The 55,987-nt window shown below is 73.5% G+C and carries 52 protein-coding genes and 3 pseudogenes (1 of these 55 running past the window's edge); 26 read left to right on the plus strand and 29 right to left on the minus strand.

Annotated elements, in window-relative coordinates; translation table 11 throughout:
* The 4 genes and pseudogenes from ACFZDC_RS05170 to ACFZDC_RS05185 form a co-directional block, all read right to left on the minus strand.
* Window positions 1-376 (minus strand): annotated as a pseudogene (locus ACFZDC_RS05170) (Toxic cation resistance protein); the annotation flags it as partial.
* Between the two features lie 102 nt (window positions 377-478).
* Complete coding sequence (locus tag ACFZDC_RS05175) at window positions 479-2,419, minus strand: FUSC family protein (RefSeq protein WP_391320242.1); 1,941 nt, start codon at window positions 2,417-2,419, stop codon at window positions 479-481.
* Window positions 2,420-2,458: 39 nt separating this feature from the next.
* Complete coding sequence (locus ACFZDC_RS05180; RefSeq protein ID WP_391320245.1) at window positions 2,459-3,415, minus strand: endonuclease/exonuclease/phosphatase family protein; 957 nt, start codon at window positions 3,413-3,415, stop codon at window positions 2,459-2,461.
* Window positions 3,408-4,214: an alpha/beta fold hydrolase gene (locus ACFZDC_RS05185; RefSeq protein WP_391320247.1), complete on the minus strand. Its 807-nt coding sequence runs from the start codon at window positions 4,212-4,214 to the stop codon at window positions 3,408-3,410. Before ACFZDC_RS05185 ends, ACFZDC_RS05180 begins: the two co-directional genes overlap by 8 nt.
* An 88-nt stretch (window positions 4,215-4,302) precedes the next feature.
* Here ACFZDC_RS05185 and ACFZDC_RS05190 point away from each other — a divergent pair, with 88 nt between their 5' ends.
* Window positions 4,303-5,649, plus strand: a complete 1,347-nt coding sequence (locus ACFZDC_RS05190; RefSeq protein WP_391320249.1) for an aminotransferase class I/II-fold pyridoxal phosphate-dependent enzyme — start codon at window positions 4,303-4,305, stop codon at window positions 5,647-5,649.
* Between the two features lie 397 nt (window positions 5,650-6,046).
* Here ACFZDC_RS05190 and ACFZDC_RS05195 read toward each other — a convergent pair whose 3' ends face one another.
* A complete protein-coding gene (locus tag ACFZDC_RS05195) occupies window positions 6,047-6,988 on the minus strand; it encodes a hypothetical protein (RefSeq protein WP_391320251.1) in 942 nt (313 codons plus the stop codon).
* Between the two features lie 265 nt (window positions 6,989-7,253).
* Window positions 7,254-7,715 carry a hypothetical protein gene (locus tag ACFZDC_RS05200; RefSeq protein WP_391320253.1) on the minus strand — a complete coding sequence of 154 codons (462 nt, stop codon included), beginning with the start codon at window positions 7,713-7,715 and terminating at the stop codon, window positions 7,254-7,256.
* Window positions 7,716-7,859: 144 nt separating this feature from the next.
* Between ACFZDC_RS05200 and ACFZDC_RS05205 the strand changes: the two genes are divergently transcribed.
* The 3 genes from ACFZDC_RS05205 to ACFZDC_RS05215 all read left to right on the plus strand — a co-directional run bounded on the left by ACFZDC_RS05205 (window position 7,860) and on the right by ACFZDC_RS05215 (window position 12,131).
* Complete coding sequence (locus ACFZDC_RS05205) at window positions 7,860-9,014, plus strand: SpoIIE family protein phosphatase (RefSeq protein ID WP_391320255.1); 1,155 nt, start codon at window positions 7,860-7,862, stop codon at window positions 9,012-9,014.
* Window positions 9,015-9,078: 64 nt separating this feature from the next.
* Entirely contained in the window at window positions 9,079-10,224 is a 1,146-nt protein-coding gene (locus ACFZDC_RS05210; protein ID WP_391320257.1) for a hypothetical protein, read from the plus strand.
* A 563-nt stretch (window positions 10,225-10,787) separates the two neighbouring features.
* Window positions 10,788-12,131, plus strand: a complete 1,344-nt coding sequence (locus ACFZDC_RS05215; protein WP_391320259.1) for a tetratricopeptide repeat protein — start codon at window positions 10,788-10,790, stop codon at window positions 12,129-12,131.
* Window positions 12,132-12,198: 67 nt separating this feature from the next.
* On the opposite strand, the gene ACFZDC_RS05220 is transcribed toward ACFZDC_RS05215, so the two are convergent.
* Window positions 12,199-12,981 carry a hypothetical protein gene (locus ACFZDC_RS05220; RefSeq protein WP_391320261.1) on the minus strand — a complete coding sequence of 261 codons (783 nt, stop codon included), beginning with the start codon at window positions 12,979-12,981 and terminating at the stop codon, window positions 12,199-12,201.
* Window positions 12,982-13,289: 308 nt separating this feature from the next.
* On the opposite strand from ACFZDC_RS05220, the gene thrS reads away from it, so the two are divergent.
* Window positions 13,290-14,513 (plus strand): threonine--tRNA ligase, encoded by a 1,224-nt coding sequence (gene thrS, locus ACFZDC_RS05225; protein WP_391320708.1) that lies wholly within the window; start codon window positions 13,290-13,292, stop codon window positions 14,511-14,513.
* Window positions 14,514-14,544: 31 nt separating this feature from the next.
* Entirely contained in the window at window positions 14,545-15,510 is a 966-nt protein-coding gene (locus ACFZDC_RS05230; protein WP_391320263.1) for a nucleoside hydrolase, read from the plus strand.
* A gap of 31 nt (window positions 15,511-15,541) precedes the next feature.
* Here the strand turns inward: ACFZDC_RS05230 and ACFZDC_RS05235 are convergent, their stop codons facing one another.
* Entirely contained in the window at window positions 15,542-15,892 is a 351-nt protein-coding gene (locus ACFZDC_RS05235) for a hypothetical protein (RefSeq protein WP_391320264.1), read from the minus strand.
* Window positions 15,893-16,260: 368 nt separating this feature from the next.
* Here ACFZDC_RS05235 and ACFZDC_RS05240 point away from each other — a divergent pair, with 368 nt between their 5' ends.
* On the plus strand, window positions 16,261-17,907 hold the full coding sequence (locus tag ACFZDC_RS05240) for an alpha-amylase family glycosyl hydrolase (protein ID WP_391320266.1): 1,647 nt from the start codon (window positions 16,261-16,263) through the stop codon (window positions 17,905-17,907).
* 23 nt (window positions 17,908-17,930) lie between these two features.
* Here the strand turns inward: ACFZDC_RS05240 and ACFZDC_RS05245 are convergent, their stop codons facing one another.
* Window positions 17,931-18,680, minus strand: a complete 750-nt coding sequence (locus ACFZDC_RS05245; RefSeq protein WP_391320710.1) for a DUF4142 domain-containing protein — start codon at window positions 18,678-18,680, stop codon at window positions 17,931-17,933.
* A 247-nt stretch (window positions 18,681-18,927) separates the two neighbouring features.
* Between ACFZDC_RS05245 and ACFZDC_RS05250 the strand changes: the two genes are divergently transcribed.
* The 7 genes from ACFZDC_RS05250 (at window position 18,928) to ACFZDC_RS05280 (ending at window position 27,286) form a co-directional block, all read left to right on the plus strand.
* A complete protein-coding gene (locus tag ACFZDC_RS05250; protein WP_391320268.1) occupies window positions 18,928-19,614 on the plus strand; it encodes a DUF6445 family protein in 687 nt (228 codons plus the stop codon).
* Between the two features lie 673 nt (window positions 19,615-20,287).
* A complete protein-coding gene (locus tag ACFZDC_RS05255) occupies window positions 20,288-21,205 on the plus strand; it encodes an RNA polymerase sigma-70 factor (RefSeq protein ID WP_391320270.1) in 918 nt (305 codons plus the stop codon).
* 164 nt (window positions 21,206-21,369) lie between these two features.
* The gene (locus tag ACFZDC_RS05260) at window positions 21,370-23,931 is read left to right on the plus strand and encodes a hypothetical protein (protein ID WP_391320272.1); all 2,562 of its coding nucleotides are present in this window, start codon (window positions 21,370-21,372) and stop codon (window positions 23,929-23,931) included.
* 36 nt (window positions 23,932-23,967) lie between these two features.
* A complete protein-coding gene (locus tag ACFZDC_RS05265) occupies window positions 23,968-24,636 on the plus strand; it encodes an HAD-IA family hydrolase (RefSeq protein WP_391320274.1) in 669 nt (222 codons plus the stop codon).
* Between the two features lie 121 nt (window positions 24,637-24,757).
* The gene (locus ACFZDC_RS05270) at window positions 24,758-25,471 is read left to right on the plus strand and encodes a DUF4328 domain-containing protein (RefSeq protein ID WP_391320276.1); all 714 of its coding nucleotides are present in this window, start codon (window positions 24,758-24,760) and stop codon (window positions 25,469-25,471) included.
* 100 nt (window positions 25,472-25,571) lie between these two features.
* On the plus strand, window positions 25,572-26,237 hold the full coding sequence (locus ACFZDC_RS05275; RefSeq protein WP_391320278.1) for an SDR family NAD(P)-dependent oxidoreductase: 666 nt from the start codon (window positions 25,572-25,574) through the stop codon (window positions 26,235-26,237).
* A 95-nt stretch (window positions 26,238-26,332) separates the two neighbouring features.
* Window positions 26,333-27,286 (plus strand): MIP family channel protein, encoded by a 954-nt coding sequence (locus ACFZDC_RS05280; RefSeq protein WP_391320280.1) that lies wholly within the window; start codon window positions 26,333-26,335, stop codon window positions 27,284-27,286.
* On the opposite strand, the gene ACFZDC_RS05285 is transcribed toward ACFZDC_RS05280, so the two are convergent.
* The 3 genes from ACFZDC_RS05285 to ACFZDC_RS05295 form a co-directional block, all read right to left on the minus strand.
* The gene (locus ACFZDC_RS05285; RefSeq protein WP_391320282.1) at window positions 27,283-27,651 is read right to left on the minus strand and encodes a transcriptional regulator; all 369 of its coding nucleotides are present in this window, start codon (window positions 27,649-27,651) and stop codon (window positions 27,283-27,285) included. The two genes, ACFZDC_RS05280 and ACFZDC_RS05285, sit on opposite strands and share 4 nt — an antisense overlap.
* The gene (locus ACFZDC_RS05290; protein WP_391320284.1) at window positions 27,648-28,112 is read right to left on the minus strand and encodes a hypothetical protein; all 465 of its coding nucleotides are present in this window, start codon (window positions 28,110-28,112) and stop codon (window positions 27,648-27,650) included. The genes ACFZDC_RS05285 and ACFZDC_RS05290 overlap by 4 nt, the downstream gene beginning before the upstream one ends.
* Before the next feature lie 111 nt (window positions 28,113-28,223).
* Window positions 28,224-29,594 carry a hypothetical protein gene (locus ACFZDC_RS05295; RefSeq protein WP_391320286.1) on the minus strand — a complete coding sequence of 457 codons (1,371 nt, stop codon included), beginning with the start codon at window positions 29,592-29,594 and terminating at the stop codon, window positions 28,224-28,226.
* A 113-nt stretch (window positions 29,595-29,707) separates the two neighbouring features.
* On the opposite strand from ACFZDC_RS05295, the gene ACFZDC_RS05300 reads away from it, so the two are divergent.
* Together ACFZDC_RS05300 and ACFZDC_RS05305 are read left to right on the plus strand one after the other, a co-directional pair.
* Window positions 29,708-30,997 (plus strand): molybdopterin-dependent oxidoreductase, encoded by a 1,290-nt coding sequence (locus ACFZDC_RS05300; RefSeq protein ID WP_391320288.1) that lies wholly within the window; start codon window positions 29,708-29,710, stop codon window positions 30,995-30,997.
* Window positions 30,997-31,491: a hypothetical protein gene (locus ACFZDC_RS05305; protein ID WP_391320290.1), complete on the plus strand. Its 495-nt coding sequence runs from the start codon at window positions 30,997-30,999 to the stop codon at window positions 31,489-31,491. The genes ACFZDC_RS05300 and ACFZDC_RS05305 overlap by 1 nt, the downstream gene beginning before the upstream one ends.
* A 146-nt stretch (window positions 31,492-31,637) precedes the next feature.
* Here ACFZDC_RS05305 and ACFZDC_RS05310 read toward each other — a convergent pair.
* From ACFZDC_RS05310 to ACFZDC_RS05320, 3 genes and pseudogenes are all read right to left on the minus strand, one after another.
* Window positions 31,638-32,102, minus strand: a pseudogene (locus ACFZDC_RS05310) (class I SAM-dependent methyltransferase); the annotation flags it as partial.
* On the minus strand, window positions 32,099-32,710 hold the full coding sequence (locus ACFZDC_RS05315) for a DUF2064 domain-containing protein (protein WP_391320292.1): 612 nt from the start codon (window positions 32,708-32,710) through the stop codon (window positions 32,099-32,101). The gene ACFZDC_RS05315 and the pseudogene ACFZDC_RS05310, both read right to left, overlap by 4 nt.
* Window positions 32,711-32,827: 117 nt before the next feature.
* On the minus strand, window positions 32,828-33,538 hold the full coding sequence (locus tag ACFZDC_RS05320) for a glycosyltransferase (RefSeq protein WP_391320294.1): 711 nt from the start codon (window positions 33,536-33,538) through the stop codon (window positions 32,828-32,830).
* Window positions 33,539-33,643: 105 nt separating this feature from the next.
* On the opposite strand from ACFZDC_RS05320, the gene ACFZDC_RS05325 reads away from it, so the two are divergent.
* Together ACFZDC_RS05325 and ACFZDC_RS05330 are read left to right on the plus strand one after the other, a co-directional pair.
* A complete protein-coding gene (locus ACFZDC_RS05325) occupies window positions 33,644-34,402 on the plus strand; it encodes a response regulator (protein WP_391320296.1) in 759 nt (252 codons plus the stop codon).
* Window position 34,403: 1 nt separating this feature from the next.
* Entirely contained in the window at window positions 34,404-35,516 is a 1,113-nt protein-coding gene (locus tag ACFZDC_RS05330) for an ATP-binding protein (RefSeq protein ID WP_391320298.1), read from the plus strand.
* Here the strand turns inward: ACFZDC_RS05330 and ACFZDC_RS05335 are convergent.
* The 4 genes from ACFZDC_RS05335 to ACFZDC_RS05350 all read right to left on the minus strand — a co-directional run bounded on the left by ACFZDC_RS05335 (window position 35,441) and on the right by ACFZDC_RS05350 (window position 38,400).
* Window positions 35,441-35,737: a hypothetical protein gene (locus ACFZDC_RS05335; RefSeq protein WP_391320300.1), complete on the minus strand. Its 297-nt coding sequence runs from the start codon at window positions 35,735-35,737 to the stop codon at window positions 35,441-35,443. The two genes, ACFZDC_RS05330 and ACFZDC_RS05335, sit on opposite strands and share 76 nt — an antisense overlap.
* A complete protein-coding gene (locus tag ACFZDC_RS05340; RefSeq protein WP_391320302.1) occupies window positions 35,710-35,871 on the minus strand; it encodes a hypothetical protein in 162 nt (53 codons plus the stop codon). Before ACFZDC_RS05340 ends, ACFZDC_RS05335 begins: the two co-directional genes overlap by 28 nt.
* A 406-nt stretch (window positions 35,872-36,277) precedes the next feature.
* Window positions 36,278-37,267: an NAD-dependent epimerase/dehydratase family protein gene (locus tag ACFZDC_RS05345; protein WP_391320304.1), complete on the minus strand. Its 990-nt coding sequence runs from the start codon at window positions 37,265-37,267 to the stop codon at window positions 36,278-36,280.
* Between the two features lie 74 nt (window positions 37,268-37,341).
* Complete coding sequence (locus ACFZDC_RS05350; protein ID WP_391320306.1) at window positions 37,342-38,400, minus strand: helix-turn-helix domain-containing protein; 1,059 nt, start codon at window positions 38,398-38,400, stop codon at window positions 37,342-37,344.
* Window positions 38,401-38,636: 236 nt separating this feature from the next.
* On the opposite strand from ACFZDC_RS05350, the gene ACFZDC_RS05355 reads away from it, so the two are divergent.
* The 3 genes from ACFZDC_RS05355 to ACFZDC_RS05365 all read left to right on the plus strand — a co-directional run bounded on the left by ACFZDC_RS05355 (window position 38,637) and on the right by ACFZDC_RS05365 (window position 46,328).
* A complete protein-coding gene (locus ACFZDC_RS05355) occupies window positions 38,637-40,703 on the plus strand; it encodes a flotillin family protein (RefSeq protein ID WP_391320308.1) in 2,067 nt (688 codons plus the stop codon).
* Window positions 40,704-40,799: 96 nt separating this feature from the next.
* The gene (locus ACFZDC_RS05360) at window positions 40,800-45,650 is read left to right on the plus strand and encodes a DNA repair ATPase (protein WP_391320310.1); all 4,851 of its coding nucleotides are present in this window, start codon (window positions 40,800-40,802) and stop codon (window positions 45,648-45,650) included.
* A gap of 333 nt (window positions 45,651-45,983) precedes the next feature.
* The gene (locus tag ACFZDC_RS05365; RefSeq protein ID WP_391320312.1) at window positions 45,984-46,328 is read left to right on the plus strand and encodes an ANTAR domain-containing protein; all 345 of its coding nucleotides are present in this window, start codon (window positions 45,984-45,986) and stop codon (window positions 46,326-46,328) included.
* Between the two features lie 93 nt (window positions 46,329-46,421).
* Here ACFZDC_RS05365 and ACFZDC_RS05370 read toward each other — a convergent pair whose 3' ends face one another.
* Window positions 46,422-46,769 carry a hypothetical protein gene (locus ACFZDC_RS05370; protein WP_391320314.1) on the minus strand — a complete coding sequence of 116 codons (348 nt, stop codon included), beginning with the start codon at window positions 46,767-46,769 and terminating at the stop codon, window positions 46,422-46,424.
* Window positions 46,770-47,332: 563 nt separating this feature from the next.
* Between ACFZDC_RS05370 and ACFZDC_RS05375 the strand changes: the two genes are divergently transcribed.
* Window positions 47,333-47,866, plus strand: a complete 534-nt coding sequence (locus ACFZDC_RS05375; RefSeq protein WP_391320316.1) for a hypothetical protein — start codon at window positions 47,333-47,335, stop codon at window positions 47,864-47,866.
* A gap of 338 nt (window positions 47,867-48,204) precedes the next feature.
* Here ACFZDC_RS05375 and ACFZDC_RS05380 read toward each other — a convergent pair whose 3' ends face one another.
* The 6 genes from ACFZDC_RS05380 to ACFZDC_RS05405 all read right to left on the minus strand — a co-directional run bounded on the left by ACFZDC_RS05380 (window position 48,205) and on the right by ACFZDC_RS05405 (window position 52,476).
* Window positions 48,205-48,726, minus strand: a complete 522-nt coding sequence (locus tag ACFZDC_RS05380; RefSeq protein ID WP_391320318.1) for a DUF5994 family protein — start codon at window positions 48,724-48,726, stop codon at window positions 48,205-48,207.
* A gap of 212 nt (window positions 48,727-48,938) precedes the next feature.
* Window positions 48,939-49,211: an SCO5918 family protein gene (locus ACFZDC_RS05385; RefSeq protein ID WP_391320319.1), complete on the minus strand. Its 273-nt coding sequence runs from the start codon at window positions 49,209-49,211 to the stop codon at window positions 48,939-48,941.
* A 55-nt stretch (window positions 49,212-49,266) separates the two neighbouring features.
* Entirely contained in the window at window positions 49,267-49,665 is a 399-nt protein-coding gene (locus tag ACFZDC_RS05390) for a hypothetical protein (protein ID WP_391320321.1), read from the minus strand.
* Window positions 49,666-49,739: 74 nt separating this feature from the next.
* Window positions 49,740-51,254: a DEAD/DEAH box helicase gene (locus ACFZDC_RS05395; protein WP_391320323.1), complete on the minus strand. Its 1,515-nt coding sequence runs from the start codon at window positions 51,252-51,254 to the stop codon at window positions 49,740-49,742.
* A gap of 220 nt (window positions 51,255-51,474) precedes the next feature.
* Window positions 51,475-51,678: a cold-shock protein gene (locus ACFZDC_RS05400; protein ID WP_007383480.1), complete on the minus strand. Its 204-nt coding sequence runs from the start codon at window positions 51,676-51,678 to the stop codon at window positions 51,475-51,477.
* A 285-nt stretch (window positions 51,679-51,963) separates the two neighbouring features.
* Complete coding sequence (locus ACFZDC_RS05405; RefSeq protein WP_391320325.1) at window positions 51,964-52,476, minus strand: winged helix-turn-helix transcriptional regulator; 513 nt, start codon at window positions 52,474-52,476, stop codon at window positions 51,964-51,966.
* 100 nt (window positions 52,477-52,576) lie between these two features.
* Here ACFZDC_RS05405 and ACFZDC_RS05410 point away from each other — a divergent pair, with 100 nt between their 5' ends.
* The 3 genes and pseudogenes from ACFZDC_RS05410 to ACFZDC_RS05420 all read left to right on the plus strand — a co-directional run.
* Window positions 52,577-53,377, plus strand: a complete 801-nt coding sequence (locus tag ACFZDC_RS05410) for a crotonase/enoyl-CoA hydratase family protein (RefSeq protein ID WP_391320327.1) — start codon at window positions 52,577-52,579, stop codon at window positions 53,375-53,377.
* Window positions 53,378-53,403: 26 nt separating this feature from the next.
* Complete coding sequence (locus tag ACFZDC_RS05415) at window positions 53,404-53,529, plus strand: hypothetical protein (RefSeq protein WP_391320329.1); 126 nt, start codon at window positions 53,404-53,406, stop codon at window positions 53,527-53,529.
* A 27-nt stretch (window positions 53,530-53,556) separates the two neighbouring features.
* Window positions 53,557-53,706 (plus strand): annotated as a pseudogene (locus ACFZDC_RS05420) (acyl-CoA dehydrogenase family protein); the annotation flags it as partial.
* A gap of 127 nt (window positions 53,707-53,833) precedes the next feature.
* On the opposite strand, the gene ACFZDC_RS05425 reads toward ACFZDC_RS05420, so the two are convergent.
* Entirely contained in the window at window positions 53,834-54,178 is a 345-nt protein-coding gene (locus ACFZDC_RS05425) for a MerR family transcriptional regulator (RefSeq protein ID WP_391320331.1), read from the minus strand.
* A gap of 551 nt (window positions 54,179-54,729) precedes the next feature.
* Here ACFZDC_RS05425 and ACFZDC_RS05430 point away from each other — a divergent pair.
* A complete protein-coding gene (locus ACFZDC_RS05430) occupies window positions 54,730-55,104 on the plus strand; it encodes a hypothetical protein (RefSeq protein WP_391320333.1) in 375 nt (124 codons plus the stop codon).
* 127 nt (window positions 55,105-55,231) lie between these two features.
* Here ACFZDC_RS05430 and ACFZDC_RS05435 read toward each other — a convergent pair whose 3' ends face one another.
* A complete protein-coding gene (locus ACFZDC_RS05435; protein ID WP_391320335.1) occupies window positions 55,232-55,582 on the minus strand; it encodes an SCO5918 family protein in 351 nt (116 codons plus the stop codon).
* 61 nt (window positions 55,583-55,643) lie between these two features.
* Window positions 55,644-55,987, minus strand: partial view of a CBS domain-containing protein gene (locus tag ACFZDC_RS05440; RefSeq protein ID WP_391320336.1) — the 3' portion only. The gene runs 4 nt beyond the window's last position; only the last 344 of its 348 coding nucleotides appear in the window; its start codon lies off the right edge, out of view; its stop codon occupies window positions 55,644-55,646.

Genomic DNA, 55,987 nt, shown 5'->3' on the forward strand with positions numbered 1-55,987 from the left:
CCTTCGCCACTGCCTCCGCCTCGGGCTCCGCCTTCGCCTCCGGCTCCGTCAGCGGCTTGGCTACGGTCGCCAGCTCCAGTTCCAGCGCGGCCTCCGTGGCAGGCGCCGGCTCGGTCTCCGTGGGCGACGTCGGGGTTGCCCCTGGATCTGTGGCCTGCCTCGGCACGGTGATGTTGTCGAAGGCTGCCGAGACCAGGTCGTGTTCTCCGGGGGAGGACGTGCGGGGCTCGGGGACCTGGGCCGGTTCGGGGGTGGGGACGGGCTTCGGCTGGGTCTGGGCCGGCGGCGCGGGGGACTGGGCCGCACCCTCTGCCTCAGCCGTTCGTCCCTTGCGTGAGCGGCCGAATGCGTTCCGCAGGAGAGTGAGAATGCCCATGTGCGCAACCCTTCGCGTGAGTTGATGCCCGTTTAATCCCTGGCCAGGACGGACACGTAAGGTTAGCGGCCCCGGGTCGGGTTTCGGACGGTGGCCGAGCCGTCAATGCGGTGTTGTGATCGTCCGCGCCGCGGCCACCTCCTGGCGCAGGGGTTCCAGCACGCTGCCGGACGGGCCCGTCAGATGGGTACGGACGGCGGTGAGGGTTTCCGCCCGGCGTACGCTCTCCGACAGTTCGCGCAGTTGCAGGGCCACCTGGCGGATCTCGACGGCCGACGGAGCCGGGGAGCCGTGGCGGACCCGGACCCAGGCCGCCGTCGTCGCGTCGACGATGCGTTCCACGGCGACGACCAGCGGCCACCAGGCGGCGGCGCGCCGGCCGGTGGGCGGTGGTTCGGTCAGCGCCCGCTGGAACTCCGTGCGGATGGTCGACAGGTCCCGGTAGAGGCGACGGCGCATACGGGCGCGGGCGGCCGGGTCGGCGTCCGTGCCGAAGGCCGCCTCGACGTAGGCCGCCGTGTCCGCCACCGCGTCGGCCAGACGGTCGCCGACCCGGGTGTGCCAGCTCTCCGGCCACAGGAGGTAGCCGGCGATCAGGGCGATCGCGCAGCCCATCAGGGAGTCCAGGAGGCGGGGCAGCAGCAGGGCCGTGCCCTTGTGGTCCAGGATGTCCGAGAGCAGGAGGATCACCGGGGTGATGGCTGCCGTCTGGTAGCCGTAGCCGCGAGGGGTCAGGGCCGGGACCAGCGGGGCCAGCAGCAGCATCGCGGGTACGTCCCACCAGCCGGGCGGCACCTCCGCCAGTACCGCAGCCGCGACGACCAGCCCCACCACCGTGCCGAGCGCCCGCAGCAGCGCCCGGGAGAACACCGAGCCGAAGTCGGGCTTGAGGACGAAGGTGATGGTCAGGGCGACCCAGTAGGAGCGCGGGACGGGGATCAGGGAGACCAGGGCCTGGGCGATGCCGATGCAGATGGCCAGGCGCAGGCCGTAGCGCCAGGAGCCCGCCGAAAGGACGACGTTGCGGGCCGCGCCCGCGGTGCGCATGCCGAGCGCGGCGGGGCGGCCGAGGCGGTCGTCGATGCCGCGCGGGTCGACATCGGGTGCGCTGACCACCTCGGCCGCGTGGCGGACGGCGTGGTCCATGGCCCGGGTGGTCTCGGTGGTGGGGATGGGCAGGTGTGGCAGGCCTATGGGGCCGGTGTAGCCGGTCTCGATGGCATGGGCCACTTGGCGGAGGGCCTCGGGGACCTCCGGCTGGAGCGGCCGGCCGGTGAGGTGGACGGCGGGCGCCGCCTCGACCACGGGAGTGATCGCGTTCAACTGGGCCAGCAGCCGCGCCAGTTCACGGCTGCGTCCGTGGTGGCGGGCGCGGTGGGCGAGGATGAGGTCGTAGGACTGGTTGAGGGTCTGGGTGACGTCGAAGCGGGTGGTGATGTAGCGGTCCGGGTCCCCGCAGGCGGCCAGCAGGTCGGCCACCGTGCGGTAGGCGGCCGCGACCGACGCGCGCTCCGGCACCCCGGCCCGCAGCGGCCAGGCGAGCAGGGCGAGGGCGAGGACGAGCAGGCCGCCACCGGTCATCAGCGCCGGTGCCACCCACCAGGCGCCGGGGAGCGGAAGTCCCGCGCCGAGCACGCTGTTCAGGAGCAGCAGCAGTCCCGATACGGAGGCCACCGCGCCGATCGTGGAGATCATTCCGGACACCAGTGCGACACCGGTGACGACGACGACCGCGTACCACCCCTGGCCGTACACCAGGGAGCCCAGCGTGACGCCGATCGCGCCGAAGAGCTGCGGGACCGCGATGTTGAGCACGCGCATCCGGTAGGCGTCGGCCGTGTCGCTGATGACGCCGGACAGGGCGCCCATGGAGGCGAGCGCGCCGTACGCCGGCTGTCCGGCCGCGAGTCCGATCACCAGGGGCAGTGTCATCGCGAGTGCGGCGCGGGCCGTCGCGGCCCAGTTGAGGGGTGCCTGGTGGGGCTGGAGGTTCCGGACCAGCCAGTCGGGAGGGGTGAGGCCGATGGGGAACTCGCGGGACATGCGCCCATTATGACCACTTCGCCCGGGCCGGCCCGGGGGTCATCTGCGCTGGTGGAGCGTGATGTGGACGACGAGCGCGCGATGGTCGGTGCCGGTCAGGCGCAGGAAGCGGGCGTCGGTCGCGGAGAAGTCCGGGGAGAGCAGGACGTGGTCGATCTGGGCGCCGAGGACGGAGGCGGTGCGGGAGGGCCAGCTGGGGGTGCGGTCGTGCCCGTCGAGGCGGGCGGCGTCGGTCAGGCCGGCGTCGAGGATGCGGCGAAAGGCCGCGTGGTCCTGGGAGGCGTTGAAGTCGCCCGCGAGGATGGTGGGGGTGCGGGTGTCGGCGGCGGCGAAGGCGCGGAGCCGGCCGAGTTCCCGCTGCCAGAGGCCGACCTGGCGGGGCAGCGGGGGCATGGGGTGGGCGAGCTGGACGCGCACGGCGTGGCCACGGACGTCGGCGACGGCGCCGGGCATGCCCATCGTGCCGGGGACGCCGGCCGTCGCCCTCAGCGGGAAGCGGCTGAGGACGAGGGATCCCCGGGAGCCGCCCGCCGCGACGGCCTGCCGGTGCGGGTAGGTGTCGGCGAAGTCCCGTTCCAGGGTGGCCTGGCAGGTGTACTCGCACTCCTCGACGAAGACGAGGTCCGGGCGATGGCGGCGGATCTGCGGGACGAGGGCGGGGGTGCCGCGCCCGAACTCGACGTTCGAGGTCAGCACCCGGAGGGAGGCGAGGGGCAGGCCGCCGGGCTCGTGGATCCTGCCGTAGGGATCCATGTACCAGGCCAGCACGCCGAGTACGGCGATCGCCCACACCAGCCCCGGCCACCAGCGGGCGAGCAGCGCGCACAGCAGGCCGAGGCCGACCGGTACGAGCAGCCAGGGCAGGAAGGCGAGCAGTTGCGGCACGGGCGTGATGCCGTCGGTGCCGGCCGCCCGGCAGCCGAGGATCACGCTCACCCCGGCAAGGAGCAGTCCGGCACACCGGGAACCCGGCCTGCGTCCGGCGCGATCAGTCACACGGGCGAGCGTACGAGCGGTCGTCCACCGACGTCAGGAACTTCTCCAACACCCGGTTGAACTCCTCCGCCCGCTCCAGGTTCGGCATGTGGGCCGCGCCCTCGACGACGTGCAGCACGGAGTCCGGGAGCGCCGCGTGCATCGCCTCCGCGTCCGCGACCGGTGTGTACGTGTCGTCGGCGCCGACCACGACCAGCGCGGGGACCGTCACCGTCGTCAACAGGCCGCGGTAGTCCGGTCGTTCGGCGCGGCCGCGCAGCGAGGCCGCGGCGCCTTCCGGGGCGGTGGCCGTCATCATGCGGTGGACGTGGGCCTTGACCTCGGGGGCGGCGTACGGTGCGACCATCTTCTCCAGGACCTCGTCGGCGTAGCCGCGCATGCCCTCGGCGAGCAGCCGGTCGGCCATGGCGCGCCGGCCGCGTCTGCCCTCGGGTGTCTCGGGGTCGGGGAAGGTGTCCGCGAGGACCAGGCCCCGCACGCGGTCCCCGAAGCGGTCGAAGCACTCCATGGCGATCTGGCCGCCCATCGACAGGCCTGCCAGCACGAAGGAGTCCACCGCCAGGAAGTCCAGCAGCTCCTCGATGTCCTGGGCGTGGCGGGCCGGCGGGACGGTACCGGGGGTCACGGGGGAGGCGCCGTAGCCGCGCAGGTCGGGGGCGATCACCCGGCGGGCGGCGCAGAACGCGGTCACCTGCGGGGCCCACATCGTGCGGTCGAAGGGGTGGCCGTGGACGAGGACGAGAGGCACCCGGGAGGAAACTCCGGGGTTTTTGTCCTCGTATGAGAGGAAGGGTGGCATGTGATCGACCCTAGGTGCCCCAACTTCTCGGTGCAATAAAATCTTTGCCCGCGGTGCAATCCGAGGTGTCCGCACAGCAGGGGGACTTGTGGACGACTACCGGCGCATCGCCGACCGGATCGCCGGTGACATCGGCCGCGGCCGGCTCAGGCCGGGACAGCGGCTGCCGCCGCAGCGGGCGTTCGCCCGGCGGCACGGGGTCGCCGCGTCGACGGCGGGGCGGGTGTACGCCGAACTCGTGCGCCGCGGTCTGGTGGTGGGCGAGGTCGGGCGCGGTACGTTCGTCCGGGCCACCGAGCCGGACCCGCAGCCGGGGCATGCCCTGACCGAAGCGGCGGGCGCCGCACCCGTGGACCTGGAGCTCACCTACCCGTCCGCACCCGGGCAGGCGGAGCTGCTGGCCCCGGCCCTCGCCCCGCTGCTGCGGCCGGACGCGCTGGCCGAGGCGCTGCGGCCCGCCTCGGCCACCGGTACTCGGGCGGCCCGGGAGGCGGTCGCCGGGCTGGTGGCCACCGGCGCCGGGTGGCCCGACCCCGACGGGATCCTCTTCACCGGCAACGCCCGTCAGGCCATCGCGGCCACCCTCGCCTCCCTGGTTCGGCCGGGTGGCCGGGTCGGGGTCGAACCGCTGACGTACCCGCTGGTCAAGCAGATCGCGGCCCGGCTCGGCTGCACCCTCGTCCCGCTCGCGGCCGACGACCAGGGGCCGCTCCCGGCGTCGGTCGCCGCCGCCCACCGCACCGCAGCCCTGTCCGCCCTCTACCTCCAGCCGACCCTGCACAACCCGACCTCGCTGACCCTGGGCCCGCAGCGGCGGGCGGAACTGGCGGAGGTTGTCCACAGCCTGGGGACACCGGTCGTGGAGGACCGGACCTGGTCCTTCCTGCACGAGGGCGACGAACCGCCGCTCGCCGCCCTCGCCCCGGGGCTCGTCCACGTGGTCGACGGGTTGTCCAAGCGGGTCGCGCCGGGGCTCACCGTCGGGTTCGTCGCCGCACCGGCCGGACGGGCCGAGGCGGTGGCGCGGGCCGTCCGGTCCGGGGGCTGGAGCGCGGGGTCCTTCGCGCTGGAGGCGGCCGTGCGGTGGATCGGGGACGGGACCATGGCACGGCTGGTCGACGCCAAGCGGCGGGATGCGCGGCTGCGGCAGCGGCTGGTCGGCGAGGAGCTGGACGGATTCGACGTGCGGTCCGATCCGGCCGCCTGCTTCGCCTGGTGGCACCTGCCGGCGCCCTGGCGGGCGGACACCTTCACCGCGGCCGCGCGGGCGCAGGGGATCGCCGTCACGCCGGGTACCGCCTTCTCGGTCGACCCGAGCCGGACCCCGGACGCCGTCAGGCTCGGGCTCGCGTCGGTACCTGAGCCGGAGCTGACCCGGGCTCTGCGGACACTCGCCGACGTCGCGCGGGGCGGGCCGGACGCAGGCAGCGGGTGACGAGTCCGCGCAGGAGCTCGGAGGGGTCGCCGTGATGCCGGGCGCCGCCTTCCAGGTCGGCCCGGGCCCGGACCTGTCAGGTGTCGGCCCGAGTGGGGTCCCGGACGCCGTCGCGCTCGGGCTTGTGCTGGTGTCTGAGCCGGTGCCGGTGCCGGTGCCGGTGCTGGCGCGGGGGTTGGGGATCCTCGTCGGTGTCGCTCGGGGTGGAACCGGCGGAGACAGCGGGTGAAGGGGCCGTGAGGTCGAGTGGCGCAGGAGCTCGGCGGGTCGCCGTGACGCCGGGCGCCGCCTTCCAGGTCGGCTCGAGCCGGCCCGGACCTGTCAGGCGTCGGCCGGACCCCGGACCCCGGACCCCGGACCTGTCAGGCGTCGGCCGGACCCCGGGCCCCGGACGCCGTCAGGCTCGGGCTCGTGTCGGTGTCGGAGCCGGGGGCGGCGCGGGCTCTGCGGATCCTCGTCGGTGTCGTGCGGGGCGGGGCAGGCGCAGGTAGCGGGTGAGCCAGGCCGTGAGGGCCACCGCGAGGCCGAGCCCGAGCAGGAGCCAGGAGACGGTACGCAGGGTGGCGGTGAGGGCGTCGTAGACCGCGCCCGCGGCCGGGTGGGACACGTCGGCGGGCAGGCCGGAGAGGGTGAGACCGCGCCCGACGGTCAGGGCAAGGCCGAGCAGGGCGCCGCCCAGGGCCGTGCCCAGCGCGGTCGCCGCGACGGCCCGGCGGCGGTGGACGGCCAGGGCGATCCCGGTGGCGGCGAAGACGACGGCCGCGACCGGGAGCCAGAAGCCGGCGACTTCGAGCACCTGGAATCCCTTCCTCAAGGGGGCCACCTCGCCCGCCTGGAGCACGGGGACCGCGGTGTGTTCCACCGGGATGCGCGCGGCGAGCGGAATGTGGTCGTGGGTGAGCTGCTGCTTGACCTGGGCGGTGACCGGGGCGAGGTCGACGGTGACCGGGCGCTCGGGCGCGTCCTCGGCGGGGTCCTCCTCGCGCAGCGCGCGCAGGACGGCGTCGTGCGTGACCCGGTTGCCGGTGTCCCAGGCGATCCGGAAGGCGCGGGTCTGGGTGAAGGAGCGCACCGCGTCGTGCACGAACGGGGCGACCGAGCCGCGCAGCGGCCGGACGTCCATCTTGTGGTCCACCTCGCGCAGGATGCCGTCCCCGACCGTCGCCGCGACTGCTTCCCGCACGTCCGGGTCGGCGGCGAGCGGGGCCATGGTGGTGACGTACCGGCCCGTGTCGGCGAGCCCGTACGACGCCCAGGCGGCCAGCGCGCCGAACGGCACGAGGAGGCAGGACAGGGCGATCAGTACGGCCGACAGGGCGCTCCTGATACGTGGTGGCACCCTCCCAGGCAAGGACGTCCGGGCCGGGTGCGCGAGCGGTACGACTGCGTTCGGGGGAACGGCCGAGCCGAACGGCCGCACCCCGGCGGGAACCGGGGATCGCGCACTCCTGTTGGAGGGTTCACCCGGACGGGTGTTTCCTGGTCTGTGGAGAAGGAGGCCGGCGCTCGCGCACCACCGCGACCTGCGGCCGGCGAGGAGCGACACAGGGGAGTGCGTGGGCCCCGGCCGGACGGCGGCCGGGGCCCACGCATGTACCGCGTGCTCAGCCGACTCGGTGCCCGGTCGCGTCCTCGCGCGTGTAGTACCGGTAGAAGAACACGGCGAAGGTGACCGCCGCGATCGCCAGCGACATCCCGATCGACCTCAGGATCGATTCGCCGGTCTGGCTGTACAGGAACCCGAACGCACAGCCGACGAACGCGGTCCAGGTCAGTGCGCGCGCTTCCCGCCGCATGCGCGGGGCCATGGTCAGGATGGCCATGAGCACCACCGCGAACAGGATCGCCGTGACGAAGCCGAACAGCAGGTTCCAGCCGGTGACGGGGCTGCCACTGCGGCGGTTGGCCGCGGCCCAGTAGCCGTAGACCAGGCCCAGCAGGACCGGCACGGTCAGCCGGGCGATCCGGTGGGTGCGCGCGTCGAAGACGTCGGGCGCGGGGCCCCTGGTCACGGCCGCACGGGTGGGCCGGGGTGTTGCGCCGGGCGCGGGTGCAGCTTGAGCCATGAGAGCACTCCTCTCTCTCCTCGCCCCCGGTTCCAGGGCACACCTGGCGGGACGCCCCGGCAACTCGGCCAGGAGGGTGACGAGTGCCCGGATGCGGCCGGTATGTTCCCGTGTTTGTCTGAAGCACATGGAGGGCTGCCCGCCGTGACGGAGGTGGAATACCGCAGCCGGCGGCAGTTGCTGCGGGTCCGCGGGCGGAGCATCGCCTGGGTGCCGCCCCTGCTGCTGCTCGTCGGCATCGTGCTCGTGGACTTCAACACCACCGAACGGTTCCGGATCATCTCCTGGATCGTGCTGGTCCCCGGCACGGCCGCCGCGATCTGCGGGGTGTGGACGACTGCCGGGTACGCCCTGCTGTCGGTGGTGACCTACGTCCTGGCGGACAGGGCCTGGCCGGCCGAGTACCAGGCCGGACTGGCCGACTTCGTGCTGGTCGCCCTCGGCGGCGTCCTGGCCACGCTGGTCTCCGCCGTGCGGGTGCGCCGCGAGCGGCAGACGCTGCACATGCGGGACATCGCCGAGACCACCCGGCGTACCGTGCTGCGCCCGCTGCCGCCGAACTGGGCGGCCCTGGAGCACGCGGGCGTGTACCTGGCCGCGGACGTCGACGCGCGGGTGGGCGGCGACTTCTACGACATCCAGCCCGGCCTGCACGGCACCCGTGTCCTGGTCGGGGACGTGCAGGGCAAGGGCCTGGGCGCGGTGGAGACGGCCGCCGCGCTGCTCGGCACCTTCCGGGAGGCCGGCTACCACGAGGCGGACCTCGCGACCGTCGCCGAGCGGCTGGAGGTGCGCATGGACCGGCACCGCAGGCACACCACCGCCCTCGGCCGGGACGACGCCGACCGCTTCGCCACCGCGGTCCTGCTCGGCTTCCGCGAGGAGGACCCGGCCACGGTCGAACTCGTCAACTTCGGCCACGAGCCGCCGCTCGCCGTCGGCCCCCACGGCGTCCGCGCCCTGCCGAGCGGCGACGGTCTGCCCCTCGGGTGCGGCGACCTCGTGGACGACGGCCCCCGCGTGCACCGGGTGCCCCTGGACCGCGAGGAGACCCTGCTGCTGGTGACCGACGGGGTGACCGAGGCGCGGGACGGTGCCGGGGAGTTCTACCCGCTGGTCCGGGAGGTGGCCCGGGCGGTGGCGGCCGACCCGCGCCGGGCCGAGCCGCGGCGGCTGGTGCGCCGGGTCCGCGACGGCGTGCTCAGGCACAGCGGCGGTCGCCTGGGCGACGACACCACGGTCTTCGCCGTGCGGCGGACGGTGGGCGAAGCCCCCGTACGGGGACGTTTGCGGTCCTGAGAGGCGCCTTTGCAGCCGCAGCGGTTACGGTGCTGGCTGTAGGGCGATCCACAGGGGAGGGACGATGCCCGGAACTGTGCTGCTGCTCGCGGCCTCGCCGCTGGGCCGGGGACGTCTGGTGGACGCGGCCGGTGTGCTGCCCGTGCTGGCCGCGGTCGCCCCCGCCGTACTGTCGGGCACCGACACCGCGAACGTCGTCGAACTCGCCGACCCGCTCGAGCCGCAGGCCGTCCTCACCCGACTGCGCGCCGCCGCGGCCGCGCCCGGACCGCTCACCGTGTACGTCACCGGGCAACTGCTCCTGGACCGCCGCCAGCGCCTGCCCCACCTCGCCCTGGCCCGCACCACCCCGGCCACCGTCCGCTACACGGCGCTGCCCTGGCACTGGATCCGGGAGGAGCTGAGGCTGCGCTCGGCCCGGGACACCGCGCTCGTCGTCGACCTGCACACGGACCCGGAGGCCTGGCGGCACCTGACCGAGCGTCCGCTGGACTCGGGGCGCACCGCCGCGGTGTACGGCCGCATCGCGCCGCCGCCCGGCCGGCGGGGCCCGGCCGAGCCGTCGTACATGAAGGCGGTGGCGACGTTGCTGCGCAGTGGACACCGGCCGCCTCTCGCGCAGTTGCACGAGCAGGCGTGGGCGCGGATCGCGGATGCGAGCGCGGGCCGCGACCTGGTGCTGGCGGGGCCCGGGGGCTTCGCGCCCGGACCCCCGTACCGGACGGAACTGCCCGCTCCTCGAACGCCGGACGGGCGGGGAGCCGTGCAGCCCGTGCGGCCGCCCGCCGGAAGTGATCCCCACGCCGCCATCAGTGCCGCCGTTCAAGCCGGGCGGCATGCCGACGCCGATGCGCTCGCCGCCCGGCATGAGCAGGCCGCCGCACGTGCCCACGGTCCGGCCTCCGACGACGCCCTGCACTGGGCCGAAGTACGGGCCGATCTGGCGATGTTCGCCGGGGACGCGGTGCGCAGTTGCCGGGCCTGGCTGAGCGTGGCCGGAGTGCGGCTGGCGGCCGGGCAGGCGCCGGACGCGCCCGCCGTGGAGGCGGCCGCGGACCGGGCGCACCACCAGTGGGGGTGCATCAAGGACGCGGCGCGGGCCCGTGAACTCGGGCCTGCGCTCGCGGAGTTGAGGCTGAGGGTGCCGGGCCGTCGGCAGGGCGCGCTGGAGAACGTCCAGCGGCACCTGCGGCAGCTCCAGGCCCAGTAGGCGGCCTCGGTTGGTGAAGGTGAAGTACTTCCAGGGGCCGTACGTCGTGGAGTTCGCGGTGTCGCCCGACGAGCTGTTGACGTAGTCCGAGCGCATCCGGAAGTCCGAGCGCTCCCGGGGCCGGCGCCCGCACGCTCGGGACGACCGTGGACGGATCGGGCGCGAAGCGGGGGCTGCGGTTGCCCGGGACCGCAGAGAACTTCACCGGGAGGGTCTCGCCCTGTCCGTCGGGGCCGGTACGGGGACGCGGACGTCCCGAACGCGCCCTGCCCAGGGCTCCGTCAGGGCTGCGGCCGTTGCACGGCCGAGGGGCCCGAGGGGGCGTCCGCCGCCCGGGCCGGACCCGCGTTCGCCGCCGTGACCAGGGCCGCGACGGCCAGCACGGCTGCCGCCACACCTCGCCAGTACCGTGCGGTGGGGCGTCCGTAGGGTGCGGATGTACGTCCGTGCACGGCGACCTCGCAACAACAAGCGGCCTGTTAAGCATGCTTGATCCGCCGTTTAACCTAGGGGCTGCGGAACACGAACGGCAAGGGCTGCCAAGGGAGTTGGGGGAGCAGGGGATGCGGGAACGGGACGACCCCGAGGTCATCGGGCGGCGGGTTCAGCAGCTGCGCGGCGAACGCGGGCTGACCCAGAGGCAACTGGCCGAGCCCGCCTACACACCCGCCTACATCTCCACCCTGGAGGCGGGCCGGGCGCGCGCCTCCGACGAGGCGCTCAGGCACATCGCGGGCCGTCTCGGCGTCGCCCTCGAGGAGCTGACCGTCGGCCGGCCCGCCCACCTCGCCACCGGACTCAGGCTGCGGCTCACCGAGGCCCAGCGCACGCTCGCCGACGGAAAGGCGAAGGCGGCCGCGGCGCAGTACGCCACGCTGCTCACCGAGGCGGAGGCCCACGGGCTCGCCCGTGAACAGGCCACGGCATTACTGGGGCTGGGTGAATGCGCCCTGGAAACAGGTGAGTTGACGCAGGGACGCGATCACTTCGAGCGCGCCGAGGAGCGTCTGGCGGGGGAGTCCCTGCCTTCCCGGGTCCCGGCCGTCCGCGGCCGCGCGGTCTCCCACTACCTCGCCGGCGAACTCCGCTACGCCGTCTACCTCCTGGAATCCACCCTCGACGAACTCAACCGCGGCGGCCTGCACGACCCCGACGCCCTGCTGCTCCTCTACGCCAGCGCCATCGGCCCCTACATGGACATGGGAGCCCACGCCCGCGCCGCCCAGGCCGCCGAGTTCGCCCTCGCCCTGGCCCCGCAGGCCGCCGACCCCGCGCTGATCGCCCGTATGCACCGCTCGGTCGCCCGCACCCTGCTCGCCGAGGGCCGGGTCGCCGAGGCGGACGCCTCCCTCGCCAAGGCGGCCGGGCTCTACCGCCAGCTCCGGCTGCGCACCGAACTCGCCAACTGTCACTGGATGCGCGGCTACGTCTGCGCCCAGGACGGCGAACTGGACCGCGCCGAGGCCGAGCTGCGCCAGGCCCTCACCATGCTCTCGCAGACCCGGGCCGCCCTCTACCGCAGCCAGGCCGCCGTGGAACTGGCCGACGTCCTGCACCGTCGCGGCAAGTCGGCGGAGGCCGCCGACCTCCTCAACGGCGTTCTCGGCGACCTCTCCTCCGAACGCGGCGCCGTGCACGCGGCCGCCGCCCACCGCCTCCTCGGCATCATCGCCGAGGACGCCCGCGACACCGAGGCCGCCGAGGAGCACTACGTCCGCGCGCTCAGCCTGCTGGAGCGCGCCGGCGCGGCCGGTGACCTGGCGGACCTCTGCCGCCTGCTCGGCGATCTCCTGCGCCGCACGGGCCGGGTGGAGGCGGCCCTGGACGCCTACCGGACGGGTCTGGGCCACCGCACGGCCCCCGGCACCACGACCCTGGGTCCGGCCCCGGCGCAGCCGCCTCTGTGAGGACCCCGGTGCGGCGCCGGGACGTATCCGCCGGGAGAAAGCGGCCGGCCGACCCATCCGGTGCCCGTCACACCTGGGCGCGGCCCTGTCTCCGTACGTCTTCCAGGCGCAGCGCGCCGATCTGGACGGCCGCCTGCGTGGCGTCGTTCGGTACGTCGCCCAGACCGGCGTTGGTGAAGGCGAAGGCGTCCTCGCCGACGCGGACGGCGGCCACGTCCATCGTGAGGACGACCGGCGCGTCGTCGGACGTCCTGGTGGCGAGGGTCACGCGCAGACCCTGGCGTACGTCCCCGACGTCCGGCAGCGGGGCGTCCACGACCTGGACGTCCTCGAGCAGGCCGCCCTCCGAGGTGGCGGTGAACCGGGCGCACTGCAGCGGCATCGTCCTCAGCCACGCCAGCGCGGTGTCGACGTCCGCCGGGCGGCGGGCGCCGATCTGGTAGCGGAGCTGGGCGTCGGTGTCGGCGTCGTCGAGGCCGACGGCGACGCGGGCGGGGGCGCCGAGGAGCTCGTCGGTGTAGAGGGCGTCGAGCAGGCGCTGGCACTCCCCGGCCGTGGTGGTCGCCTTCAGCAGCCCGTCCCGCCAGGTGGCCGCCCCGTGCGTCGCGGACCAGGGGGCGCCGAGGTCGGACTCCTTGAGGAGCGCGGCCCGCGCCTGCTCGTCGGTGAGCGTGGATCCGTCGCCCCGGGCCGACGCCTTCGGCGGGGGCGAGGGCTGGTCGACGGTGGGCAGGGGCTGGTGCGCGGTCGGCGGGTGCTCCAGGCCGAGGGCCGCGCAGCCGGTGAGGGTGAGGAGGCCGACGGCGAGAGCGGCGCGGGGGAGGGCACGGGGGCGTATCGCAGCGGTCATCGGGGTGCCTCCTGGGCGGGCCGGTGGGAGTGCCTCCTCTCACGGCACCATCGGCCGGACCGGCCCACCAGCGCTCCGGGCCGTCCGGGTGAGGGACGGGGAAATTCCCTGGCCTCCGGCTCGGGGCCGTGGTTAGGGTCGTCCCATGCAGCGCGCCCAGCAGTGTCCGCAGAGCACGACGACGCCGGAGACCGTCCCGGCGCGCTGACACCTGACCCAGTCCGCAGCCCCGGGGCGAACGCCCCGGGGTTTTCGCGCGCACCGGGGTGTCCGCCTCCCGCAGTGAGGAGACCCCGATGAACGACCGGATGCCCGACCACCGCCGCCTCGGCCGTGAACTCGGCCTGTTCGACACCGATCCGCTGATGGGCGCGGGCCTGCCCTACTGGCTCCCGGACGGGGCGGTCGTACGGCACACCCTGGAGGAGTACATCCGGGAGGCGGAGCGCGCCGCCGGCTACCGGCACGTGTACTCGCCGGCGCTCGGCAAGCGCGAGCTGTACGAGATCTCCGGCCACTGGCACCACTACAGCGACGACATGTACCCGCCGATGAGCCTCGGCGCCGAGGAGTCGGAGGAGGTCGTCCTGCGCCCCAGCCTCTGCCCCCACCACGCCCTGATCTACCGCTCCCGCTCCCACAGCTACCGCGAACTACCCTTGCGCATCGCCGAATTGGGCACCATGTACCGGGCGGAGCTGTCCGGTGTGCTCGGCGGTCTGACCCGCGTGCGGGCCATCCAGCTCAACGACGCCCACATCTTCTGCACCCTCGACCAGGCCGTCGAGGAGGCCCGTGCCGCCCTGGGGCTGATCGCCCGCGCCTACGCCGACCTCGGCATCGAGGCCGCACGCCACCGCCTCTCACTGCCCGGCGAGGGCGGCAAGTACGTCGCCGACCCCGGGCTGTGGCGCCGGGCCACCGCACTGCTGAGGGAGGTCCTCGCCGAGGCCGGGGTGGAGTACGAGGAGGCGGCGGGCGAGGCCGCGTTCTACGGCCCCAAGATCGACGTACAGATCGCGGACCCGGCCGGCCGCGAGTCCACCCTGTCCACCGTGCAGATCGACTTCCACCAGCCCGCCCGCTTCGACCTGCACTACATCGGTGCCGACGGCGCGAAGCACCGGCCGGTGATGGTGCACCGCAGCGTCATCGGCAGCGTGGAGCGTGCCGTGGCCCACCTCCTCGAGGCGCACGGCGGCGCCTTCCCGGCCTGGCTGGCCCCCGTGCAGCTGGCGGTGCTGCCGGTCGCCGAGGAGCAGGTGGAGCGGGCGGCGGCAGTGGTCCGCGAGGCGGTCTCCCTGGGCCTGCGCGCCGAACTCGCCGCTCCCGGACAGGGCACCCTGGCCGCCCGCGTCCGCGCGGCCCGCCTGGTCCCGTACCAGGCGGTGATCGGCGAGCGCGAGGCCGGGTCCGGCCTCGCGGCCCTGCGACTGCGGGACGGCCGCCGCCCCGGCGCCCTGCCCGTGCCCGAACTGCTGCGGCGCATCGCCGACCGGGTTGCGGCACGGGGCACCGCACTGTGGTGCTGATCTAGTGTCGATACGACGGAAGGAGTCCGCCGTGACCGGTGAGCCCATCCCCGTGATCATCGACTGCGACACCGGCGTCGACGACGCCCTGGCCCTGCTGTTCGCCGTACGCCACCCGGGCCTGGACCTCAGGGCGGTGACCTGTGTGGCCGGGAACACGGACGTCGACGGGGTGGTCCGCAACACCCTGACCGTGCTGGAGCAGGCGGCCGCCCCCGGCATCCCGGTGGCGCGGGGCGCCGAGCGCCCGCTGATCGAACCCGCCCGTCCGGCCCGGCACGTGCACGGCGCGGACGGCATGGGCGACCTCGGCCTGCCCGCGCCCACCCGCACGCCCGTCGCCGTGGACGCGGTGACCCTCCTCCGCCGGGAGATCCTGGCCTCCCCGCGCCCGGTGACCCTGATCCCGACGGCCCCGCTCACCAACATCGCGCTCCTGCTGCGCACCCACCCGGAGGTGACCGGCAACATCGAGCGGATCGTGTTCATGGGCGGCGCGGTCGCCACCGGGAACGCCACAGCGGTCGCGGAGTTCAACGTCTGGCACGACCCGGAGGCCGCGGCGGTCCTGCTCACCGCGGGTGTGCCGATCACGATGTACGACCTCGACGTCTTCATGCAGGTCGTCGTGCCCGCCACCGACGTCCACCGGCTGCGCGCGAGCACCGATCCCGGCACCCGGCTGGCCGGCGAGCTCCTCGCCCACCGGCCCGCCGCGCAGGGCGAGGACCCGCAGGCGGAGGAGGCCGGCGGGCTCGGCGACGCGGGCGCGGTGTGCGCGGTCGCCGACCCGGCCGGCATCACCACCCGCCTCCTGCCGGTCGAGGTCGTCCTCGCCCCGGGCCCGGCCCGCGGCCAGACGCTCGTCGACCGCCGCCCCCGCCCCGGCGAGTCCGAGATCCACGAGGGCGCCCGTGAACAGGCCCTGGTGGACGTGGCCCTGGAGGTGGACGTGGACCGCTTCGTGAAGCTGTACCTGGAGACGGTCGAGCGCTGAGACGGGGTGGGGGCGGAGCCTCCCGGAACCGTCAGCCCCGAGCAGCCCGCTTGCGCCGGCCCGCGACGACGATCGCGGCGCCGCCGGCGACCAGCACGGCCGCCCCATCCGCGATCGGCCCGGAGTTGCCGCCGCCACCGGTCCCGGCCAGGTCACCACCCCCGCCATGCGCCGAAGGCGCCGGAGCCGGCGCGCCGGTGGACGACGACTCCGTGGCGCTCGGCGTGGGCGTGGCGGAGTCCTGCGCCGGGGTGGACGCCGTGGCGGACGCGGGGGCACTCGGCGTCGGGGACGGCGACTCCTCGGTGCTGGTGCAGTCCTTCGTCCCCCCGTTCCAGGCCGCGATCAGCTTGTCCTTGATGACGGGGTGGTCCGGCCCCACAGGGCGAGCGACACGGCGCCGGTCCCCAGCAGGCGGCGTGCGGTGACACGTCTGGCCATGGACATGGATATCCCATCGCAGAAGCTCGAAGGAGCGGAACGAAAGAGCGGAAGGGTCACAAGAGACACGCGGCCCACTGGTACCGTGCGCCGCCGTGTGAGGACATGGTGATCATCGCTGTTGAAACCTGCCAACCTGCGGTATCCCAAGGGGAGGTCAGTCGGTCATCACAACTCCCTCACGCGAGGAGTGATCCTCTCCGCAACATGCGAAGGTTCCCTTTCCGGGCAATGTGGACAGAGTCATTACTGTCGGCCCTCTGCCGACCACCTGCCGACCCTCTGTCGTCCCGTCCGAAGGGAGCCCGCATGGCAGACCTCTCGTCCAGGAACCCCGACTGGTGGCGCCAGGCCGTCATCTACCAGGTCTATCCGCGCAGTTTCGCCGATGCCGACGGCGACGGCCTCGGCGACCTCAGGGGCGTCACCCAGCGCCTGAACCACCTCGCCACGCTCGGCGTCGACGCCCTCTGGCTCAGCCCCTTCTACCCGTCCGAACTCGCCGACGGCGGCTACGACGTCGTCGACCACCGCGGCGTCGACCCGCGCCTGGGCACCCTGGACGACTTCGACGCGCTGGCCGCCGAGGCCCACCGGCTCGGCCTGAAGGTCGTGGTCGACGTCGTCCCCAACCACACCTCGCACCAGCACCCCTGGTTCCAGGAGGCCCTGCGGGCCGGCCCCGGCTCCGCCGCCCGCGACCGCTACGTCTTCCGTCCCGGCCGTGGCGCCCACGGCGAACTCCCGCCGACCGACTGGCAGTCGGTCTTCGGCGGCAGCGCCTGGCAGCGCGTCCCCGACGGCGACTGGTACCTGCATCTCTTCGCTCCCGAACAGCCCGACCTCAACTGGGACAACGAGGAGGTGCGCGCCGACTTCCGCACCACCCTGTGCTTCTGGTCCGACCGGGGCGTCGACGGCTTCCGCGTCGACGTCGCCCACGGCCTGGCCAAGGACCTCACCGAACCGCTCCGGGACGTCGGCGGCATCGGCGCCACCGGCGAGGAGGCCCTGCTGCGCGTCCCGCCCGGCAGCCACCCGTACTGGGACCGCGACGAGGTGCACGAGATCTACCGCGACTGGCGCAAGATCTTCGACGCCTACACCCCGCCCCGCACCGCGGTCGCCGAAGCCTGGGTCCCGGACGCCCGCCGCGCCCTGTACGCCCGCCCGGACGAACTCGGTCAGGCCTTCAACTTCGAGTATCTCCAGGCGCGTTGGGACGTGGACGAACTCCGCGAGGTCATCACCGGTTCGCTCGACGCGGCCCGCGCGGCCGGTGCCTCCGCCACCTGGGTGCTCTCCAACCACGACGTCGTACGCCACGCCTCCCGCCTCGTACTGCCGGCCGGCACCGACGAGAACGCCTGGCTGCTGTCCGGCGGCCGGGCACCGGCGATCGACCGGGAGGCCGGCCTGCGCCGGGCCCGAGCCGCGACCCTGCTGATGCTGGCGCTGCCCGGCTCGTCGTACGTCTACCAGGGCGAGGAACTCGGCCTGCCCGAGGTCGCCGACCTGCCCACCGAGGTGCTGCAGGACCCGATCTGGGAGCAGTCGGGCCACGTTCGCAAGGGCCGCGACGGGTGCCGGGTGCCGCTGCCGTGGACGACGACCGGGCCTTCGTACGGCTTCGGGCCGGGGGCCGCCTGGCTGCCGCAGCCGGCGTCCTTCGCCTCGTACGCCGTCGAGGCCCAGGCCGGCGTCGAGGGCTCCACCCTGGAGCTGTACCGCACCGCCCTCAGGCTGCGCCGCAAGCTGCTGGAGGGCGAGACGCTGACCTGGACGCCGGACGCGCCGGCGGGCGTACTCGACTTCACCCGCACCGAGACCTGGCGGTGCGTCACCAGCCTCGGCGCGGAGCCCCTGCCGCTGCCGCCGGGCGAGGTGCTGCTCGCCAGCGCGCCCCTGCCGGAGGAAGGAGTCCTTCCACCCGACACCACCGTCTGGCTCGCCTAGGCCCTCAGGGCCTGGTGCGGGCCCTAACCCACGGTCGGGCTCGGGTTGGGGCCGGGGGAGGTGTTCCCGGAGCCGCCGCCGGTGAGGCCGTCGATGTTCAACGGGGTGGACGTGGCGTTCGGCGGGGGTGTGAGCACCACTTGCGGCTGGCCCGCGGGCGGGGGCGGCGGGGTCACGTCGGAGGAGGGCAGCTTCGGCGGGGTGGTCTGGTTGAAGATGGTCTGGTCGAAGTCGACCAGACCCGTCCTCTCCATCACCGTCATGTGGTCGAGCACGGTGTCGTTGGCCTGGTCCGCCAGGGCCCGCACCAGCGAGTTCTTGGTGGTGGAACGGATCTTCGCGATGGTGTTGAAGATCGAGCCGTGCGTCATGCGCAGGATGTTGGCGAAGTCGGTGTCGAACTGCTTGCCGCTCTCCGCCTTCAACTGGGTGACGAAGCCCTCCTGCTGGGGACTCGCGATGTTGGGCAGGGTGACGTTCAGCATGGGCGCGATCTTGCGGCAGCTGGCGTCCAGCGCGGCGTGCCCGTCGACCAGGTGCTTGCTGGCCTCGAGGACGCCCTTCGAGCTGCCCTTCTGCAACCCGATCTGACCGAGCGGGTACTCCCACAGCCCGGCCGCCCGCACCTTGACCACGAAGTCCCGGTCACCTTCGGTGAGTGGTCCCCACTGCGTCTGGGCGATGATCCGTGTCGGCGAGTCGGAGACGGTGCTCAACCCGAGCATGCTCGGATAGGCCAGTGCGCCGAGGGTCAGGGCCATCGCACCGCCCACGAAAAGGGTTCCCGTCGCGTTCCGCGAAAAGCGCACCGTGCCTCCTGCCTGGTCGTGGATCCCGCCCGCAGGCGGTTTCGGACGCACAGGAGTACGGATGCGGAAGGGGTTTGTGTCGGTGTTCCGCGTAAAAATTTCGCCGGGCCGCGCAGACACCGGCTTCGTCGCCCGCCGCTTGATCCGCCGTTGGCGAAAGGTTGACCAATCATCGGGGGAAGGGACGGGAACACGGGCCTAGATTCGCCGCATGCCCCCACAGCCACCCCCCAGAATGCCCGGCTCCCTTCCCGTCCTGCCCTACCGCAAGCCCACCAAGGGCCGCGACTACTGGGTGCTGGACGACGTCCTGCCGGACGTCGACGCCGTACGGGAGCGGTGTCTGGCCAAGGACGACTGGGTCAAGGGCTACCCGTACACCTCCGAGACCTGGCCGGGCCTGCGTGCCATGCCCGGCCTGGAGCCGGCTGAACTCGGCCGTGTCGAACGGCTGGTGAAGAAGGCGACCGGCGCCAAGGAGCTGTGGGTGCAGCAGGCGCCCGGCGGCGGCACCCTCAACCACAACTGCGTCCAGGTGGTCGGCGAGGGCGAGAGCGAGCCCCGCCCGCACACCGACTCCCGCGCGCTGTGCCGGTACGCGGCCGTGCTGTACCTCAATCCGCACGTGCCCAAGGACTGCGGCACCAGCTTCTACCGCCAGTCGCTGCCCGGCGGCCGCCTCGGCGGCAATGTCGTCCAGGCGCCCCACAACAACCTCGTCGAGGCCCTCGGCACCCGCTTCGTGTCTCCGGACGTGTTCGAGGAGGACGTCCGCGTCCCGCACAAGTACAACCGTCTCCTGCTCTACAACGCCAACCTCGTGCACAGCGCGACCGGCTACTTCGGCAAGGAACTGGAGGAGAAGCGGATGACGGCGGTCTTCTTCTGGATGGCCTGAGCCCCCCGTGGCCCAGATCACGTCCCTGCCTGTCACGTCCGCCCGGGCCCGGCTGTCCCATGGACATCACCGGCACACCGATCCCGGGAGCGGACATGTCGAAGCAGCCGAAGACAGGACGAGGGACGTACCGCGGCCACCGTGTCGTGGTCCTGGGCGCCGTGGCTGCACGGGCATGCCGGCGGCGATCCGCCTGGCCCACCGCGCGCGCCGCACCGGCGTCACCATCACCCTGGTCAACCCCTCCGCCCGCTTCACGGAGCGCCTGCGGATGCACCAGGCGGCGACGGGCCAGGACCTTGCCGAGCACCGCATCCCCGACCCGCTCGCGGGCGCGGATGCCGACGGCGGCGTACACGGTGGACGCGATCGCGCGCCGGCTGCACGGCCGCCCGCTCCACCCCTTCCGCCGCGGCTACGTCCACCAGCCGGTGAGCCTGGGCCGCGGGGACGCGGTCATCCGGTTCACCCACGCGGACGACACCCCGCGGCGGGCGTGTCTGAGGGGCCGCGCGGCGGCCCTGTACAAGGAGCTGGTGAGCGCGAGCCCCCTGCCGTTCCACCGGCTGAGCAGGCGCGTGACCATGACGGTGACGGTGTCGAGGGCGGGCAGCGCGAGGACTCGGGGCCGCCACCGACGACGGGAACGAACGGCTTCTGGCAGGTTGATCCCATGGAGAGCACGGAGAGGCAGAACGACCGGAGCGCGGGCCAGGACCCCGACCCGTACCTCGAACACAGGCGTCTGCTGTTCGCGACGGCGTACCGGATGCTGGGCAGCGTGACGGACGCGGAGGACGTCCTCCAGGACGCCTGGCTCAAATGGAACGCGGCGGACCGTTCCGCGGTCCGCAATCCCCGCGCCTATCTGGTGCGCACCGTCACGAACCTCTCCCTGAGCCGTCTGACCTCGGCCCGGGCGACCCGCGAGGAGTACGTGGGCCCCTGGCTCCCCGAGCCCCTCCTCACCTCCCCCGACGCCTCCGAGGAAACGGAACGCGCGGACAGCGTGTCGACGGCGATGCTGGTGATCCTGGAGACGCTGTCCCCGGTGGAGCGGGCGGTGTTCGTCCTGCGCGAGGTCTTCGGCTACTCCCACGCGGAGATCGCCGGCATTCTGGACCGCCCGGAACCCACCGTCCGCCAGATCGCTCACCGCGCCCGCTCCCACGTCCAGTCCCGCCGCCCCCGCTACGACACGGACCCCGACCGGCGGGCCCGCGTCACCGCCCACTTCATCGAGGCGTGCGCGGGCGGCGACCTGAACGCGGTGATGGAACTCCTCGCCCCTGACGTCACCTGCTGGTCGGACGGCGGCGGCAAGGTGACCGCGGCCCGCCGCCCGCTGTACGGCCCGGCCCACGTGGCGAGGTGGATCCTCGGCGTCCTGGCGAAACGGCAGTCGGCGGGCATGACCTTCCAACGGGCTCTGGTCAACGGCGAACTGGGCCTCCTGTTCAGCCTCGGCGACCTACCGGTGGCCGTCCTGACCTACGACCTGGCGGAGGACCGCATCAAGAACCTGCGCCTGCAGGTGAACCCGGAGAAGCTGAAGGGACTTCAGGCCCTCAGCCACCCCGGCCAGGCATAGCCGAGCTGCCGGGCGGACTCCGGAGGCCGTCCGGCCGGGGCCCAGGTTGCTGCACCGGCCAACCTTTTGCCAGGTCGTGACCCGCAGGCGTACATCCTCAGGGGCCCCGTCATGGTCGGTAGTTGTCGTCCGCTCTGCTTGTTCATCCTTTTCCCAGGAGCTCCATGCCCCTCAAGCGGGTCTCGCTCACGGCGGCGATAGCGGTCGCCGCCGGGCTGACCACTGCCACCGTCGGCCTCAGCGGTTCCGCCGCCTGGGCCGACAGCACGGCGGCACTGCCGCTGTCCCACTACTCGCACATGCTGGTCGACACCGCTCACCAGCACATCTTCTTCAGCCAGGGCACCGGCACGACCGGCATCGTGGTGACCGACCTGTCCGGCAGCCCCGTCACCACGATCGCGGACGAGCAGGGCGCCACCGGGCTGGCACTGTCCTCCGACGGCGGGACGCTCTACGCGGCCCTGGCCGACGGCGACGCGGTCGCCGCCATCGACACGGCGACGCTCACCGAGTCCACCCGCTGGCCGACCGGGACCGGGAGCGCCCCGGTATCCGTCGCCGTGGCGGGCGGCCGGGTCTGGTACGGCTACGCGGCCGACGGCAACGGCGGCATCGGGTCGGTGGATCCGGCCGCCGCCGATCCCGCGGCGACCCCTCGGCCCTCGATGTCGCACTGGTCGGTCGCACCCCTGCTCGCGACGGGCGGCGGTGTGCTCGCCGCCGAGGAGCCGCAGCAGAACCTCAGCCACGTGGCCACCTTCGACGTCTCCTCCGGGACCGCGTCGGCCCAGGCCGACACGCTGGTCGGCGGCGGTACGGCGACCGGGCTCCAGGTCACCGGCGACGGCGCGGAGGTGCTGATCGCCGCCCCCCAGCAGGCGGCCCTGAAGGCGTACCGCACCGCGGACCTCGGCAGCACCGACCCGTCGGTGTACTACACCGGCGGCGTGAACTCCGGCCCGAACTCGCTCGCCGTCGACACCGACGGCACGATCGCCGTCGGCAGCACCTCGGGCTCGGCCGCCGGAGTCCACCTCTACGCCGGCTCGAACACCCTCGCCGAGAACCACGTCGCCTTCCCGTCCGGCACCGTGGCCCCGGACGGCCTGGCGTGGGGATCCGACGGCGCGACGCTCTACGCCGTCACGCGGGACTCCTCCGGTGCCCACACCCTCAACGTGCTGGGCGCCCCCAAGCTCACCGACACCGAGCTCTCCCTGACCCACCCGCAACAGGCGGTCCCCACCCAGCAGTACACGGTCACCGGAGCACTGAGCACCAAGGGCTTCGTACCGTCCGGCGCCTCGCTCCAGGTCACCCGTGACGGCACGGCACTGCCCGACGCCACGGTCGGCAAGGACGGCTCGTTCGCCATCGGCGACACCCGGCAGGACGAGGGGGCGTACACGTACCGGGTGACGTACGCCGGTGACGCGGCCCACCGCCCCGCGACGGCCTCGCTGACGGTGCACGTGGCCCGTCTGGCGACCCTGATCACCTTCCCGGAGATCGGCTCGGCGACGCCGCACTCGGTGGTCCTCACCGGCTCGCTCATGACCGGGCTGAACCTCGGCACCCTTCCCGAGGGCACGACCGTCCAGGTGTCCAGGACCAACGAGGACACCCAGGAGACGACGCAGCTCCCGTCGGTCCCGGTCGACACGGCCACCACCGAGTTCACCGTCAAGGACGCCCCGGGCAGCGCCGCACGGTTCACCTACCACCTGTCGTACGCGGGTGACACCACCCACCAGCCGACCGCCGCCGACGCGGGCATCCAGGTCTCCCCGTACGCCCCCGCCCTGACCCTGAAGGCCCCGGCGACCGCCACCCGCGCCACCGCCCTCACCTTCGGCGGCACACTGAGCGACGCGCCCTACGGCGACGGCGAGACCGTCACCGTGTCCCGCACGGACGCCGCCCACACGACCGCGCCCGTGAAGTGGACCGTGCCCGTGGGCAGCGACGGCACGATCACCGTCAAGGACACCCCGCCCGTCGGCGGCGCCAACACCTACACGGTCGACTACCCGGGCGACGCCTCCCACCGGGCGGCCACCGCATCCGCGATCGTCCAGGTCTCCCGTGCCACCACGGCCCTCTCCGTCACCACCAACGCGTCCTCGTACGCGTACGGCGCGACGGCCACCGCCACCGCCCACCTCGGCACGACGTACAACGGCCGCACGGTCTCGATCTACGCCACGCCCGTCGGCGGCAAGAAGACCCTGGTCAAGACCGGCACCGTGGACAGCAAGGGCAACCTGTCGGCGACGTACAAGCTCACCCGCAACACCACCTTCACGGCGTCCTTCGCGGGCGACTACCGCTACGCCCCGGCCACGGCCACCCGCACCGCCCAGGCGTACGCGAAGATCGCGGAGACACTGAGCGGCTACTACACGAGCACGACGTACGGCGGCACCACCTACCGCGTCTACCACCACACCGCGAAGCCGCGGGTGGCCGCCACGGTGACCCCGAACAAGTCCGGCCAGTGCGAGCGCTTCCAGGCCCAGGAGTACTACAGCGGCGCCTGGCACACGCTCACCACCTCGGACTGCTTCACCTTGGACGCGAACAGCACCGCGGCGACGCAGCTGGGCCTCACCAACGCGGTCGACCACCGGTTCCGGGTGCGCTCGGAGTACGTGCACGCCACGACGGACACCGCCAACCCGAGCACGTGGAGCGGCTGGCTGTACCTGACGGTCAGGACCTGAGCGACCTCGCCGGCGGCCGCCTGACATGATCGAAAAATGATCAGCGAACCCGCGCGGCCGGCCCGCACGAAGCACGTCCTGTTCGATGTCGACGGCACGTTGATCGACGCGCTGGGCAACCAGCGCCGGGTCTGGGCGACCTGGGCGCAGCGGTACGGCCTGGACGCGGAGGAGGTCCACCGGGTGGCGCTGCTCACGCGCCCCATGGAGACGTTCGCCCAGGTCGCTCCGGACCATGATCCACAGCAGTGCCTGGCCCTGCTGCACGAACTGGAGGACGAGGACGTCCGGTCCGGCGTCTATACGGCCTTCGCCGGCGCACCCGAGCTGCTGCACGCCCTGCCGCCGGGCTCCTGGGCCCTGGTCACCTCCAACTACGAGCACCGGGTGCGTGGCCGCTTCCGGCGGACGGGCCTGCCGGTGCCGGACCTGATCGTGGACGCGGCCGCCGTCGAGGAGGGCAAGCCCTCTCCCGTCCCGTATCTGCGGGCCGCCGGGCTGCTCGGTGCCGAACCGGAGGGCTGCCTGGTCATCGAGGACGCCCCCTCGGGTGTGCTGTCCGCGCTGCGGGCCGGGATGACGGTGTGGGGCGTGAACTCGGCGGCCGCGGTGGAGGGCGTGCACCGCCACTTCGTCACGCTGCGCGAAGCGGTCCCGCACATCCTGGCCTTCGCGTCCGTGACCCGGGGGACCGGGGTGGCCTGAGGCCGGGCATACCCCGGTGCTTGGCGAAGGTGACGCGCGTCTCCCCGTCACGCCGAGGCGGGTGGTGGTTCGGCTGGCGCGTCCCTGGCAACAGTGGTCCGTCGTGCGCCACGATGACCCGGTGAACGAACGGATAGTCCGGCCCGCCACCCATCCCGACCTCGCCGTGAGGCCCCTCAAGGTGTCCGGGCAGCTGACCGCCGGGGGGTTGTTGCTCGCGGGTCTTGCGTGGGTGGTGCGGGCCGTGTGGGAAGCGCGGCTGGCCGTCGCGGGGGAGCCCGACTCGGGGCCGCCGGATCAGGGAAACGGGGTGCACCGGCCGCTCAACGGGCTGGAGGACTCGTATCACTTCGTGACCTCCCTCGGGGGAGGCGTCACCTTCCTGTGTGCGCTGCTGTTCACCGCGTGGCTGTGGCGGGTGCGGGACAACGCGCGTGCGCTGACGGGGCAGGCGCCGAAGTACGCCGGGATCTGGGTCTACCTCGGGTGGATCGTGCCCGTCGTGAACCTGTGGTTTCCGCGGGGGATCGTCGCCGACGCCCACCGGACCACGGCGCCGGGGCGGAAGCTGCCCGTCTCCGTCAACGTGTGGTGGGGGCTCTGGCTGATCGGGATGCTCAGCGGGGTCGGACTGGTGTACGACGACTCCACCGACGAGATCATCGCCCGGGCGTACACCGAGGTGTGGCCGCTGCTCGCCTCCGACGCCGCCGTCGTCGGTGCCGCCGTGGCCGGCGCGTTCGCCGTACGGGCCGTCACCGCCGTGCAGGTGGAGCGGATCCGTCAGGGACAGGGCCGGCCCGCGGAGACCGCGGACCTCCCCGGCAAGAGCTAGGCCGCCGTTCCGGGGCGGGGCGGGGCGCACCGCCGGGCGCGTGCCCGGGTGAGGTGTCCCGTGAGTGGTGGGGCTCCGCGGCAGGGACGAGGATTCCTGCATGAGCGTCTTTGCCATCGTGGGTGCCGGGCCCGGGCTGGGGGCCGCCGTAGCTCGTCGGTTCGGGCGGGAGGGGTACGACGTCGCCCTCGTCGCCCGGGATCGGCACCGGCTGGACGAGCTCGTGGGTGAGCTCGCCGACGAAGGCGTCGCCGCGCGGGGGTTCGCCGCCGATGTGCGCCGGCCGGAGGAGCTGGTGGCGGCTCTGCGGGACGCCGCCGCGGCGCTCGGGACCATCGAGGTGCTGCAGTACAGCCCGGTTCCGCACCGGGACTTCATGCGGCCCGTGCTGGAGACCCGGCACCGGGATCTGCTCGGGCCGATCGAGTTCTCGGTGTACGGGCCGGTCGCGGCGGTGCAGCAGGTGCTGCCGGGGATGCGGGAGCTGGGACGGGGGACCGTCCTCTTCGTCAATGGCGGGACGGCCGCCGTACCCCATCCGGAGCGGGCGGGGACGTCGATCGCGTTCGCGGCGGAGAGCGCGTACGGGCATTTGCTGCACGACCGGCTGGCCCCCGAGGGGATCCATGTCGGGCAGCTGGTGATCCCCGGGGCCATCACGCCCGGGCACGTGCGGAAGGACCCCTCCGTGCTGGCGGACACCCTGTGGGGCATGCACCGGGACCGGCGCGGGTTCCGGCACTACGCCGACGACCTGGACAGCTGACCGACCTTGGGGAGATCCGGGTCGCCCTGCGTGAAGAGCGTTTGTGAGCCAATATGGTGATGTTGGCCGCATTTGCTCTCTTCAAGGGGGCCTCAATGGCTGTCGAAATCCCTCCGCTCATCAAGCCCTCCCGGCTCAGGAGCCGGGGCGGCCTGCTGGGCGAGTGCCTGGCGGAGTTCCTCGGGACCTTCGTCCTCATCTCCTTCGGCTGCGGCGTGGTCGCGATGGCGGTTGCCGCACTGCCCGGCTCGGGCCGTGCCGCCACCCCCACGACGATCTTCCTCGCGGCCGGTGACTGGCTGCTCATCACCTGGGGCTGGGCGTTCGCCGTCGTCTTCGGCGTCTACGTGGCCGGCGGTGTCAGCGGTGCGCACCTGAACCCGGCGGTGACGCTGGCGATGGCCGTGCGCCGCGGGTTCTCGTGGGCCAAGGTGGTGCCGTTCTGGTTCTCGCAGATCGTCGGCGCGATGACCGGGGCGGCCCTGGTCTATCTCGTCTACCACAACGCGATCAACGCCTTCGACGGCGCCGTGGTGGGGCCGAAGGTGAACGGGCACACGAACGCCACGTTCTCGATCTTCGCGACCTTCCCGGCGCCGTACTTCCACGGCGGCATCTGGGGGCCGCTGATCGACCAGATCGTCGGCACGGCCTTCCTGCTCATGCTGATCGCCGCCATCATCGATGTGCGCAACCAGGCCGTGAAAGCCAACCTCGCGCCGCTGATCGTGGGCTTCGTCGTCGCCGCCATCGGCATGTCCTACGGCGCGAACGCCGGCTACGCCATCAACCCGGCCCGTGACTTCGGACCGCGGCTGTTCACCTACGCGGCGGGCTGGGACAGCCTGGCGTTCCCGGGGAGCGTCGCCGGCGCGTTCAGCGCCTATTGGTGGATCCCGATCGTCGGGCCGCTGATCGGCGGGACCGTCGGGATCCTGATCTACGACCTGTTCATCGGCGACGTCCTGGTCGTGCGCGCCGAGATGGCCGAGCTGCCCGAGCCGGGCCGGACCCGGCCGGTGAAGGAGGTCGGCGAGGACGAGTACTAGAAGGTCCTGTCGTCCGACGGCAGGGCCCGGTGTGCTGTGGCCTCCGCCGCCGCCCGGCGGGCCGCGGACGCGATCTCCTCCAGTGCCGCGAGGTGGCCGGCCAGCGCCCGGCGGCCGCTGAGGGTGAGGGCGGCCCAGGTGCGCGGGCGCTTGCCGAAGTAGCCCTTGCGGACGCTGACGTACCCCGTCCTCTCCAGGGCCGAGAGTGTCTTGCTCAGCGTCGAGTCGGACACCTGGCAGTAGTCCCGCAGGACGGCGAACTCGGCCTCCCCGCAGCCGGAGAGGTAGGCGGCGAGGGCCAGCCGGGTGGGGTGGTGGAGTTCGCGGTCCAGGGCGGGAGGCGTGCCTCCCGGGCCGGCGGTCATGCCGTACCCGCCCGGGCGGCGCGCACCAGGTATTCCAGGCCGCTGGCGAGGCCGAAGCCGATGAGCCAGCCGGTCACGCCGTACGGGACCGCGGCCAGGAGGCCCACGGCGGCGGGCGCGAAGGGGAGCAGCCAGGCGCGCCAGGCGGGCCGGCCGGGCCCGCAGTCCCGGCCGAACCAGCGCGTCACCCCGCCGTGGTGCGCGCCGGACCAGACCAGGACGAGGAAGACGGTCAGGCTGAGCAGCCCGGCGGGCAGCAGCCAGACGCCCCAGGGGGGTCGCCGGTCGGCCAGCCCCAGCGCGGTGAAGCCGACCGCGAAGGTCAGTCCCTGGCCGATCGCGTAGCCCCGGGGCCTGTTGCGTTCGTCGCTCGCCTTGCGCGCCGCCGCCTGGGCGGCGCATGCGGTGGCCAGTGCGTCCCGCGCCCGGCGCGCGTCCATCGGGTCCCCCGTGCTGTCCATGCCTGTCCCTCCGGTGCAGTCAAGGGGCGGTGGTCGGCCGCCCCGCATCCGTACCGTCACCTTGGACAGTACTTTCCATGAATGCAAGTACTTTCCGCACTCACATGGGAGTCACCAACCGGTCAGCAGCAGGTGGTTGAGGAGCAGGGCGAGGACCGCCTGGGCGGTGAGCCAGGCCCGGGGCCGGGTGAGGTACGCGCACGCCGGGAGCAGCCACACCGCGAACGGCAGCCAGATGCGCTCGGTCTCGGCCTTGCTCAACCCGGACAGGTCGGCGATCAGCAGGGCGAGCAGGGCGGCGCAGACGAGGAGGGCCAGGCGGACGGGGGCGGCGGATGTGCGGGGTGCCGCTGGGGTGCTCGCCCTCCACGTGAGCGTGCCGTCCGTGCGGGTGAGCGTGCCGGCCGTGCGGCGCAGGCCCGCTGCCGTCGCCGGGCCGGTGATCAGGGCCGCGCAGGCGAGGTTGGCCCACACCCAGTAGCCGTAGGGGCGGGTGCCGCCGACGCCCTGGTAGTAGCGGGTCACCAACAGGTGGTACGCCGTCCACCAGTTGAACCCGGCGAGCGTGAACGCCAGGGGGACGACGGCCAGTCCGGCGAGCAGGGCCGGCGGCAGCGCCGGGCGCGCGCGGATCCCGTCCCGGCCCAGCAGCAGCACCGCCACCGCGGGAAGAGCGACGAGGGTGAGGCCGTAGGACAGGTAGCAGGTCAGGCCGAGGAGCAGGCCGGAGGCCGCCGCCCGGGCCGGCGATCGCTTCGTGACCGCGAGCGCGAGCAGGGCCAGGGCCCAGGCGGCGACCGCGGCGAAGTAGGCGTCGGCTGAGGTGCCCAGCCAGACGGCCGCCGGGGTGAGGGCAAGGAAGGGGGCGGCGCGGCGGGCCAGGGTCTCGTCCGCCAGGGCCCGCACGGCGACCAGGACGGCCACGCAGGCCGTCGCGCCGACGAGCACGCACCACATCCCGGCCCAGCCGCCGCCGCGCAGCCCGATCCGGTCGAGGAGGACGAAGGTGAGCGTGGAGGCCGGCGGGTGACCGGCGACATGGGCCGGCCAGGGGGCGGGGGTGCCTTTGACGATGTGGTGGGTGAAGTCGCGCAGGGTGGCCGGGGCGTCGTGGAAGCGGTCGATGACCCGGAGGTATTCCTCACGGGTGGTCAGGCGGCCCGCGATGCCCCGGTGCCAGCCGTCGACGAGGGCGAGCGAGCAGATCCAGGCCGTCGCCGTCGCCCAGGCCGCCGCGAGCAGGGCGCGCCAGGGCAGGCGGGCTGCCAGGGGTGGCCCGTACGCCACGGCGGCCGCCGCGAGGAGGACGGCGGCCGGGGTGCCGGGGCCCAGGTGCGGGTCCCATTCGGCCAGCAGGGGAGGCCAGTGCACGTAGAGGGTGTGGCGCGTGTCCTGGATGTGGCGGCCGACCAGGACGGCCGCCGTCACGAGCAGGGCGGCGGCGCAGGCGGCGTACAGGTCGCGGCGCAGGGAGCGGGTCACGTCGGCACGTTAGGCCGCACCGCCCCGCGCGGGCCGTCGTACGGGCCGGACGTCAGCGTTTCGTCATGGGTCGCGCACCCTTTCCCGGACGTTTCCCGGCCTACGGTCGGAGCATGCGCGACCATCCCCGGCTTCCCACTTCCCCCGGTTTCTGGCGCAGCCCCCTGCGCGGTCCCTGGTTCACCTCGGTGCTCGGCCTCGTGCTGCTCGCCGGCATCACGGTGCTGTTCGTGACCGGCCTCGTGTCGTACGCGGCCTACAACCCGGGCCTGTCCCGAGTGAACGACACGACCCCGGACAAGGGCATCCTCGGCTTCTACCTGTTCGCGTGGCCCACCGGCCCCGTGTGGCTGTACCGGTTCACCCAGGGTGTGCACGTCACCCTCGGCATCACCCTGGTCCCGGTCCTGCTGGCCAAGCTGTGGTCGGTGGTGCCGAGGCTGTTCACGCTGCCGCCGGCCCGTTCGCTCGCGCACGCGCTGGAGCGGATATCGCTGCTGCTGCTGGTCGGCGGCGGCCTGTTCGAGTTCACGACCGGGGTGCTCAACGTCCAGCTGGACTACGTCTTCCCCGGCTCCTTCTATCCGCTGCACTTCTACGGTGCGTGGGTGTTCTTCGCCGCGTTCCTCGCGCACGCGGTGCTGAAGACACCGGCCGCCGTGCGGAACGTACGGCGGCGGGCGCGGGAAGAACGGGTGCGAGAAGGGCGGGTGCGAGAGGGCCAGGTGCAAGAGGAACGGGTGCGAGCAGAGGGCGACCTGGTCTCCCCGCGTCCCGACCCGCCCACCGTCTCCCGGCGCGGGGCGCTGGCGCTGGTCGGCGGCGGCTCGCTGCTGCTGTTCCTCACCACCGCGGGGCAGAGCCTGGGCGGTCCCTTCCGCCGCACCGCCCTGCTCGCGCCGCACGGTGGGGCCGACCCGGGCGGTCCGAACGGCTTCCAGATCAACAAGACGGCCGCGTACGCGGGGATCGGCGCGGCGGAGACGGGGGAGGAGGCCTGGCGGCTCGTGGTCACCGGGCGTACCGGAACCGTCCGTCTCGCCCGCGCCCAGCTGCTCCGGATGCCCCTGCACAGCTCCTCGTTGCCGATCGCCTGTGTGGAGGGCTGGTCCACGGCCGACCAGTGGTGGCGCGGGGTGCGGCTGCGCCACCTCGCGGCGCTGGTCGGGTACGACGGTGATCCGCCGGACGTGTTCGTGGAGTCCCTGCAGCGGCACGGCGCCTTCCGCCACGCGGCGCTGCGCGCCAACCAGGTGGCGGACCCGCGCTCCCTGCTCGCCCTGTACGTCAACGGCGAGGACCTGTCCCCCGACCACGGCTACCCGGCGCGGATCATCGTGCCCGCCGCGCCCGGTGTGCTCAACACCAAGTGGGTGGCCCGGCTGACCTTCGGAGACCTGTGATGCCGCGCCGCGTTCCGGTTGGCAGTCCCTTCCAACTGCTGCTGCTCACCTGCTCCTTCGCGCTCGCCGGGTACGCCGGGACACGGCTCCTGGCCGGTGACTGGTTCGGGGTGGCGCTGTGGATCGTGGCGGCCGCCCTGCTGCACGACCTCGTGCTGCTGCCGCTGTACGCGGTGCTGGACCGGGCGGTCGTACGCGGGCTCGACGCGGGCGGGCGGCGGGCGTGGGTGCCGTACGTGCGGGTGCCGGCCCTGCTGTCGGGGCTGTTGCTGCTGGTGTGGTTCCCGCTGATCCTCGGTCTGGTGGACCGGCGTTACCGCTCGGCCACCGCCCTGTCCGCCGATGTCTTCCTCGGGCGCTGGCTGCTGGTCACCGCCGTGCTCTTCGGCGGCTCGGCGCTGCTGCTGGCGATGCGGGTCCCCCCGCTCGGACGAATCCGGGAGCGGGGGAAGGTGCGCAGGGCGACGAAGCGGCGCCCGCCGGCCGCCCACTGAGCGGCCGTCCGCCATCCGGCGCGGTCCGCGAGCCGGAGCAGGGCGGGGGTGCCGATCCGCGCCCAGGGGAACGGGGCGCCGACGGCTTCCCGGCCGTGGGCGACGACCTGCACCTCGGTCCGCTCCTCGACGTCCTGCGGAGCGGTCTCGGCGATCAACAGCCCGTCGTGCGCGAGGAGTTGAGCCATCCGGTGCAGCAGCGCGCCCGGGTCGCCGCCGATGCCGACGTTGCCGTCCATGAGCAGTACCGTGCCCCAGCGGCCCTCGCCGGGCAGCGGGTCGAAGACCGAGCGGCGCAGCGCCTGGCCGCCGACGGTGATGGTGCGGGTGACGGCGGCCTCGCTGACGTCGACGCCGAGGACGGTACGGCCCCGGGCGGCGAGCTCCGCCACCAGCCGGCCCGGCCCGCAGCCGACGTCCAGGACGGCGCCCTCGCAGCGGTCCAGCACCGCCCGGTCCACGGCGTCCGCGCCGGCGCACCAGCGCTCCACCTCCAGCGGCAGCAGCCGGCCGTCGGCGCGGCGCAGGAACAGCGGGCCCCGGCCGGTGCGAAGGGCCGTGGCGTAGGGGTCGGATGCGGCCCAGGCGGGCGGGGCGGTCGTGGCGCTCATCGGGCGGCCGTGCAGTCGGCCAGCCGGGCGGCGAAGGCGCCGTGCGGGGCGAGGGCGGCGACGGCACGGGCGTCGGCGACGGTGTCGACGTCCCGCAGCCGGGGCAGGTCCCGCACCCGCAGCCCGGCGGCGACCAGCCGCTCCCGCTGCACGGCCCCGGTCACCGGCGTCGACATGGGCACGCCCCGCAGCAGCGCGGGCTCGGGGCGGGCCAGGCCCAGCGCCCAGAAGCCGCCGTCCTCGGCCGGCCCGAAGTACGCGTCGCAGTCCGCGAAGTCCACGGTGAGCAGGTCCGGGGTGACCTGCGGGGTGTCCATGCCGATCAGCAGGGCCGGGCCGGAGCAGCGGGCGAAGGCGTCGGCGAGCCGGGCGTCCAGGCCGCCCGCGCACTGCGGCACGACGTCGAAGCCGGGCGGCAGCCAGGGGCCGGGCCGCCCGTCGAGCACGAGCATCCGGCGCGCGGCCGGGGCTTCGGCCACCGCCCGCAGGGTATCGGCGAGCGACGCCTCGGCGAGAGCGGCGGCCTGCTCGGGGGAGAAGGGCGGAGTGAGCCGCGTCTTGACCCGGCCGGGCCGGGGCTCCTTGGCGATGACGAGAAGGGTCGTCATGAGAGGTTTCCTTTGCGATGACCGGAGTTCGGGCTGGGCAGGGGTGGGGTCGCTCGCCCGCGCGCGGGGTGCCGCTGCGCTCACCCGTGCCGCCCCGGCGGCACGACTGCCCGCGGGCTACGGGGTGCCGGCCGGGTGGGCCGCCGGTGGCTCGTTCAGGACGCGGCTCATGTCCCGGACCGCCTGCCAGGTGCCGCGCCAGGTGCCGGTGACCTTCGAGGTGCCCGTGCGGGGCAGGTACGGCACGTCGTGCTCGGTGACGCGCCAGCCCGCGTCGGCCGCGCGCACCACCATCTGCAGGGGGTAGCCGCTGCGCCGGTCGGTCAGGCCGAGGGCGAGGAGGGGCTCGCGGCGGGCGGCGCGCAGGGGGCCGAGGTCGTGCAGGCGCAGCCCGGTGCGGCGGCGCAGGAGGGCGGCGAGCGCGAGGTTCCCGGCCCGGGCGTGGGCCGGCCAGGCGCCCCGGGCCTGCGGCCGGCGCCGGCCGAGCACGAGGTCGGCCTGGCCGGCGCGGACCTCGCGGACGAACGGGACCAGCTGGGCGGGGTCGAGGGAGGCGTCGCAGTCGCAGAAGCAGACCACGTCGGCGGTGGCGGCCAGCAGCCCGGCGTGGCAGGCGGCGCCGAAACCCCGCCGGTCCTCGCGCACGACGGTCGCGCCGAGGGAACGCGCGAGGTCGGCGGAGCCGTCGGTGGAGCCGTTGTCGACGACGAGGGCGCGCCAGCCGGCCGGGATGCGCGCGAGGACCCAGGGCAGGGCCCCGGCCTCGTTCAGGCAGGGCAGCACGACGTCCACGTCGGGCGGGGGCGATGAGGTGGTCACGGCGTTCACCCTACGAACAGGAATCGTCACAAAGCGGACTCCCGCTCCTTACGAAACGCGGACGTCGGACCCGTGGACGGGCCCTGGCGGCGCCGTGGTGCCAGGGTGGAGGACATGCAACAGCCGTACGCATCCCCGCAGACCGGACCGGACACCGGGCAGCAGCCGGGCGCCCGGGGCCGGATCCTCGTCGTGGACGACGATCCGACCGTCGCCGAGGTCGTCGCCGGGTACCTGGACCGTGCCGGATACGCAGTGGACCGGGCCGCCGACGGCCCGACCGCCCTCGAGCGCGCCGCCGCGCACCGGCCGGACCTGGTGGTGCTGGATCTGATGCTGCCCGGGATGGACGGCCTGGAGGTGTGCCGGCGGCTGCGCGCGCACGCACCGGTGCCGGTCGTCATGCTCACCGCGCGCGGCGACGAGGACGACCGCATCCTCGGTCTGGAGGTCGGCGCCGACGACTACGTGACCAAGCCGTTCAGCCCGCGCGAGCTGGTCCTGCGGGTGGAGTCGGTGCTGCGCCGGGCCCGGCCCGTCGCCCCGCGAGGACCGCGCGGGCCGCTCGGCGCGGCCGGTCTGACCGTCGATCCGGCCGCCCGCCGCGCCACCAAGGACGGCGTCGAACTGGCCCTGACCCTGCGCGAGTTCGACCTGCTCGCCTTCTTCCTGCGGCATCCGGGGCGGGCGTTCGGGCGGGAGGAGCTGATGCGCGAGGTGTGGGGCTGGGACTTCGGCGACCTGTCGACCGTCACCGTCCACGTCCGCCGGCTGCGGGGCAAGGTCGAGGACGACCCGGCACGGCCCCGTCTCATCCAGACGGTGTGGGGCGTCGGCTACCGCTTCGACGCCACCGGGAAGGAGGCCGGCTGACGTGCGCGACACCCTCCTCATCGCCCTCTACGCCTTCCTCGGCGCCGCCGCCACCGGCCTCGCCGGAGCGGGTGTGCTGCGCCTGAGCCGCCGGCGTTCCCTCACCACCTCGCTGGCCGTGGTGGCCGCCGTCGGGGTGGTGGCCATGCTCGCCGGGACCATGGCCGTGGCCCAGGCGATGTTCCTGTCCTCCCACGACCTGAGGGTCGTCACCACCGTCGTCGCCATGGCGGCCGTCGTCTCGCTGGTCACCGCGCTGCTGCTGGGCCGCTGGGTCGTCGCCCGCAGCCGCGAACTCGCGGACGCGGCGCGCGACTTCGGCGACGGCGGCGCCTTCGCCGCACCCGCCGTACCGGCCACCGCCGAACTGGACGCACTGAGCCGCGAGCTGGCCGCCACCAGCGCCAGACTCGCCGCCTCCCGGGAACGCGAGCGGGCCCTGGAGACGGCCCGGCGGGAACTCGTCGCCTGGATCTCGCACGACCTGCGCACCCCGCTCGCCGGGCTGCGCGCCATGTCGGAGGCGCTGGAGGACGGGGTGGCCGCCGACCCCGACCGCTACCTCAAGCAGATCCGCACCGAGGTGGAACGCCTCAACGACATGGTCGGCGACCTCTTCGAACTCTCCCGCATCCACGCCGGCACCCTGCCCCTCAGTCCCGCCCGGATCTCGCTGTACGACCTGGTCGGCGACGCCCTCGCGGGGGTCGGCGCGCTGGCCCGCGAGCACGGTGTCCGGCTGGTCGGCGACCGGGTGGAGCCGGTGCCGGTGGAGGTCGACGGCAAGGAGATGAGCCGGGTCCTCGCCAACCTGCTGGTGAACGCCATCCGCCGCACCCCCGCCGACGGCACGGTCGCCGTCGCCGCCGAGCGGGCGCCCGACGGTGTGGTGCTCTCGGTGACGGACGGCTGCGGCGGCATCCCCGAGGAGGACCTGCCCCGCGTCTTCGACACCGGCTGGCGCGGGACCGACGCCCGGACCCCGCCGGCCGGGGCGGGGCTGGGGCTGGCGATCGTACGGGGGATCGTGGAGGCGCATCAGGGCCGGACGACCGTGCGGAACATCCCGGGCGGCTGCCGTTTCGAGGTGACCCTGCCGCCGGCGGAGGCGTAGGCCCGCGAGGGCCTGTTGCGCACCAGGCCCTGGTCGGCCAGGTTCTCCGCGAAGCCGGTGTACCTGCCGGCCGGCAGGGCCGCCTTCGCCGGGCCGAAGGAGGTCGACGCCGTTGTCGAGTAGAGCGTGGACGAGGCGCCCGGCAGGAACCGGACCGCACCCTCGGGGGCGTTCTCCTGCGCGGCGACGGCCGTCAGGTCGGCGCGGCCGTCGCGGTCCACGTCGGAGGCGGGCCGTTGAAGTCGCCCTGCAGCCCGGAGGGGGCGGCCGAGGCCGGGGCGGACAGGGCCACCGGGATCAGGGCCGCGACGAGCAGGGCGGTGAGCGCGGTGCTGCCGCGCAGGGGGTGCTTCACGTCCGTGTCTCCCGAGGAAGAAGGGGGCAGAGGTCGGTCGGCAGGGCCGCACCGAAGGACGAGCGGGCGCACAGGCCCGGGGACTGGGCTGTGAGCAGGGTCGAGCCGGTGCCGGTGGGGCCGGAGGGCGGCCGGGCAGGAGGGGGCGGCGGCCGTTCTCCCACGCGGAGGCGACCGGTTCGGCGCGGCCGTGGCCGGCGACGTTGCGCAGCGGGACCCAGGCGGTGGGCCGTGCCCGGACGAGCACGACGCCGCCCGCCTGCTCGAGGAGCGCGGCGGGCGGCTTGCGCATGGTGTCTCCCACCGCTCGGGGCGGCCGGGGACCGGGTGCCGCGCTCAGGAGACCGTCGGAAAGGAGCGGGGGCTGTACGGGAGTTCGGTGCGTTCTCGGGGTCCGTGTGACGGCTCACCGCACCCGCGCGAACTCCCGCATCCCCTCCGCGAAGCCGATCTCGGGCTTCCAGCCGAGGTCCGCCCGCAGTCGGGAGGAGTCCGCCGTGATGTGCCGTACGTCGCCCAGCCGGTACTCGCCGGTGACCACCGGTTCCGGGCCACCGTGGGCGGCGGACAGGGCACGGGCCAGGTCGCCGACCGTGTGCGGTTCACCGCTGCCGGTGTTGTACGCGGTGAGCGTTCCGGGGCGCGCTCCGGCCTCCAGCGCGGTGACATTGGCGGCGGCCACGTCCCGTACGTGCACGAAGTCCCGGCGCTGCCGCCCGTCCTCGAACACGCGCGGTGCCTCGCCCCGTTCGAGGGCCGAGCGGAAGAAGGAGGCGACGCCGGCGTACGGGGTGTCGCGGGGCATCCGGGGGCCGTACACGTTGTGGTAGCGCAGGGAGACCGCCGTACCGTCCGTGGAGCGGGCCCAGGCGGCCGCCAGGTACTCCTGGGCGAGCTTGGTCGCGGCGTACACGTTGCGCGGGTCGGGCCGGGCGTCCTCGACGACCAGGCCGGGGGACAGGTCCGCGCCGCAGAGCGGACAGGTGGGGTCGAAGCGGCCCGCCTCCAAATCGGCGGCGGCGCGCGGGCCGGGGCGCACGACACCGTGCGCGGGGCACTCGTACCGGCCCTCCCCGTACACCACCATCGACCCGGCCAGCACCAGCCGCCGTACGCCCGCCTCGGCCATCGCGGCGAGCAGGACGGCGGTGCCCAGGTCGTTGCGGGAGACGTACTCGGCCGCGTCCGCGACCCCGTCGCCGAGACCCACCATGGCGGCCTGGTGGCAGACGGCGTCCACCCCCGCCAGCGCCGCACGGACGGCCACCGGGTTGCGCACGTCGGCGCCCGGACGGTCCCGGACGTCGAACACGACCGGCTCGTGCCCGCGCGCCCCCAGCGCGTCGACGACATGGGACCCGATGAACCCGGCACCGCCGGTGACCAGTACTCGCATACGGCCACGCTAGGTCCGCGACCGGCCCGGGCCTGGGCATGACGGGCGGTGCGTCACCGCTCCGTAAGGAGTCCTCACAGGGACCTGGCGGGCCAGTCCAGCAGGCGGGCGCCGATCACCGCCGTCTGCAGGGTGTAGCGGTGCGCCGGGTCGGCCGGGTCGGCGCCGGTCAGCTTGTGGATGCGCTCCAGCCGGTAGGTCAGGGCGCGCACGCTGAGCGTGAGGCGGCGGGCGGCCACGGCGGCCACGCAGCCGGAGTCGAAGTACGCGGTGAGCGTGTCCAGCAGCGGCCGCGCACCGCCGCGGGCCGCGGTGAGCGGGCCGAGCGTGTGGAGGACCAGGTCGGCCATGGCCTGCCGGTCGCGGGCGAGCACCGGGTACACGAGGAGGTCGGCGGCGCGCAGCAGCGGCTGGTCCAGGTCGAGCCGCGCGGCCATCTCCAGCGCGGCGAGGGCCTCTTCGTACGACTGCACGACCCCGCCGGGGCCGGGCTGCGGACGGCCGACCGCGACCCGGCAGCCCTCGTCGGCCGCGTACGCCTGCTTGGCGAAGTGGGTGAGGACCTCGTCCTCGTCGCCCGGCGCGACGCACAGCAGCCGGCCGTTCTTGGTGGTGAGCAGGATGCTGCGGGCGTCGAAGCGGGCGAGGACCGCGCGTTCCACCTGCCGGGTCACCGGGTCGCCCTCGGCGTGCGGGATCGGACCCTCGGCCACGGCGACCGCGTGCGCCCGGGACAGCCTCAGGCCGAACCGCTCGGCGCGCTGGGCGAGCCGGCCCAGGTCGCTGCGGCCGTAGAGCAGGTCGTCGATGAACTCCCGGCGCGACGCCTCCTCCCGGCGCACGGCGAGCCGCTGGGCGCGTTCGTAGCCCTCGGCGAGCGCGTCGATCGCCTGCTGTACGGCGGCCAGCGTGCTGTCGGCCGAGCCGGGCACGGCGGGCCAGGCGGCGCGGGCGGCGGCCAGGTGGGCGACGACGAGGGCGCGCAGTCCGTGGCCGGCGTCGGCGGCCTGTTCGCCCAGGGCGCGGCGGGCGGCCAGCTCCTGCCGGGTCAGCCGGCGGCCGGTGGCCGCGACCTCGGCCAGGGTGCGGGCATAGCCGTCCAGATAGTGCTCGGGTATCGCCTGCTCGGTCACTCCGTCCCCGTTCCCCCGTGATCCTGACGCGCCGTTGACGCTTTCTTGGCGCTCGTCCGGCATCGAGACCCTAATGAACGCTGCCGGAAACCGGCAATGCGCGGGCGCGCGCCCCGCGTGCACCATCCGGGACGGGGAGCATTACGGATGGCTCCGGTGCCGGACACCGGCAGGCGTTCCGCACCGGAGCCGGAGGCTCTTCCGCCTTCGTCGCCCGACGCACAAGGACGTATGCCATGGAAGCCCTCGGCGTGCTCGTCGCCGTCTGTCTCGTCGTCGTACTGCTCGCGCTGTCGGCCTTCTCCCGCCTGTACCGCAAGGTGGACCAGGGCCGGGCGCTGATCGTGTCCAGGACGCGCAAGGTCGACGTGACGTTCACCGGGCAGATCGTGCTGCCGGTGCTGCACAAGGCCGAGGTCATGGACATCTCGGTCAAGACCATCGAGATCAGCCGCTCCGGCCGGGACGGGCTGATCTGCCGGGACAACATCCGTGCCGACATCCGGATCTCGTTCTTCGTGAAGGTCAACAAGACCGTCGAGGACGTGATCAGGGTCGCCCAGTCCGTCGGCACCGAGCGCGCCAGCCACCAGGACACCCTGCAGACGCTGTTCCACGCGAAGTTCTCCGAGGCGCTGAAGACCGTCGGCAAGCAGATGGACTTCACCGACCTGTACACCAAGCGCGAGGAACTCCGGTACCACATCATCGAGTTGATCGGCGTCGACCTCAACGGCTACCACCTCGAGGACGCGGCGATCGACTACCTGGAGCAGACCCCGCTCACCCAGCTGGACCCGGCCAACGTCCTCGACGCCCAGGGCATCCGCAAGATCACCGAGCTGACGGCGATCGAGCACGTACGCACCAACGAGGCGCAGCGCACCGAGGAGAAGGAGATCACCCGGCAGAACGTCGACGCGCGCGAGGCCATGCTGGAGCTGGAGCGCCGGCAGGCGGACGCCGAGATCAAGCAGAAGCGGGAGATCGAGACCTCCCGGGCCCGCGAGGAGGCCGAGACCGCCCGCGTGGCCGAGGAGGAGCGGCTGCGCGCACAGGGCGCCTTCCTGCGCACCGAGGAACAGCTCGGCGTGCAGCGTGAGAACCAGGCCCGGGAGGTCGCGGTCGCCGCGAAGAACCGGGAGCGGGTCATCGCCGTGGAGAACGAGCGCATCGAGAAGGACCGGCTGCTCGAGGTCATCGCCCGGGAACGGGAGACCCAGCTGACGAGGATCGCCGCCGAGAAGGAGGTCGAGGCGGAGAAGCGGGACATCGCCGAGGTCGTCCGGGAGCGGGTCGCGGTCGACCGAACGGTCGCCGAGCAGGAGGAGTCCATCAAGAAGCTGCGCGCGGTCGAGCAGGCCGAGCGCGAGCGCCAGGCCATCGTGATCGCCGCCGAGGCTCAGGCGCAGGAGAAGCTGGTCAAGGACATCAAGGCCGCCGAGGCCGCCGAGCAGGCCGCCACGCACCGCGCCGCCGAGGAACTCACGCTCGCCGAGGCCCGGTTGAAGACCGCCGACCTCGACGCGCGGGCCAAGCTGCGGCTCGCCGAGGGCATCCAGGCCGAGGCCGCCGCCGAGGGGCTGGCCGCCGCCCAGGTCCGTGACAAGGAGGCCGAGGTCACCGTGAAGGCCGGCCGGGCGGAGGCGGAGGCCACCGAAGCGCGGCTGCGCGCGGAGGCCGAGGGCGCGCAGGCCAAGGCGCTCGCGGAGGCCGAGGGAGCCCGGGCGAAGGCCCTCGCGGAGGCCACCGGCATCGGGGAGAAGCTGAAGGCCGAGGCGGAGGGCCTGACCGAGAAGGCCGCCGCGATGGCCGCCCTGGACGAGGCGTCCCGGGGACACGAGGAGTACCGGCTGCGGCTGCAGGCGGAGAAGGAGATCCGGCTGGCCGGCCTGGAGACGCAGCGGCAGGTCGCCGAGGCGCAGGCCACGGTCCTGGCGACCGGCCTGGAGAACGCCGACATCGACATCGTCGGCGGGGACTCCGTCTTCTTCGACCGGCTGATGTCGGCGGTCTCCCTCGGCAAGGGCGTCGACGGCTTCGTCGACCACTCCCGTACGGCACAGGCGCTCGCCGGACCCTGGCTGGACGGCTCGGGCAGCTTCACCGACGACCTGAGCCGGATCCTCGGCTCGCTCGGCACGGCCGACGTGCAGAACCTGACGGTCTCGGCGCTGCTGATGAAGCTGATGAAGTCCGGCGGCCCGGAGGCCGGACAGGTCCGGCAGCTCCTGGACCGGGCCGGCGAACTGGGCCTCGCGGACACCCCGCTGACCGCCCTGAACGGCAACGCCCGGGGGTGAGCGCCCAGGCCGGGCCGTCGCACGGGGGTCGGCGGCCCGGCCTCCCCGCACCGAAGTGATCACCGTCCCGCACGCCCTTGAAGGGAAACGTCCTCCATGGCAACCGCCCCGGAGACGGGCTCGTACGACACCGTCGACGCCGGCACCTACGAGGTGCTGCGCGACCGGCTCACCGCCCAGGCGGCCGACCTCGCCCGGCGCGCCGAGGCCCTCAACGGGCGCCGCGCCGAGGAGTTCGGCTCCGCCGGGTTCGCCCTGCGGGCCACCGGCCGGCTGCGCACCGGGCACGCGTGCGTGCCCTGCGACATCGTCGCCGTCGGGGACGTGCTGCTGTTCGGCAGCACCGGCCGGACGGCCGAGGGCACGGCGCTCGCGGACGTCCTCGGCCTGTACGACCGGAACCTGAACCGGCTGACCGAGGACGCCGTACCCGGACTGCTCGACGACCCGGCGTTCCTGCGGGAGTTCACCGCTCTGCACCGGTACTACCGGCAGGCCCGGCTGCTGCGGCTGCGCCGCCCGGACGGCCGGCTGCTGGCGGTGTTCCGCACCGGTGAGAAGCCCGACGACGTCCGCGCCCTGCGCTGGGACCCGACCGCCGACGGCGGGGCCCGGTTCCTGGACGCGCGCGGCGACCGCGACGACACCTTCCCGCCCGCACACGACTTCACCTGGACCGACACCACCCGCGAGGACCACGTCATCGGCCGGGACCCGTACGTCTCGGTGCCGGGCGGGGCGGGCGTCGCGACCGTCGGCGGCCGGCTCGCCGTGCGCGGACCGGAGGGCGAGGAGTTGTACACCGAGCCGGTGGAGGAGCCGCTGCAGGCACTCGCCGACGCCGGGGTCGCGCACGCGCGGGTGGGGTCGCTGGTCCTGCTGCGGGTGCGGCCGTACAAGGAGGACACCGACCGGTACCTGGTGTTCAACACGCTGACCCGGTCCGTGGTACGGCTCGACGGCATCGGGCAGGCGTGCCGACGGCTGCCGGAGGAGCAGGGCATTGTCTTCCCGGGCGGGTACTGCCTGGCCACGGGCGCGCACAAGACGTACGAACTGGACGCGTCCGGACTGGAATTCGAGCGGGAGGTGCGCTCGCCGAACGGCGAGGACGTGCTGTACGCGTTCCGCTCCCGTGCCGAGGGCCGCACGCTCCTGCTGTCGTACAACACCCTCCGCAAGGAGGTCGCCACGCCGCTGTCCTGCCGGGGCTGGGCCCTCTTCGAGGACGGCACCCTGGCCGTGCTGCGCGCCGAGGGCGACGAGCCCGCGCACGCGCACGCCCTGCAGTGGTGGACCTCGCCGTACGTCTCCGACACCCACGCGGCCGCCCTGCGGACCGGCACCGGAGCCCTGGCCCGCGTCGGCAACGCGGACCTCGTGCGCGGACTCGCCGACTGCCTGTCCGTCGCCCGGCTCGTCACCGAGGGCATCGAGACCGGCGAGGGCTACCGGGCGCTGGCCGCCGCCTGTGTACGCGCCGCCGACACCCACCACTGGCTGGACGAGCCCGAACTCGGCGACCTGCGGGCGCCATTGGAGGCGGTGCGGCAGACCGCCGAGCAGCTGCTGGCCGAGTTCGAGACCGTGCGGGAGCTGTCCCGGCAGGCCGCCACGGCCCTGGAGGAGGCGGCGGACCGGATCACCGCCGTGGTCCGCCGGCTGCGCGGCGAGGCACCCCGGGACGCCGCCGCCTGGGTGCGGGGGCTCACCCGACTCCGGCACGCGCACGGCCACCTGCTGACCCTCAAGGAACTGCGCTACGCGGACACCGCCCGCGTTAAGGAGCTGGCCGCCGCGGCGGAGGCCGACCTCGTGGCCTTCGGGCGGCGGGCGATGTCCTTCCTGGCCCGTGAGGACGCCTTCGCGGCGCAGCACGCGGACGTCGAACGGCTCGTGGAGCAGGCGGACTCGATTCCCACCGCGGCCGCGGCCGGACCGGTCGCCGCCCGGCTGGACGACCTCGCCGACGGGCTGCGCACGGTCACCGAGGTCGTCACCGGCCTCGACATCGCCGACGCCACCGTCCGTACCGCCATCCTGGAGCGGATCGCCGAGGTGCTCGGCGGGGTCAACCGCGCCCGCGCCACCCTCGACGCCCGCCGTCGCGGCCTCCTGGACCGTGAGGGCCGCGCCGAGTTCGCCGCCGAGACGGCCCTGCTGGCCCAGGCGGTCACCGCGGCGCTCGCCACGGCCGACAGCCCCGAGGCCTGCGACGACCAACTCGCCCCGCTGCTCGGCCGGCTGGAGGACCTGGACGCCCGTTTCGCCGATTTCGACGACTTCCTCGGTGACCTCGCCGGCACCCGCACCGAGATCTACGAGGCCTTCGCCGCCCGCAAGCAGTCCCTCGCCGACGCCCGCGCCCACCGCGCGGAGCAACTGGCCGCCTCCGCCGCCCGGGTGCTGGAGACCATCGCCCGCCGCACGGCCACGCTCGCCGACACCGACGCGGTCACCACCTACTTCGCCTCCGACCCGATGGTCGCCAAGGTCCGCCGCACCGCCGACGAGCTGCGGGCCCTCGGCGACAGCGGGCGCGCCGAGGAGCTCGACGGCCGGCTCAAGGCCGCCCGCCAGGAGGCGGCCCGCGCCCTGCGCGACCGCACCGATCTGTACGCCGACGACGGCCGCACCCTGCTCCTCGGCGGCCACCGCTTCGCCGTCAACACCCAGCCTCTCGACCTCACCCTGGTCCCGCACGGGGACGGCCTCGCCTTCGCGGTCACCGGTACCGACTACCGCTCCCCGGTGACGGACCCCGGCTTCACCGACACCCGCCCCTTCTGGGACCGGCACCTGCCGTCCGAGTCACCCGAGGTCTACCGCGCCGAGCACCTCGCCGCCCGGCTGCTTGCCGAGCACGGGCCGGCCGCCCTCGCCGCCGCGGACCTGCCGGCGCTGGTGCGCGAGGCGGCGCAGGCGTCGTACGACGAGGGCTACGAGCGCGGGGTCCACGACCACGACACCACCGCGATCCTCACCGCACTGCTCCCCCTGTACGACGGTGCCGGCACCCTGCGCCACGAGCCCGCCGCGCGCGCCGCGGCCCAGCTCTTCTGGACCCACGGCACCTCCCCGGAGGCACGCGAGGCCTGGACGCGGCGCGCGGTGTCCCTCGCCCGCGCCCGGGAGACCTTCGGTCCTGTCGCCGGGATCGCCGAGCTGGTGGGGGAACTGGCCGGGGCGATCGGGGCAGGGGACCCGGCCGCCGATGCCGGGCCGGCCGCCGCGTACCTCTTCGACGAGCTGACCACCGGCGACGCCTTCGTTCTGGGCGCGACCGCGCGCACGCTGCTGGACAAGTTCCGTCACGCGGTGGGGGGTTCTCCGTACGCCCGGGACCTGGAGGCGCTGGCCGACCCGGCCGCCCGCCGGCAGGTGGTGCGAGCGTGGCTCTCCGCGTACGACACCGCCTCCGGCGCCGGGGTGGGCCCCGGCGAGCTGGCCGAGGCGGTGGCGGCCGAACTGTGCCCCCGACTCCCCCGCTACGACGGTGACGCCCCGCTGACCGCGACCGTGGAGGGCCTGCTGGGCAGCCACCCCCGCGTGACCGGAGGCCGGCTGCCGCTGCGGCTGGACGAGTTCCTGGCCCGGACGGCGAGGTTCGCGGAGCGTGAGGTCCCCGCCTTCCGCGCCTACCGGAGCCGCCGTACCGCCCTGGTGGCGGCCGAGCGCGACCGCCTCCGCCTGGCCGACCACCGTCCCCGGGTCATGTCCGCCTTCGTCCGCAACCGCCTCGTCGACGAGGTGTACCTGCCGCTGGTCGGCGACAGCCTGGCCCGGCAGCTCGGCACCACCGGCGAGTCGAAGCGCACCGACACCGGAGGGCTCCTCCTGCTGGTCTCCCCGCCCGGCTACGGCAAGACGACGCTCGTGGAGTACGTCGCCGACCGACTCGGTCTGATGCTGGTCAAGGTCAGCGGCCCCGCGCTCGGCCACACCGTCACCTCGCTCGACCCGGCCGACGCCCCGAACGCCACCGCCCGCCGAGAGATCGAGAAGATCAACTTCGCGCTGGCGGCCGGCAACAACACGCTCCTGTACCTGGACGACATCCAGCACACCTCGCCCGAACTGCTGCAGAGGTTCATCCCGTTGTGCGACGCGACCCGCCGGGTCGAGGGGGTGTGGGACGGCGAGCCGCGCACCTACGACCTGCGCGGCAAGCGGTTCGCGGTCTGTATGGCCGGCAACCCCTACACCGAGTCCGGCGACCGCTTTCGCGTCCCCGACATGCTCGCCAACCGGGCGGACGTCTGGAACCTCGGCGACGTCCTCACCGGCAAGGAGGACGTCTTCGCGCTCAGCTTCGTCGAGAACGCGCTCACCGCGAACCCGGTCCTCGCCCCCCTCGCCGGCCGTGACCGCGCCGACCTGGAGCTGCTGGTGCGCCTGGCCGCCACCGACCCCACGGCCCGCGCGGACCGCCTCGCCCACCCCCTCCCGCCGGCCGAACTCGACCGTGTCCTCGCGCTCCTGCGCCACCTGCTCGCCGCACGCGACACGATCCTCACGGTCAACGCGGCCTACATCGCCTCCGCCGCCCGGTCCGAGGCGGCCCGCACCGAACCGCCGTTCCACCTCCAGGGCTCCTACCGGGACATGAACCGCATCGCCCAGCGCCTGCGCCCGGTCATGAACGACACCGAGCGCGACGCCGTGATCGCCGACCACTACACGGCCGAGGCCCGGACCCTCACCACCGGCGCCGAGGCCAACCTGCTGAAACTCGCCGAACTGCGCGGCACCCTCACTCCCTGGCAGGCCGCCCGCTGGGCCGAGGTGAAGGCCGCCCACGTCCGCGCCCGCGCCCTCGGCGGCCCCGAGGACGACCCTCTGACCCGGGCGGTGGCCGCCCTCGGCCTGCTGGCCGAGCGGGTGGCGGCGGTCGAGTCCGCCATCATCCGAGCGACCGGCTCGCCCGACGGGGCCCTGGAGGACTGATGCTGTACTACCTGGCCCCCTTGTCGGCCGCCCTCGCGCTCGTCGCCGCCGGCACCTACGCCCTGATCCGCCGCGACCGCGTGTCGGGGCTGCCGAGGTCGATCCAGACGGGCGAGCCGGCGCGGAAGTCGGTGCCGAATATGCGTGTCCTCCCGCGGGTCCTGTACGGGGCCTCCTCGCTGTCCCGCCCCGGTGGCCGGCCGGCGAGGGGCGCCGACGGAACGGGAGGCACACCGACGGGGTGCCGGGGTAATAGTGGAACTGTCGTCCTCATGGTTCCGCTCGGGCAGCACCACCCGGAGCGGGAGACCCGAAGTCCGGGATGTGATCACGATGAGCAGTCCGCAGGACGCCCCCTCCGTCTGGGCCGGTGCGCACCCGGTCCCAGGGCGGGAGGAGCTTTTGCACAAGATCGGAGAGCTGCGGGAAGAGATCGGCCAGCTGCAGGACGCCGTCGTCTCGCACGCCGTGGTCGACCAGGCGATCGGTGTGGTCATCGCTGTCGGCGGCCTGCGGCCCGACCAGGGCTTCGAGGTCCTGCGGGACGTCTCGCAGAACACCAACATCAAGCTGCGTCAGATCGCCGAACGGATCGTGGACTGGGTCCACACCGACCGGCTGCCCGACGAGATCCGTGAGGCTCTGGACCGCGCACTGGCCGCGGCACGATCCGCCTGAACGGACACAGCCATCCGCCTGAACGGCAGCAGCGTCCGCCTGAACGGCCGGCGGCTCCCGGTGCCCGGCCGCCCGGGTCCGCCCCGGTGCGGGTCAGCCGGGCTCGTCGACGTGGGCACGTTGTGCCTGGGAACGGCTGGAGACCAGCCAGGGCGGCTCCGGGCGCGGGATCCTCGGGGTGTTGCCGGTGTCCACCGTGAGGTGGAGCAGGGTGCTGCGCCCGTCCGAGCCGGCGGGGTAGCTCCGCGGTTCGTCGCTGCGGAAGTTCTCCCGGAGCAGCTGAGCCACCCGGTGCGCGCTGTCGGGGTTCGCCGCGATGATGCGGACCTCGGCGAGTCCGCCCACGGGCGGGTCGTCGTCCGCTCTCAGCCTGGTCGGCGAGCTTTCGTGCGGCGGCTGGGCTTTGTCGGTGCCGCGGGTGCGGCGCGACCTCCAGAGCATGGGGGTCACCTCTGTTCCGGGCGGGGACGGCCGGCGAAGGCGGAGATCGAGGTCATGGTGCCGCCCCGCTCTCCGGGGCCCGGGCACGGGCGTCCGGCGTTGTGGACCGCCGAGAACGAGACCGGCACGGGAGCCGGTGTGCGAAGCGCCCTCGGTACGTCCACCGTACTCCGCGGCCGTCACCCGCCGGGGGCGACGGACCCTCGGCGGCACGGCCGCCACCGTCGCCGGGGTCCCGTACCGCCGGACGCCGCCGCCACCGTCGCCGGGGTCCCGTACCGCCGGAGTACCGTGGAGGTGCCGAGGATCTCCCGTGTACCGGCTCCCCGTGCCGCTGCCGTCCTCGGCGCTCGACGACACCGGGCGGCGGATCAGTCCGTTCCCGGGGCGGGGTTCGTTCCATGACTGTGCACGCGCCGGACCGGTCGGAGTCCGCGGACCCGGGGCAGGGCCCCCTCCGGCAGTACGCACGGATCGAGAGACCGTGGCCACCGGAGAGAGGGACGTGGCCACCGGAGAAGGGGAAGGGGCCGTCACCGTGGGCCGCGGAGTGCCTCCGCCCGTTGACCCGGGGTCAGGTCGTGGACCGGCTGGCGGACCTCGGCGACCTGTACGCGGAGAACTCCGGGGGTGGCCCCTGGGAGTGGAACCAGGGTCGTGGCCTCTTCCTGCACCGGCTCGCGGTGGACCTGCGGCGACCGGGCTTCGCCCTGCTGATCGCGGAGGCCGCCACCATGACGGGATGCGCCTACGGCTTTCCCGTGTGCGACGAGGGCCCCCGGTGGCGGGGCCTCGACGGATGCTTTTCGCCGGCCCTGTGTCGGCTCGCCGCGTCCGGGAGGCTCTTCGCCGTCTCGGCGATCGTCGTCCGCCCCTGGGTGAGTACGCGGTACCCGCGCCGCGAGTGGAATCTCGCCCGGCGTCTGCAGCGGCGGCTGCTGACCGACCACGACGCGGCGCTCGGCGTCACGCTGGTGGCCCGCGGCGACGTACAGACTCTGCGGGCACTGCGGTCGTGGGGATGGCGGTCACCCTCGCCGGGCACCTGTATGACGGCCCGGTACGCCCCCTGCCGGGTTCTGGTCCTCGACCGCTGACCGTCCGGGCTTCGCGTCCGGGCTTCGGTCCCCCCGCGTCACCGGCTGCGCCTCGCGGCCCGGGCTCGTGAGCCGGTCGGCCACACGCACCGATGCCCCCGGTCACGGACGGGACTCTGCTGATTCCCGGGGAAAGCTACGCATAACGCTTGCCACCCGGGTACTCAGCAGAAGGGACGCTCGGTTGGGACCGCAGCCCGGCGGACCCGCACTCGTGGAGACCCGCACTCGTGGAGACCGCGCGCGCGTCCCCGCGAGTGCGTCATTGCGGAGCCGGTGGCGTCGAGGACGGGCGCGTCTCCGCCGGCCCATCTCCGCCGCCCCTCCGCCGGCCCCTCTCAGCGGGCCGTGGGCCCTGCCTCCGACTCCCGGGCCGCTTCCCACGCGAGATCGTTCTCCGCGAGCGCGAACATCCGCGCGGCGGACATCGGGTTGTCGGGATCGGCGGCGGCGATCAGCAGCCGCCCGGCCGCACCGACCGGCTCGTCGGGCGGGATGACGAGGAGTTCCCAGCGCCCCACGGTGCCGCAGTCCAGGGTGATGACGTGCGTCAGGGCTCCGGCGCCCGCCGACGCCACCTCGATGACGTGCCCGGGAGCCACGACGGTGAGCGGGGCCTCGGGCCATTCGGAGGAGTCCACGGTGACACGGGTGACGGTGCCGGAGCCCGGATCGAGCGAACCGACGAGAGCGGGCAGCTCCAGTTCGAGCGCGTCGCAGCGCGGCCACCAGGCGCCGTCCAGCGGGCCGTGACTGACGTCCGGGGTGAGGGACAGCCGGGGCAGCGGCATCCGGTAGGTGTGCGCCGCGTGCGGTGACGTGCCGGGTTGATCGTTCCCGGCTGTGTTCCTGGCGTCCATCGCGCGATTTCCGTTCCGGGCCGCTCTTGCGGCCGCCCGTTTCGTCACTCGCCGGGAACGGCACCGCCTGGTCGCGTTGCGCGAGATGCTCTCGGTAGGGTCAGGGTACTGCCGGCCCGTGGACCGGGGCGAGGTGCCGTCTGCCCGCCGAGGCCGGCCGGATCGGCAGCCGGCTTCGACGGGCGGCACGCCCCCAGGGCGGCCTGCCGGCGTCAGTCCCAGGCCGGGGGAGCGTCCCTCTGTACGAGGACCGGGGTGTCGTGACAGGTGAAGCCGAGCCGGGTCAGCGCTCTGCGCACCTCGTCCGTGGTGAAGTCGCGGCGGTCCTGCTTGGTGATCACTTCACCGACTTGTTTGACGGGGTAGGCATGGCGGCCGACGGTCACGGACACCCCGGTGACCGGTTCGGGCTTGACGCCCTCCATCATTTGCTCCACCTCGCTCTTGACCAGGTCGAAGGGGAATCGGGCGATGACACAGCGCATGATGCCTCACAGGGGGTGAAGAAACGCCGGATGAAGTCGACCGCGGCGGGGGCGGTCAGGGAGTGAGGGCGAGGACGCCCAGGGTGTAGCCGTTCCTGTCGACCACGGGGGACACGTCCAGCGTCCGGACCCGCATGGCGGCCTCCGCGTCACTCAGCACCGCCGCGGACGCGGTGAAGGGCCCGCGGTCGAGCGGGATGTCCCGCAGCCGTGTCCGGTCGCCGTACCACGAGCCGCCGCGGTGGGCGGCGAGCTGAGCGCGGGTGGCCAGGCCGGCACACCGGCCGTCCTCGTCCCTGAGGATCAGGTACGGGACACGGGCACCGATGAGGACGGCCAGGGCCACGTCGACCGTCATGTGCTCCTCGACCTGGAGGCCGGGAGCGTCCATGGCGTCAGCGGCCGTCAGACCGGTGCCGTCCGCCTGCTGGGGCCATGTCTGAACGGGGGGCAAAGGCTTCTCCTCTTCGGTCGGACACGGTGTGACGAGTGGACGGCGGTGCGTAGGTCCGGACATCGGGGCCGCTTCTACGGGTTCGTCCTCTGGTTCGTCCTTGAGGTGGAACGGCGGCCCCGGGTGGGCCGGCCTCTGCCGCCGCGGGCGGAGGTTCCGGTGCGCTTGGGGCGTTCCGGGGCGGCCGCGGCCACGGTGACCGGCACTCCGGAGGGAGCCTGGGCGCCGGTGATACGGCTCAGCTCGGCCTCGCCGGGACGCACCCGGGTGGTCCGCGGGGCGATGCCGGCGTCGTTCATCAGGCGCGTCATCGCGCCACGCTGGTGGGGCAGCACCAGCGTGACCACGGTGCCGGACTCGCCGGCGCGCGCGGTACGTCCGCCGCGGTGCAGGTAGTCCTTGTGGTCGCCGGGCGGATCGACGTTGACGACGAGGTCGAGGTCGTCGACGTGGATGCCGCGGGCCGCTACGTTGGTGGCGACCAGGGCGGTGACCTGGCCGTCCTTGAACTGGGCGAGGGTGCGGTTGCGCTGGGACTGGGACTTGCCGCCGTGCAGGCCCGAGGCGCGCACCCCGACGGCCAGAAGCTTCTTCACCAGCTTGTCCACCGCGTGCTTGGTGTCCAGGAACATGATCACCCGGCCGTCGCGAGCGGCGATCTCCGTCGTGGTGGCGTGCTTGTCGTCGTCGGCCACGTGGAGCAGGTGGTGCTCCATCGTGGTGACGGAGGCCGCGGACGGGTCGACCGAGTGGACCACCGGGTCGTGCAGATAGCGGCGTACCAGGAGGTCGATGTTGCGGTCCAGGGTGGCCGAGAACAGCAGGCGCTGACCGCCCGGACGCACCTGGTCGAGCAGGGCGGTCACCTGCGGCATGAAGCCCATGTCGGCCATCTGGTCCGCCTCGTCCAGGACGGTGACGGCGACCCGGCTCAGGTCGCAGTCGCCGCGGTCGACGAGGTCCCGGAGCCGACCGGGTGTCGCGACGACGACCTCGGCCCCGCCGCGCAGCGCGCTCGCCTGACGGCCGATCGACATACCGCCCACCACCGTGGCGAGGCGCAGGCGCAGCGCGCGGGCGTAGGGGGTGAGGGCGTCGGTGACCTGCTGGGCCAGTTCCCGGGTGGGTACGAGGACGAGCGCCAGTGGCTGCCGGGGCTCGGCCCGCTGCCCTTCGGTGCGCGCGAGCAGGGCGAGACCGAAGGCGAGGGTCTTGCCCGAACCCGTGCGCCCACGGCCCAGTACGTCCCGTCCGGCCAGGGAGTTCGGCAGCGTCGCCCCCTGGATGGGGAACGGCACGGTCACGCCCTCGGCGCGCAGCGCGCTCAGCAGACGCTCGGGCAGGGCCAGTTCGGCGAACGCCTCGACGGCCGGCAGCGCGGGGGAGACGGTGGCGGGCAGCTCGAAGTCGTTGCGCGGGGCGGGGCGGCGGCTCTTGGGGCCGCCCCGCCCGGCCGTGGCCGAACGGGAAGGAGCGCTACGGCGCCCCGCCTCCGGCGAGCGGAAGCGGGAACGCGCGCCGGATCCGCCGGAGGGGCCGCCCGTCCGGGACCGGGACGAGCCGTCGGTCGTGCGAGAAGTGCGGTTCAAGCGGTCCAAGTGGAACCTTCCTGAATGCGGCACGTATCGAGGAATTCCCGGCAGCCGTGAACAGGCGTGCCGGGATTCGCGGGAATGAGCCGATGAAAAACAAAAAGGGCCGGGAAACGGCCGGGGTCCGCGCGGTGAACGTCGGCAGACCGGTGGAAACACAACGGACCGGGGCCCGCACCCAGGAGTGCGGGCCCCGGCCTGGTACAACGCGTGTGCGTCAGGCGGGAACGATGTTCTCGGCCTGCGGGCCCTTCTGGCCCTGGGTGACGTCGAAGGTGACCTTCTGGCCTTCCTGAAGCTCACGGAAGCCGCTCGTGGCGATGTTCGAGTAGTGGGCGAACACGTCAGCGCCGCCGCCGTCCTGCTCGATGAAGCCGAAGCCCTTTTCCGCGTTGAACCACTTCACGGTGCCAGATGCCATATTGAATCTCCTTAGGGGCAGTGCCCGGGCCTCACACCTTGTGTGCCCGGAGTCGCCGCGATGATCATCCCTCGGGAGATGTCTCCGAACGAGTACGCGAAGTCTCTGGTTGACCAAAACTGCAACTTTCATCAAGGTAGCACAGGCTGCAGCGGGCCGCCTCGCGATTTTTGAAATTCCGGCCCGTGCAAGCAGCAAATCTTGCGACATCCCGCACGCATTTCTGTATCCGCTGCGACAGATATCCGGTTCCCGGCAGTGGTGTGGCGCGAGCCCGAGCGAGGTTCACGAGGCGTTCGTGCCGGCGTCGAAGCGCGCCCGCACCGCGGGGTCGTCGAGCAGCCGGTCGGGGTAACCGGGGCCGGTGCGCACGGACACGTCCTCGTGTCGCAGCGGCTCGCCGCAGCGGGAGCAGACCACCTGAGCCTGGGTGTCGTGGCCGCAGACGGTGTGGTGCGTGATCACCGGAACGCCCTCGTCGTCGGCCAGCCACCGGTCGCCCCAGGCGTTGATCGCGGTCAGCACGCCGAAGAAGTCACGGCCCTTGTCCGTCAGCAGGTACTCGTGGCGGACCGGATCGCTCTGGTAGGCGTGCCGCCGGAGGAGTCCCGCCCCTTCCAGGCGCCGCAGCCGGTCCGTGAGGGTGCTGCGGGCGATGTCGAGCGAGTCGATGAAGCCGTCGAAGCGTGACTCGCCGTAGAAGACCTCGCGCAGCACGAGCAGCGTCCAGCCGTCGCCCAGGATGTCCACGGTGCGGGCGATGGAGCAGGGCCAGCCGTCGAAAGAGGTCCGTCTCACGGCATCACCTTATCAGTCTCATCATGAGATGCACTTGTGCCGGGTGCTGCGTGCGGCTACCGTCCGGTCAGTCTCATCATGCAACTAACGAGGAGAGTTGATGGGTTCCACTGCTGTCGACGCTGCCGAGGTCACCGTCGAACGGGATGGACACGTCCTGCTGATCGGGCTGAACCGACCGGCCAAGCGCAACGCGTTCACCCGGCGCATGCTCGCCGAGCTGTCGGCCGCCTACGGCCTGCTGGAGTCCGAGGACGACCTGTGGTGCGCAGTGCTGTTCGCCCACGGCGACCACTTCACCGGCGGCCTGGACATGCTCGATGTCGGCGCGGAACTGGCCTCGGGGAAGTTCGACGCTCCGGAGGGCGGCCGCGACCCCTGGCGCCTGGACGGCCCCTGGACCAAGCCGGTCGTCGCGGCCGCACAGGGCTGGGTGATGACGCTCGGGATCGAGCTGCTGCTCGCCGCCGACATCCGCGTGGCGGCCCGGGACGCGCGCTTCGCCCAGTTCGAGATCCGCCGCGGCATCTACCCCTTCGGGGGCGCCACCTTCCGCTTCCCCCAGCAGGCCGGCTGGGGCAACGCCATGCGCTGGGTCCTGACCGGCGAGGAGTTCGACGCCGCCGAGGCCCACCGCGTCGGCCTGGTGCAGGAACTCGCCGTCGACGGACCGGCCGCGCTCGACCGCGCGAGGCGGATCGCCCGGGTCATCGCCGCGAAGTCGGCCCCGCTGGGAGTCCGTACCGTCCTGGAGTCCGCCCACCTGGCACACGAGCGCGGCGAGGGCGCCGCGATCGAGCGGCTGCGCCCCGACATCGCCCGGCTCCTCGCGACCGCCGACGGCGCCGAGGGCGTCCGGTCCTTCGTCGAGCGCCGCGACGCCGTCTTCACCGGCCGCTGACCGACCCCCTCGCCAGGAGAACCGCTGTGACCGCTGTGCAGACACCCCCGCACGCGCCTGCCCTCTTCGGCCTCCCGCCCGACATCGCCGAGGCCCGCGCCTTGGCCCATGGCTTCGCGGAGGAGTACGTGCGGCCGGTCGCCGTCGAGTGAGGTCGCCGTCCGCGCCACCGAGCGCGGCTGCGGATCCTCGGCGGCAATGGCTGCACCCGCGACTATCCCTTCGAACGGTGGGCCCGCGACGCCAAGATCTTCATCATCCGCGAAGGCACGAGCGAGATCCAGCGCCTCGCCATCGGCCGCGCCCTGTCCGGCCGCCGCATCCAGTGACGTGCCTCTTGAAGTCCGGTCCGGGTGCGCCGGACGCGCGGGCACCGGCCCGGCTCCGTCCCGTCGCTCCTGCGGCACCGACGCCGTTCGTCACAGGGCGTTCCGGATGCGGCCCGCGCCCGCGTGATCAGTCGGAACCGGAACTGCCCGCCGCCTCGCTCGCGGCACGGCGGTACTCGGCGTTGATGCGCTGAGCTTCCTCGAGCTGGTCCTCGAGGATCACGATGCGGCAGGCGGCCTCGATCGGGGTCCCCCTGTCGACGAGCTCGCGGGCGCGAGCGGCGATCCGCAGTTGGTAGCGGGAGTACCGGCGATGTCCTCCCTCCGAGCGGAGCGGAGTGATCAGACGAGCCTCACCGATGGCTCGGAGGAAGCCCGGGGTGGTGCCGAGCATCTCGGCTGCCCGTCCCATCGTGTATGCCGGGTAGTCGTCGTCGTCCAGACGATCACCAAGAGGGTTGTCCGCTGTCATGTCACCTCGCTGTGCAACGCGTCGAGGGGCCCTGGTGCCGTACGGCACCAGGGCCCCGAAGGAAATTCAACACCATGTGTCGGCTCCACTGCGGCGCCGACCTTCTGTTTTCCGCTACCCGGCTCGACAGAGGGGGGAAGCGGGGGATCGCAGCTGCGTGACCGGGGACCACCATCCAATCCGGGGTCTAGCGGTGCCCGGCCCGAGTGCTCCTCGGGCCGGGCCATCGTGCTGGCAGCTCGTCGACGTGCGAGCTCCCTCTTCAGCCACCTGCCGGTTCGTGTCCGGCGAGTCTCGTTCGACCGTCTCTACGATATGAAGCGTAACCAGCCCAGGAGCGAATGTCTACTCCGGCGAAAGCAGATTTCACCTTTCCGGTGGAGTAGGAACCCAGCCACCTGCGACAATGACTCTCGCAAGGTGCCGTGCGGGCGACACGGCGGCGGACCGGCACTCACCGCTTGGTCGTAAGCCGCCTTCGCCGCCCGCGTAACCGCTTCATGGCCCCCGCAGGGCGTACGCGGACAGTCGGATGAATAAGCTCTGCTGTCATGTCGAACCCTGATGAGCTGCTCGTCGCCATCTCCGCCGCGGTGGAGTCCGAGCGAAGCAATCAGATGTCACTGACCGTGGTCGTCGGCGGTGCCGTCATCACCGGCCGGCTGGCTCCTGAGGCCGTGTGGAGGGAGCGGGTGGCGGAGGTCCTCAAGAACTCGGACCGTCTCCGCCCGTTCTCCGACGTCTTCGCCCGCGGGCCGCGGGACAATGCGGCCGGTCGCGGCGAGGCGCCGACGCATCTGCACTTCCATCTCGCCCGGATCCTGCAGGGCAACCTCGGGATCCCGGAGACGGGCGGTATGTACCGAGTCGCGATCAAGGACGTCAGCGCATGGACCGTGGGCGATCTCAGCTACTTCGACCAGTGAGACGCTGTCCCCGCCCCGTTGCCCGGCCAGGAGTCTCCGAGCGGACGACGACACAGCGATGGGGGCCCTGCCGACGCGCGTCGGCAGGACCCCCACCGGGATCCTGAGTGCGGTTTCCCGCCCGTCCTCATGCCTCCACGGGGTCGGCGCCGCCGAGCAGTGCCGAGGCGGTCAGGAGCGGAGTCGGAACACCCACGCCCAAGGGCGCGGAAGCGGGAACGCCCACGCCCACGGGCGTGGCCTCGGGGCGGTCGTGGCAGGTGAAGCCGAGGCGCGCCATGGCCCGGGTGACCTCGCCGACGGTGAAGTCACGGGGGTCCTGTCGGGTGATGACCCGGCCCACCTGCTTGACGGGGTAGCGGCGGCGGCCGATGGTCACGGACTCACCCGTGACGAGCTCGGGCCGGACGCCCTTCATCGAGGCCAGCACCCCGGCCTTGGTCAGGTCGAACGGGTACCGGGCGATGACGCAGCGCATGATGCCTCACAGGGGAGAAGTCGCGGGGAGAAGGAGAACGGGCTGTCCTGAGTGAGGCGGATCAGTGGGAGCGGGCGAGGACGCCCGGAACCCGGCCGAACCCACCGACGCCGCCGCGGCGGGCGCCGGTCGAGGGCAGCGCCCCGTCGAGGACGTCCCGCAGACGGATCCGGTCGGTGTACGTGGAACTGTCGCGGACGACGGTGAGCCGGGCCAGGCTGATCAGGCCCGTGCTCTGGTCGTCCCCGTCGCACACGGTCAGGTACTGGACACGGGCACCCGCCATGACGGCCAGAGCCACCTCGACGGTCATGTCGTCGCACACCCGGGGCCCGTACGCTTCGCGGTCGTCGACCACGGTCACGGGGGCGGGGTTCGGCATGCGGTACTGCGTCTGAGCCGGCG

This window comes from Streptomyces sp. NPDC007905 (assembly GCF_042959345.1).
Classification (GTDB): Bacteria; Actinomycetota; Actinomycetes; order Streptomycetales; family Streptomycetaceae; genus Streptomyces.

Bases quoted from the DNA above. Each gene is read 5' to 3' on its own strand.
- ACFZDC_RS05175 (WP_391320242.1), bottom strand. From the start codon at position 2,419: ATGTCCCGCGAGTTCCCCATCGGCCTCACCCCTCCCGACTGGCTGGTC.
- ACFZDC_RS05185 (WP_391320247.1), bottom strand. From the start codon at position 4,214: ATGCCACCCTTCCTCTCATACGAGGACAAAAACCCCGGAGTTTCCTCC.
- ACFZDC_RS05200 (WP_391320253.1), bottom strand. From the start codon at position 7,715: ATGGCTCAAGCTGCACCCGCGCCCGGCGCAACACCCCGGCCCACCCGT.
- ACFZDC_RS05210 (WP_391320257.1), top strand. From the start codon at position 9,079: ATGCCCGGAACTGTGCTGCTGCTCGCGGCCTCGCCGCTGGGCCGGGGA.
- ACFZDC_RS05215 (WP_391320259.1), top strand. From the start codon at position 10,788: ATGCGGGAACGGGACGACCCCGAGGTCATCGGGCGGCGGGTTCAGCAG.
- ACFZDC_RS05220 (WP_391320261.1), bottom strand. From the start codon at position 12,981: ATGACCGCTGCGATACGCCCCCGTGCCCTCCCCCGCGCCGCTCTCGCC.
- thrS (WP_391320708.1), top strand. From the start codon at position 13,290: ATGCCCGACCACCGCCGCCTCGGCCGTGAACTCGGCCTGTTCGACACC.
- ACFZDC_RS05240 (WP_391320266.1), top strand. From the start codon at position 16,261: ATGGCAGACCTCTCGTCCAGGAACCCCGACTGGTGGCGCCAGGCCGTC.
- ACFZDC_RS05250 (WP_391320268.1), top strand. From the start codon at position 18,928: ATGCCCCCACAGCCACCCCCCAGAATGCCCGGCTCCCTTCCCGTCCTG.
- ACFZDC_RS05255 (WP_391320270.1), top strand. From the start codon at position 20,288: ATGGAGAGCACGGAGAGGCAGAACGACCGGAGCGCGGGCCAGGACCCC.
- ACFZDC_RS05260 (WP_391320272.1), top strand. From the start codon at position 21,370: ATGCCCCTCAAGCGGGTCTCGCTCACGGCGGCGATAGCGGTCGCCGCC.
- ACFZDC_RS05265 (WP_391320274.1), top strand. From the start codon at position 23,968: ATGATCAGCGAACCCGCGCGGCCGGCCCGCACGAAGCACGTCCTGTTC.
- ACFZDC_RS05275 (WP_391320278.1), top strand. From the start codon at position 25,572: ATGAGCGTCTTTGCCATCGTGGGTGCCGGGCCCGGGCTGGGGGCCGCC.
- ACFZDC_RS05280 (WP_391320280.1), top strand. From the start codon at position 26,333: ATGGCTGTCGAAATCCCTCCGCTCATCAAGCCCTCCCGGCTCAGGAGC.
- ACFZDC_RS05285 (WP_391320282.1), bottom strand. From the start codon at position 27,651: ATGACCGCCGGCCCGGGAGGCACGCCTCCCGCCCTGGACCGCGAACTC.
- ACFZDC_RS05290 (WP_391320284.1), bottom strand. From the start codon at position 28,112: ATGGACAGCACGGGGGACCCGATGGACGCGCGCCGGGCGCGGGACGCA.
- ACFZDC_RS05300 (WP_391320288.1), top strand. From the start codon at position 29,708: ATGCGCGACCATCCCCGGCTTCCCACTTCCCCCGGTTTCTGGCGCAGC.
- ACFZDC_RS05305 (WP_391320290.1), top strand. From the start codon at position 30,997: ATGCCGCGCCGCGTTCCGGTTGGCAGTCCCTTCCAACTGCTGCTGCTC.
- ACFZDC_RS05315 (WP_391320292.1), bottom strand. From the start codon at position 32,710: ATGACGACCCTTCTCGTCATCGCCAAGGAGCCCCGGCCCGGCCGGGTC.
- ACFZDC_RS05325 (WP_391320296.1), top strand. From the start codon at position 33,644: ATGCAACAGCCGTACGCATCCCCGCAGACCGGACCGGACACCGGGCAG.
- ACFZDC_RS05345 (WP_391320304.1), bottom strand. From the start codon at position 37,267: ATGCGAGTACTGGTCACCGGCGGTGCCGGGTTCATCGGGTCCCATGTC.
- ACFZDC_RS05355 (WP_391320308.1), top strand. From the start codon at position 38,637: ATGGAAGCCCTCGGCGTGCTCGTCGCCGTCTGTCTCGTCGTCGTACTG.
- ACFZDC_RS05360 (WP_391320310.1), top strand. From the start codon at position 40,800: ATGGCAACCGCCCCGGAGACGGGCTCGTACGACACCGTCGACGCCGGC.
- ACFZDC_RS05365 (WP_391320312.1), top strand. From the start codon at position 45,984: ATGAGCAGTCCGCAGGACGCCCCCTCCGTCTGGGCCGGTGCGCACCCG.
- ACFZDC_RS05370 (WP_391320314.1), bottom strand. From the start codon at position 46,769: ATGCTCTGGAGGTCGCGCCGCACCCGCGGCACCGACAAAGCCCAGCCG.
- ACFZDC_RS05380 (WP_391320318.1), bottom strand. From the start codon at position 48,726: ATGGACGCCAGGAACACAGCCGGGAACGATCAACCCGGCACGTCACCG.
- ACFZDC_RS05385 (WP_391320319.1), bottom strand. From the start codon at position 49,211: ATGCGCTGTGTCATCGCCCGATTCCCCTTCGACCTGGTCAAGAGCGAG.
- ACFZDC_RS05400 (WP_007383480.1), bottom strand. From the start codon at position 51,678: ATGGCATCTGGCACCGTGAAGTGGTTCAACGCGGAAAAGGGCTTCGGC.
- ACFZDC_RS05410 (WP_391320327.1), top strand. From the start codon at position 52,577: ATGGGTTCCACTGCTGTCGACGCTGCCGAGGTCACCGTCGAACGGGAT.
- ACFZDC_RS05425 (WP_391320331.1), bottom strand. From the start codon at position 54,178: ATGACAGCGGACAACCCTCTTGGTGATCGTCTGGACGACGACGACTAC.
- ACFZDC_RS05430 (WP_391320333.1), top strand. From the start codon at position 54,730: ATGTCGAACCCTGATGAGCTGCTCGTCGCCATCTCCGCCGCGGTGGAG.
- ACFZDC_RS05435 (WP_391320335.1), bottom strand. From the start codon at position 55,582: ATGCGCTGCGTCATCGCCCGGTACCCGTTCGACCTGACCAAGGCCGGG.